58 protein-coding genes, 1 tRNA gene and 1 pseudogene (1 of these 60 running past the window's edge) are annotated in these 54,350 nt (G+C 60.6%); 31 read left to right on the forward strand and 29 right to left on the reverse strand.

Annotation, left to right across the window (positions count from 1 at the left end):
- Positions 1-130: 130 nt before the first annotated feature.
- A complete protein-coding gene (locus A7D21_RS25065; protein WP_053254881.1) occupies positions 131-562 on the forward strand; it encodes a DUF3757 domain-containing protein in 432 nt (143 codons plus the stop codon).
- Between the two features lie 7 nt (positions 563-569).
- On the opposite strand, the gene A7D21_RS25070 is transcribed toward A7D21_RS25065, so the two are convergent.
- Positions 570-1,682, reverse strand: coding sequence for an enoyl-CoA hydratase/isomerase family protein (locus A7D21_RS25070; RefSeq protein WP_053254882.1), 1,113 nt, complete (start codon positions 1,680-1,682; stop codon positions 570-572).
- A 135-nt stretch (positions 1,683-1,817) separates the two neighbouring features.
- Here A7D21_RS25070 and ung point away from each other — a divergent pair, with 135 nt between their 5' ends.
- Positions 1,818-2,510 (forward strand): uracil-DNA glycosylase, encoded by a 693-nt coding sequence (gene ung / locus A7D21_RS25075; RefSeq protein WP_069552933.1) that lies wholly within the window; start codon positions 1,818-1,820, stop codon positions 2,508-2,510.
- 64 nt (positions 2,511-2,574) lie between these two features.
- Here the strand turns inward: ung and A7D21_RS25080 are convergent, their stop codons facing one another.
- The 5 genes from A7D21_RS25080 to A7D21_RS25100 are packed head-to-tail and all read right to left on the reverse strand — an operon-like array spanning position 2,575 to position 7,947.
- Positions 2,575-3,612, reverse strand: coding sequence for an AbrB family transcriptional regulator (locus tag A7D21_RS25080; protein WP_069552958.1), 1,038 nt, complete (start codon positions 3,610-3,612; stop codon positions 2,575-2,577).
- A complete protein-coding gene (locus A7D21_RS25085; protein WP_053254885.1) occupies positions 3,605-5,119 on the reverse strand; it encodes a tripartite tricarboxylate transporter permease in 1,515 nt (504 codons plus the stop codon). The genes A7D21_RS25080 and A7D21_RS25085 overlap by 8 nt, the downstream gene beginning before the upstream one ends.
- A gap of 1 nt (position 5,120) precedes the next feature.
- Positions 5,121-5,579, reverse strand: coding sequence for a tripartite tricarboxylate transporter TctB family protein (locus A7D21_RS25090; protein ID WP_053254886.1), 459 nt, complete (start codon positions 5,577-5,579; stop codon positions 5,121-5,123).
- Positions 5,580-5,639: 60 nt separating this feature from the next.
- A complete protein-coding gene (locus A7D21_RS25095) occupies positions 5,640-6,623 on the reverse strand; it encodes a tripartite tricarboxylate transporter substrate binding protein (protein ID WP_069552934.1) in 984 nt (327 codons plus the stop codon).
- A 34-nt stretch (positions 6,624-6,657) separates the two neighbouring features.
- Entirely contained in the window at positions 6,658-7,947 is a 1,290-nt protein-coding gene (locus A7D21_RS25100) for an OprD family porin (RefSeq protein ID WP_069552935.1), read from the reverse strand.
- Positions 7,948-8,182: 235 nt separating this feature from the next.
- On the opposite strand from A7D21_RS25100, the gene A7D21_RS25105 reads away from it, so the two are divergent.
- Positions 8,183-8,854, forward strand: coding sequence for a response regulator (locus tag A7D21_RS25105; RefSeq protein WP_053254889.1), 672 nt, complete (start codon positions 8,183-8,185; stop codon positions 8,852-8,854).
- Entirely contained in the window at positions 8,847-10,232 is a 1,386-nt protein-coding gene (locus tag A7D21_RS25110) for a sensor histidine kinase (RefSeq protein ID WP_053254890.1), read from the forward strand. The genes A7D21_RS25105 and A7D21_RS25110 overlap by 8 nt, the downstream gene beginning before the upstream one ends.
- Here the strand turns inward: A7D21_RS25110 and A7D21_RS25115 are convergent, their stop codons facing one another.
- Both A7D21_RS25115 and A7D21_RS25120 read right to left on the reverse strand, forming a co-directional pair.
- Positions 10,233-11,054, reverse strand: coding sequence for an HDOD domain-containing protein (locus A7D21_RS25115; RefSeq protein WP_053254891.1), 822 nt, complete (start codon positions 11,052-11,054; stop codon positions 10,233-10,235).
- A gap of 36 nt (positions 11,055-11,090) precedes the next feature.
- The gene (locus A7D21_RS25120) at positions 11,091-12,032 is read right to left on the reverse strand and encodes a folate-binding protein YgfZ (protein ID WP_053254892.1); all 942 of its coding nucleotides are present in this window, start codon (positions 12,030-12,032) and stop codon (positions 11,091-11,093) included.
- Between the two features lie 140 nt (positions 12,033-12,172).
- Here A7D21_RS25120 and A7D21_RS25125 point away from each other — a divergent pair, with 140 nt between their 5' ends.
- Positions 12,173-12,427 carry a succinate dehydrogenase assembly factor 2 gene (locus A7D21_RS25125; RefSeq protein WP_069552936.1) on the forward strand — a complete coding sequence of 85 codons (255 nt, stop codon included), beginning with the start codon at positions 12,173-12,175 and terminating at the stop codon, positions 12,425-12,427.
- Positions 12,411-12,857: a protein YgfX gene (locus A7D21_RS25130; RefSeq protein WP_053254894.1), complete on the forward strand. Its 447-nt coding sequence runs from the start codon at positions 12,411-12,413 to the stop codon at positions 12,855-12,857. The genes A7D21_RS25125 and A7D21_RS25130 overlap by 17 nt, the downstream gene beginning before the upstream one ends.
- On the opposite strand, the gene nadB is transcribed toward A7D21_RS25130, so the two are convergent.
- Complete coding sequence (nadB, locus tag A7D21_RS25135) at positions 12,826-14,442, reverse strand: L-aspartate oxidase (protein WP_053254895.1); 1,617 nt, start codon at positions 14,440-14,442, stop codon at positions 12,826-12,828. The genes A7D21_RS25130 and nadB overlap by 32 nt on opposite strands.
- Before the next feature lie 464 nt (positions 14,443-14,906).
- Here nadB and rpoE point away from each other — a divergent pair, with 464 nt between their 5' ends.
- The 4 genes from rpoE to A7D21_RS25155 all read left to right on the forward strand — a co-directional run bounded on the left by rpoE (position 14,907) and on the right by A7D21_RS25155 (position 18,761).
- Entirely contained in the window at positions 14,907-15,488 is a 582-nt protein-coding gene (gene rpoE / locus A7D21_RS25140) for an RNA polymerase sigma factor RpoE (RefSeq protein ID WP_003172477.1), read from the forward strand.
- A 32-nt stretch (positions 15,489-15,520) separates the two neighbouring features.
- Positions 15,521-16,108: a sigma-E factor negative regulatory protein gene (locus A7D21_RS25145; protein WP_003172479.1), complete on the forward strand. Its 588-nt coding sequence runs from the start codon at positions 15,521-15,523 to the stop codon at positions 16,106-16,108.
- A 16-nt stretch (positions 16,109-16,124) separates the two neighbouring features.
- The gene (locus tag A7D21_RS25150) at positions 16,125-17,084 is read left to right on the forward strand and encodes a MucB/RseB C-terminal domain-containing protein (RefSeq protein ID WP_053254897.1); all 960 of its coding nucleotides are present in this window, start codon (positions 16,125-16,127) and stop codon (positions 17,082-17,084) included.
- A gap of 234 nt (positions 17,085-17,318) precedes the next feature.
- Positions 17,319-18,761, forward strand: coding sequence for a DegQ family serine endoprotease (locus tag A7D21_RS25155; RefSeq protein ID WP_053254898.1), 1,443 nt, complete (start codon positions 17,319-17,321; stop codon positions 18,759-18,761).
- Between the two features lie 74 nt (positions 18,762-18,835).
- Here the strand turns inward: A7D21_RS25155 and A7D21_RS25160 are convergent, their stop codons facing one another.
- On the reverse strand, positions 18,836-20,269 hold the full coding sequence (locus tag A7D21_RS25160; protein WP_053254899.1) for a M48 family metalloprotease: 1,434 nt from the start codon (positions 20,267-20,269) through the stop codon (positions 18,836-18,838).
- Between the two features lie 94 nt (positions 20,270-20,363).
- Here A7D21_RS25160 and A7D21_RS25165 point away from each other — a divergent pair, with 94 nt between their 5' ends.
- Together A7D21_RS25165 and A7D21_RS25170 are read left to right on the forward strand one after the other, a co-directional pair.
- Positions 20,364-20,603 carry a sulfurtransferase TusA family protein gene (locus tag A7D21_RS25165; RefSeq protein ID WP_053254900.1) on the forward strand — a complete coding sequence of 80 codons (240 nt, stop codon included), beginning with the start codon at positions 20,364-20,366 and terminating at the stop codon, positions 20,601-20,603.
- A gap of 31 nt (positions 20,604-20,634) precedes the next feature.
- Positions 20,635-21,705: an AI-2E family transporter gene (locus tag A7D21_RS25170; protein ID WP_064451316.1), complete on the forward strand. Its 1,071-nt coding sequence runs from the start codon at positions 20,635-20,637 to the stop codon at positions 21,703-21,705.
- 37 nt (positions 21,706-21,742) lie between these two features.
- On the opposite strand, the gene A7D21_RS25175 is transcribed toward A7D21_RS25170, so the two are convergent.
- Positions 21,743-22,216 carry a peroxiredoxin gene (locus tag A7D21_RS25175; protein ID WP_069552937.1) on the reverse strand — a complete coding sequence of 158 codons (474 nt, stop codon included), beginning with the start codon at positions 22,214-22,216 and terminating at the stop codon, positions 21,743-21,745.
- 10 nt (positions 22,217-22,226) lie between these two features.
- The gene (locus A7D21_RS25180) at positions 22,227-22,787 is read right to left on the reverse strand and encodes a glycine cleavage system protein R (RefSeq protein WP_003172487.1); all 561 of its coding nucleotides are present in this window, start codon (positions 22,785-22,787) and stop codon (positions 22,227-22,229) included.
- Between the two features lie 273 nt (positions 22,788-23,060).
- Between A7D21_RS25180 and dapA the strand changes: the two genes are divergently transcribed.
- From dapA to A7D21_RS25215, 6 genes and pseudogenes are all read left to right on the forward strand, one after another.
- Positions 23,061-23,939 (forward strand): 4-hydroxy-tetrahydrodipicolinate synthase, encoded by an 879-nt coding sequence (gene dapA / locus A7D21_RS25185; protein ID WP_053254903.1) that lies wholly within the window; start codon positions 23,061-23,063, stop codon positions 23,937-23,939.
- 17 nt (positions 23,940-23,956) lie between these two features.
- Positions 23,957-25,072 (forward strand): outer membrane protein assembly factor BamC, encoded by a 1,116-nt coding sequence (gene bamC / locus A7D21_RS25190; RefSeq protein WP_053254904.1) that lies wholly within the window; start codon positions 23,957-23,959, stop codon positions 25,070-25,072.
- 4 nt (positions 25,073-25,076) lie between these two features.
- Positions 25,077-25,835: an MBL fold metallo-hydrolase gene (locus tag A7D21_RS25195; RefSeq protein ID WP_069552938.1), complete on the forward strand. Its 759-nt coding sequence runs from the start codon at positions 25,077-25,079 to the stop codon at positions 25,833-25,835.
- A 27-nt stretch (positions 25,836-25,862) separates the two neighbouring features.
- A complete protein-coding gene (purC, locus tag A7D21_RS25200; protein WP_027604309.1) occupies positions 25,863-26,576 on the forward strand; it encodes a phosphoribosylaminoimidazolesuccinocarboxamide synthase in 714 nt (237 codons plus the stop codon).
- Between the two features lie 83 nt (positions 26,577-26,659).
- Positions 26,660-26,749: transfer RNA gene (locus A7D21_RS25205), tRNA-Ser, on the forward strand.
- Between the two features lie 107 nt (positions 26,750-26,856).
- Positions 26,857-28,080, forward strand: a pseudogene (locus A7D21_RS25215) (IS3 family transposase).
- Positions 28,081-28,147: 67 nt separating this feature from the next.
- On the opposite strand, the gene A7D21_RS25220 reads toward A7D21_RS25215, so the two are convergent.
- Positions 28,148-29,374 carry an MFS transporter gene (locus A7D21_RS25220; RefSeq protein WP_053255352.1) on the reverse strand — a complete coding sequence of 409 codons (1,227 nt, stop codon included), beginning with the start codon at positions 29,372-29,374 and terminating at the stop codon, positions 28,148-28,150.
- A gap of 281 nt (positions 29,375-29,655) precedes the next feature.
- Here A7D21_RS25220 and A7D21_RS25225 point away from each other — a divergent pair, with 281 nt between their 5' ends.
- The 3 genes from A7D21_RS25225 (at position 29,656) to A7D21_RS36315 (ending at position 30,969) form a co-directional block, all read left to right on the forward strand.
- Positions 29,656-29,910 (forward strand): hypothetical protein, encoded by a 255-nt coding sequence (locus A7D21_RS25225; RefSeq protein ID WP_069552939.1) that lies wholly within the window; start codon positions 29,656-29,658, stop codon positions 29,908-29,910.
- Positions 29,911-30,156: 246 nt separating this feature from the next.
- The gene (locus A7D21_RS25230; RefSeq protein WP_171902636.1) at positions 30,157-30,708 is read left to right on the forward strand and encodes a tetratricopeptide repeat protein; all 552 of its coding nucleotides are present in this window, start codon (positions 30,157-30,159) and stop codon (positions 30,706-30,708) included.
- A gap of 129 nt (positions 30,709-30,837) precedes the next feature.
- Positions 30,838-30,969 (forward strand): hypothetical protein, encoded by a 132-nt coding sequence (locus tag A7D21_RS36315; protein WP_255311511.1) that lies wholly within the window; start codon positions 30,838-30,840, stop codon positions 30,967-30,969.
- A 27-nt stretch (positions 30,970-30,996) separates the two neighbouring features.
- Here A7D21_RS36315 and A7D21_RS25235 read toward each other — a convergent pair whose 3' ends face one another.
- From A7D21_RS25235 to A7D21_RS25245, 3 genes are all read right to left on the reverse strand, one after another.
- The gene (locus A7D21_RS25235; protein ID WP_371859232.1) at positions 30,997-31,824 is read right to left on the reverse strand and encodes a hypothetical protein; all 828 of its coding nucleotides are present in this window, start codon (positions 31,822-31,824) and stop codon (positions 30,997-30,999) included.
- 112 nt (positions 31,825-31,936) lie between these two features.
- Complete coding sequence (locus A7D21_RS25240; RefSeq protein ID WP_069552941.1) at positions 31,937-32,275, reverse strand: type II toxin-antitoxin system RelE/ParE family toxin; 339 nt, start codon at positions 32,273-32,275, stop codon at positions 31,937-31,939.
- Positions 32,272-32,553 carry a type II toxin-antitoxin system ParD family antitoxin gene (locus tag A7D21_RS25245; protein ID WP_069552942.1) on the reverse strand — a complete coding sequence of 94 codons (282 nt, stop codon included), beginning with the start codon at positions 32,551-32,553 and terminating at the stop codon, positions 32,272-32,274. The genes A7D21_RS25240 and A7D21_RS25245 overlap by 4 nt, the downstream gene beginning before the upstream one ends.
- 342 nt (positions 32,554-32,895) lie before the next feature.
- On the opposite strand from A7D21_RS25245, the gene A7D21_RS25250 reads away from it, so the two are divergent.
- Positions 32,896-33,798 (forward strand): LysR family transcriptional regulator, encoded by a 903-nt coding sequence (locus tag A7D21_RS25250; protein WP_053254978.1) that lies wholly within the window; start codon positions 32,896-32,898, stop codon positions 33,796-33,798.
- On the opposite strand, the gene A7D21_RS25255 is transcribed toward A7D21_RS25250, so the two are convergent.
- Both A7D21_RS25255 and A7D21_RS25260 read right to left on the reverse strand, forming a co-directional pair.
- Entirely contained in the window at positions 33,790-34,548 is a 759-nt protein-coding gene (locus A7D21_RS25255; RefSeq protein WP_069552943.1) for a substrate-binding domain-containing protein, read from the reverse strand. The genes A7D21_RS25250 and A7D21_RS25255 overlap by 9 nt on opposite strands.
- Entirely contained in the window at positions 34,548-35,852 is a 1,305-nt protein-coding gene (locus tag A7D21_RS25260) for an MFS transporter (protein WP_069552944.1), read from the reverse strand. The genes A7D21_RS25255 and A7D21_RS25260 overlap by 1 nt, the downstream gene beginning before the upstream one ends.
- A gap of 197 nt (positions 35,853-36,049) precedes the next feature.
- On the opposite strand from A7D21_RS25260, the gene A7D21_RS35905 reads away from it, so the two are divergent.
- Positions 36,050-36,196: a hypothetical protein gene (locus A7D21_RS35905; RefSeq protein ID WP_167422749.1), complete on the forward strand. Its 147-nt coding sequence runs from the start codon at positions 36,050-36,052 to the stop codon at positions 36,194-36,196.
- 120 nt (positions 36,197-36,316) lie between these two features.
- On the opposite strand, the gene A7D21_RS25265 is transcribed toward A7D21_RS35905, so the two are convergent.
- Both A7D21_RS25265 and A7D21_RS25270 read right to left on the reverse strand, forming a co-directional pair.
- Entirely contained in the window at positions 36,317-36,709 is a 393-nt protein-coding gene (locus A7D21_RS25265; RefSeq protein ID WP_053254981.1) for a VOC family protein, read from the reverse strand.
- Between the two features lie 52 nt (positions 36,710-36,761).
- Positions 36,762-36,941, reverse strand: a complete 180-nt coding sequence (locus tag A7D21_RS25270; RefSeq protein WP_053254982.1) for a hypothetical protein — start codon at positions 36,939-36,941, stop codon at positions 36,762-36,764.
- Positions 36,942-37,070: 129 nt separating this feature from the next.
- On the opposite strand from A7D21_RS25270, the gene A7D21_RS25275 reads away from it, so the two are divergent.
- The 3 genes from A7D21_RS25275 (at position 37,071) to A7D21_RS25285 (ending at position 39,653) form a co-directional block, all read left to right on the forward strand.
- Positions 37,071-38,006, forward strand: a complete 936-nt coding sequence (locus A7D21_RS25275; RefSeq protein ID WP_053254983.1) for a LysR substrate-binding domain-containing protein — start codon at positions 37,071-37,073, stop codon at positions 38,004-38,006.
- 26 nt (positions 38,007-38,032) lie between these two features.
- The gene (locus tag A7D21_RS25280) at positions 38,033-39,220 is read left to right on the forward strand and encodes a low temperature requirement protein A (RefSeq protein ID WP_069552945.1); all 1,188 of its coding nucleotides are present in this window, start codon (positions 38,033-38,035) and stop codon (positions 39,218-39,220) included.
- A gap of 70 nt (positions 39,221-39,290) precedes the next feature.
- Entirely contained in the window at positions 39,291-39,653 is a 363-nt protein-coding gene (locus A7D21_RS25285; protein ID WP_053254985.1) for a 5-carboxymethyl-2-hydroxymuconate Delta-isomerase, read from the forward strand.
- A 3-nt stretch (positions 39,654-39,656) separates the two neighbouring features.
- On the opposite strand, the gene A7D21_RS25290 is transcribed toward A7D21_RS25285, so the two are convergent.
- From A7D21_RS25290 to A7D21_RS25305, 4 genes are all read right to left on the reverse strand, one after another.
- Positions 39,657-40,592 (reverse strand): LysR family transcriptional regulator, encoded by a 936-nt coding sequence (locus tag A7D21_RS25290; protein WP_069552946.1) that lies wholly within the window; start codon positions 40,590-40,592, stop codon positions 39,657-39,659.
- 137 nt (positions 40,593-40,729) lie between these two features.
- A complete protein-coding gene (locus A7D21_RS25295; protein WP_069552947.1) occupies positions 40,730-41,917 on the reverse strand; it encodes a cyanate transporter in 1,188 nt (395 codons plus the stop codon).
- Positions 41,918-42,130: 213 nt separating this feature from the next.
- The gene (locus tag A7D21_RS25300; protein ID WP_069552948.1) at positions 42,131-43,573 is read right to left on the reverse strand and encodes an aldehyde dehydrogenase family protein; all 1,443 of its coding nucleotides are present in this window, start codon (positions 43,571-43,573) and stop codon (positions 42,131-42,133) included.
- A complete protein-coding gene (locus A7D21_RS25305; RefSeq protein ID WP_069552949.1) occupies positions 43,570-45,195 on the reverse strand; it encodes a 5-guanidino-2-oxopentanoate decarboxylase in 1,626 nt (541 codons plus the stop codon). Before A7D21_RS25305 ends, A7D21_RS25300 begins: the two co-directional genes overlap by 4 nt.
- A 110-nt stretch (positions 45,196-45,305) precedes the next feature.
- Between A7D21_RS25305 and A7D21_RS25310 the strand changes: the two genes are divergently transcribed.
- Positions 45,306-46,184: a LysR substrate-binding domain-containing protein gene (locus A7D21_RS25310; protein WP_069552950.1), complete on the forward strand. Its 879-nt coding sequence runs from the start codon at positions 45,306-45,308 to the stop codon at positions 46,182-46,184.
- Between the two features lie 115 nt (positions 46,185-46,299).
- Here the strand turns inward: A7D21_RS25310 and A7D21_RS25315 are convergent, their stop codons facing one another.
- Positions 46,300-46,914, reverse strand: coding sequence for an NAD(P)-dependent oxidoreductase (locus A7D21_RS25315; protein WP_069552951.1), 615 nt, complete (start codon positions 46,912-46,914; stop codon positions 46,300-46,302).
- Between the two features lie 34 nt (positions 46,915-46,948).
- Positions 46,949-47,815: an MBL fold metallo-hydrolase gene (locus A7D21_RS25320; RefSeq protein WP_069552952.1), complete on the reverse strand. Its 867-nt coding sequence runs from the start codon at positions 47,813-47,815 to the stop codon at positions 46,949-46,951.
- Between the two features lie 104 nt (positions 47,816-47,919).
- On the opposite strand from A7D21_RS25320, the gene A7D21_RS25325 reads away from it, so the two are divergent.
- Positions 47,920-48,825 carry a LysR family transcriptional regulator gene (locus tag A7D21_RS25325; protein WP_053254993.1) on the forward strand — a complete coding sequence of 302 codons (906 nt, stop codon included), beginning with the start codon at positions 47,920-47,922 and terminating at the stop codon, positions 48,823-48,825.
- A gap of 98 nt (positions 48,826-48,923) precedes the next feature.
- On the forward strand, positions 48,924-49,100 hold the full coding sequence (locus A7D21_RS35910) for a hypothetical protein (protein WP_167422750.1): 177 nt from the start codon (positions 48,924-48,926) through the stop codon (positions 49,098-49,100).
- A gap of 1 nt (position 49,101) precedes the next feature.
- Here the strand turns inward: A7D21_RS35910 and A7D21_RS25330 are convergent, their stop codons facing one another.
- Positions 49,102-49,968: a helix-turn-helix domain-containing protein gene (locus A7D21_RS25330; RefSeq protein ID WP_053254994.1), complete on the reverse strand. Its 867-nt coding sequence runs from the start codon at positions 49,966-49,968 to the stop codon at positions 49,102-49,104.
- A 180-nt stretch (positions 49,969-50,148) separates the two neighbouring features.
- Here A7D21_RS25330 and pobA point away from each other — a divergent pair, with 180 nt between their 5' ends.
- Positions 50,149-51,342: a 4-hydroxybenzoate 3-monooxygenase gene (gene pobA, locus A7D21_RS25335; protein ID WP_069552953.1), complete on the forward strand. Its 1,194-nt coding sequence runs from the start codon at positions 50,149-50,151 to the stop codon at positions 51,340-51,342.
- A gap of 66 nt (positions 51,343-51,408) precedes the next feature.
- A complete protein-coding gene (locus A7D21_RS25340) occupies positions 51,409-52,926 on the forward strand; it encodes an MDR family MFS transporter (RefSeq protein ID WP_069552954.1) in 1,518 nt (505 codons plus the stop codon).
- 63 nt (positions 52,927-52,989) lie between these two features.
- On the opposite strand, the gene A7D21_RS25345 is transcribed toward A7D21_RS25340, so the two are convergent.
- Both A7D21_RS25345 and A7D21_RS25350 read right to left on the reverse strand, forming a co-directional pair.
- The gene (locus tag A7D21_RS25345; RefSeq protein ID WP_069552955.1) at positions 52,990-53,826 is read right to left on the reverse strand and encodes a cache domain-containing protein; all 837 of its coding nucleotides are present in this window, start codon (positions 53,824-53,826) and stop codon (positions 52,990-52,992) included.
- Between the two features lie 50 nt (positions 53,827-53,876).
- Positions 53,877-54,350 carry the 3' portion of a transporter substrate-binding domain-containing protein gene (locus A7D21_RS25350; protein WP_069552956.1) on the reverse strand. It continues 300 nt past the right edge of the window, so the window shows 474 of its 774 coding nt (coding positions 301-774); its start codon lies beyond the right edge, outside the window; it ends in the stop codon at positions 53,877-53,879.

Below are 54,350 nucleotides of genomic sequence, written 5' to 3' on the forward strand. Positions count from 1 at the left end.
TTTTTTTTGTGCTGCCTTTTATCGGTACTGTCAGTTTTAACAGCTATCGTCAGTGTTTCAGATGCGGTTCACTGGCGGAGCGCCGTTGTGCGTATCCAGGGCAACAGTGGGCCAATGGAACCAGCGCCTTATGATCAAACAATTAGCGTGTGCAGTCTTTGTGACGGTAGCCGGGCTTACACCGCTCAAGGCGGAGCAGGGCTGCCCCTATCCCTCATCGGTCAAATACGCGGATGGCTATTTCCAAGCCTCCAGCGGGCAGTCACTGTGGCAAAGCCCTAAAGTTGACGTCGATGATTTCGCCGATCGTTTCATTGGCGCACTCTTCACGCCCGGCAAAGGCCAGGAGCGGGAAAACGGCCACTTGGACAAGTGTGTCTACCGCATGGGCAACGGCCAGATGATGGCTTTGCGGTATGACACACCGGGCAAGCTCGACACCATGTCACTCACGGCCACTTTGCATTGGCAACTCAGCACCGATCCGCTGAATCAGGACGTTTACATCTGCCAGGACAGCCAGCCGGACAATTGTTCATTCACGGTCAGGCGGCTGAAGTAATCACCTGTCAGTAGTCTGATAAGTCGGCCAGGGGATGCCTGCCTTCCCACGCCTTGGTAAAGTGCGCCTGCACCACCGCGTCCGGGACGGTGTTGATATCGGGCCAATGCCAATGGGGCTGCTGGTCCTTGTCGATCAAACGCGCGCGCACGCCTTCGCTGAACTCCGGGTAACGGCAGCAATTGAGACTCAGGGTGTATTCCATCTGGAACACTTGGGCCAAAGACAGGTGGCGAGCCCGCTGGATCTGTTCCCACACCAGATGTGCCGTCAGTGGGCAGCCTTCACTGAGTGTCTTGCCGGCGCGGCTGAAGAGCGGGTCGGCATGCTCGTGCAACGGGCTCAAGGCTCGCCACGCACTGCGCACATCACCCACATCGAGCCACTCATCGATTTGCGCACGGCGTGGTAGCCATTGCGCTTCGGGTTGCTGGCTGATGGCCTCCTGGGCCAACGCCTTGAGCAGGCTGTTGAGCTGCACTGCGGTTTGTTCCTGCCAGTTCAGTTGCAGCAGGCCTTCTATCAACTCTTCTTGCTGGTCATCGCGCAGGAAACGGTCGGCCAGGCCCAGGTCCAGTGCATCACGACCATTGATGTGCGCACCGGTGAGGCCAAGGAATAAACCGAGCTTGCCCGGCAGCCGCGACAGGAACCAACTGGCCCCCACATCCGGGTACAGGCCGATGCTGATCTCGGGCATGGCCAGGCGACTGCTCGGCGTGACGATACGCACCGATGCACTTTGCAGCAGGCCCATGCCCCCGCCCAATACATAGCCGTGGCCCCAGCAAATCAGTGGTTTTGGATAGGTATGCAGGCGATAGTCAAGGCGGTATTCGGCGGCGAAAAACTGCGCGGCCAGGGCGGGCACTTCGCCGGGCAGTTCACGGCAGGCCTGGGCCAGGCTGCGGACTTCGCCGCCGGCGCAAAAGGCTTTTGGCCCATTCCCGCGCAGCAGCACGCAGGCGATGTTCGGGTCTTTGGCCCAGGCATCCAGGCGATCGCTCAAGGCCAGGATCATGGGCAAGGACAGCGCATTCAGAGACTTTTCAGCGTCCAGGCTGGCGATGCCGAGGCGGGCACCGTCGCTGCCGGTCAGCTCTTCGAAGTGCAGGTTCATCGTGACCTCAATCGAGAAAGTGAACGTTCAGTATGAACGCTTCAAAGGAAAGTGCCGGTTGTGTGTCAGATCAATTGACAAGCGGGGTCGGCTTTCCTAGGGTTCGCCCATTCTTTTTTACACGATGAACACACCATGACCGAAGGCGACCGCATCAAACTCGAACCCAGCTGGAAACATGCCCTGCGGGATGAGTTCGACAAGCCCTACATGGCCGAACTGCGCGAGTTCCTGCGCCAGGAGCATGCCGCCGGTAAAGAGATTTACCCGCCGGGCCCGCTGATTTTCAATGCGCTTAACTCCACGCCGCTGGACAAGGTCAAGGTGGTGATCCTCGGCCAAGACCCGTATCACGGCCCTGGCCAGGCCCATGGTCTGTGTTTTTCGGTACAACCGGGCGTGCCGACGCCGCCGTCCCTGGTGAATATTTACAAAGAGCTCAAGCGCGACCTGAACATCGACATTCCCAACCACGGTTGCCTGCAAAGCTGGGCGGATCAGGGCGTGCTGATGCTCAACACCACCATGACCGTAGAGCGTGCCAATGCCAACGCGCATGCCGGTAAAGGCTGGCAGTTCTTTACTGACCGAATTATCGAAGTGGTCAGTGAGCACCAGCCACACCTGGTGTTCCTGTTATGGGGCGCGCATGCGCAAGGCAAGCAGAAGTTGGTGGATGCGACCAAGCACCTGGTGCTGACGTCGGTGCATCCGTCGCCGCTCTCGGCGTATCGCGGGTTTCTGGGGTGCGGGCATTTCAGCCGGACCAACAAGTTTCTTGAGCAGAATGGCGAGACGCCGATCGAGTGGCGGTTGCCGCCTGGTTGAGGGCCATCGCCATCGACGGTGGGAGCGGGCTTGCGCGCTCCCACATTTTAAGCCGTCTCAGGGCTTAAGCGTGGTCTGGCTGGCGGTTCCAGTGCCGGAACAAGGGCTCCGCCAGAAACAGAACAAACAACAAACGCATGACCTGCATCGCCGTCACCAAGGGCACCGACAGTTGCAGGGTCTCGGCGGTGAGGCTCATTTCGGCAATGCCGCCCGGCATCATGCCCAGCGTCAGTGAGCGCAAGTCCAGTTGCGTCATGGCGCTCAAGCCAACTGCCGCCAACGTCGCCAGCGCCATGGTCAACGCCGTACCTACCAGCGTACGCGCCATGAACGACGGTGCTCGACGAAAGAACTGACGGTTGAAGTGGCAGCCCAAACCGCTGCCGATCAGCCATTGGCCGATCTGGCTGCCGCCGTCGGGCAGGCCGATATGCAAGTCCCAGACAACACTGGCAGTCGCGCTGACCAGCAGCGGCCCGAACAGCCACGGGTTGGGTTGGCGCAAACGCTGCCACCCCAATGCCACCAGTGCACCCAGCGGAAACAGCAGCGCCAGCCACGTCCAGCTCACGGGCGCCGGATGAAACTGCGGCGCACCGCCTTCGAGCAAATACTTGAAGATCGCCGGCATACACAGCACCACCACCAGCACACGCAAACTCTGCCCCGCCGCGACCCGGCTGAGCACCGCGCCGTTGCGTGCGCCGAGGTTGACCATCTCACCGGAGCCGCCCGGCATGCTGGAGAAAAACGCGGTGGCGCGGTCCTCACCGCTGCGGCGCATCAACCACACGCCGACGATGCTCGACGCACTGGTGATCAGTGCGCCGAAGAAAATCAGGCCGAAGTGGCTCATCACCTGCTCGATCACCACCGGCGTGAAGTGCAGGCCGATGCCAATGCCGACCACCCACTGGCCGCATTTGCGCCCGCCGGGAATCTCCGCCAACTGCCACGGCGTCAGGCAGCGCACCACAATGATCGCCAGCAACGAGCCGACCATATACGGCAAAGGCCAGCCGACGAGGCTGGCCAGGTAACCGCCGGCCAGGCCGACCAGCGGTGTTGCCCACCAGTGTTTAAAGGTGACCTCAGACATCGGCCAGGGCACGACGCTGCAGGGCACGTTTACGGTAGATACGCACCAGCGGGAAGGCCAGCATCAGCACGGTCAGCACCCACACCCCGAACGTGATCGGGCTTGACCAGAGGATGTCCAGCGCACCGTTGGAGATCGACAGTGCACGGCGCAGGTTTTGCTCCATCAGGCCACCGAGGATAAAGCCCAGCAGGACCGGCGACAGCGGGAAGTCCAGCTTGCGCAGGATGTAACCGAAGATGCCGATGCCGACCATCAGGAACAGGTCGAAGGTGGTGGCGTGAACCGCGTACACACCGATCGCGGTGATGATGGCGATTACCGGCACCAGTGCCCAGTTCGGCACGGCGAGGATGCGCGTGAAGATGCGGATCATCGGGATGTTGAGGATCACCAGCATGATGTTGGCGACAAACAACGAAGCGATCAGGCCCCAGACGATGTCCGGCTGTTGTTGGAACAGCAGTGGACCGGGGGTGATGTTGTACAGCGACAGGGCGCCGATCATCACTGCCGTGGTGCCCGAGCCGGGCACGCCCAGGGTCAGCATCGGCACCAGGGCGCCGCAGGCGGAAGCGCCGATCGCGGTTTCCGGAGCGGCGAGGCCGCGCATGTCACCCTGGCCGAATTTGCCGCTGGCACCCGCCAGGCGTTTCTCGGTCATGTAGGCAACGGCTGACGCCAGTGTTGCACCGGCACCTGGCAATACGCCCATGATGAAACCCAGCAGGCCGCAGCGGATGTTAACCACGAACACCGAGGACGCTTCCTTCAGGTTGAACATCATCCGCCCGGTGGCTTTCACCGCCTCCTGGCCACGGTGGGTTTTTTCCAGCAGCAAGAGAATCTCGCTGATGGAGAACAGGCCCAGCACCAACACCACGAATTGAATGCCGTCGGTGAGGTGGATGTTGTCGCCGGTAAAGCGGTACACGCCGCTGTTGGCGTCGATACCGACGGCCGACAGGAACAGGCCGATCAGCGCCGCAACAAAGGTCTTCAGCGGTTTGTCACCGGCCATGCCGCCGAGGCAGACAATTGCGAAGACCATCAGTACGAAATATTCCGCCGGGCCGAAGGCAATCGCCCATTTGGCCAGCAATGGGGCAAACAGCACCATGCCGCAGGTGGCGATGAACGCGCCGATGAATGAACTCCATGCCGACAACGACAGTGCGACACCGGCCAGGCCTTTGCGGGCCATCGGGTAGCCGTCGAGGGTGGTCATCACGGTGGAGGCTTCGCCAGGAATGTTCAACAGGATCGAGCTGATACGCCCGCCGTACTCGCAGCCCAGGTACACCGCTGCCAGCAGGATCAACGCCGATTCCGGCGGCAGGCCCAGGGCGAACGCGATGGGGATCAACAAGGCCACGCCGTTGATCGGGCCCAGGCCCGGCAGCAGGCCGACCACGGTGCCGATCAAGGTGCCGCACAGCGCGGTCACCAGGTTGTAAGGGGTCAGTGCAACGCCGAAGCCCTGGCCCAAATAGCTGAACGTATCCATATCAGTTCTCCAGAACTTCGAGCAGGCCGAGGGGCAGCGGTACATCCATGGCTTTATCGAACAGCAGGTAAAGGCCGATGGCCATCAGGCTGACGATCACCAGGCTGGGCATCCAACGGCCGCCATACAGGCGCGCCATCGGGATGCCGATCAGCATGCTGCTGAGGATGAAACCCAGGGACTCGAAGGTCGCCGCAAACACGATCAACAAGGTGACGCAGATACCGATCTTGACCAGCGTGTCGCGGTCCAGGGCGGGTTCTTCCTCGGTGTGTTGGGTCGGTTGTGGGCGAAACAGCATGTAGATCAGGCCCAGGCTCATCAGCCCGAGCATCAGCAGCGGGTAGGCGCGAGGCCCGACCGGCTCGTAGGAAAATGCCGCCTGATACGGCCAGGCCATCAGTGCCAGACCGGCGCAGGCCAGCAGCATCACCGCGGCGAAAATGCGTTGTAAGAGCATGTGCAACTCCTGGGCCGCGCCCTCCATTGATGAAGGCGCGGCCGCGCGAAAGAGGGGCGTTTACTGGATCAGGCCGAACTCTTTGGCCAGCACTTTGTAGTCAGCCACCTGTTTCTTCACGTAGGTGTCCAGCTCCGGGCCGGTCAAGGCGAACGGGAACAGCTCGCGCTGGTCACGCAGCTTGGCGAATTCCTCGGAGGCCAGCAGCTTGTCGAATGCCTCTTTCCACCACGCGTAGTCGGCGTCGCTGACCTTTGGCCCGAGGTAGAAGCCGCGGACGACCGGCCAGACGATGTCGTAGCCTTGCTCTTTGGCGGTAGGAATGTTCTTCATTTCTGGCTCGTCCAGGCGCTCTTCGGCGAACACCGCGAGCAGGCGCATGTCGCCGCTGAGGATGTGCGGCATGGAGTCGGAGATGTCGGTACTGCCCACCTGGATATGGCCGCCGAGCAGGGCGGTAGCGATTTCACCGCCGCCTTCGAGGGCCACATAGCGCAGCTCACGCGGGTTGATCCCGGCGGCTTTGGCGATCAGCGCGGTTTGCATCCAGTCCTGACTGCCGACGGTGCCACCGGAACCGATCACCACGCTGCCTGGATCTTTCTTCAAGGCTTTTACGAGATCGTCGAGGCTCTTGTAGGGCGAATCGCTTTTGACTGCGATGGCCCCGTAACTGGTGCCCACCGCCGCCAACCAGCGCACGGCGCTTTCATCGAAGCGGCCGAATTTGCCTTGGGCCAGGTTCAACAGGGAACCGCTGGACCAGGCCACCAGCGTGCCCGCGTCCGCCGGGCGCTGTGCTACCACCGCGTTATAGGCCACCGCGCCCACGCCGCCAGGCATGTAGGTGACGCGCATCGGCTTGCTCAGCAACTTCTCGTTGACCAGCGCGCTTTGCGCCAGTTTGCAGGTCAGGTCAAAACCACCGCCGGGTGAGGCCGGGGCGATGCACTCCGGGCGTTTCGGTTCGTCGGTGGCCAGCAGTTGGCCGGCGAACAGCATGCAACCGGCGGCGAGGGCCAATTTACGCAGTGAATAGGTCATTTTTATCTCCGTCTTTGTTGTTATTAGAGGCTTCTTACCAAAGTGCGAGGCTATAACTCACCAGCACACGCACTTCATCCGCATCACGGGCCGAATAGTTGGAACGGTACGTGGCATTACGCAGGCGCAGGGCGACATCCTTGAATGTGCCGCTTTGCACGATGTAGCGGATCTCGCTGTTGCGTTCCCACTCTTTGCCGGTCTCACCGTTCCTGAGCTTGATGTTGTCACCCGACAGGTAACGGCTCATGAAACTCAGGCCGGGAATCCCCAGCTTGGCGAAATCGTAGTCGTAGCGCGCTTGCCAGGAGCGTTCTTCAGCGCCGGCAAAGTCGTTGATCTGCACGAAGTTGACAAGGTACGGATCGCTCCCATCCACGTAGGGAAAGGCGCTATCGCCAGACATGTGCTGGTAGCCGGCGCTGAGCTTATGGCCGTTGAGGGCATAGCTGAACAGACCGTTGAGGGATGTGTTGTCGATCTTGCCGCCACGGGCGCTGCCGGTGTCATCGCTGATGGCCACGCGCAGGTCGGCGCCGAAGGTGCCAGGCCCCAATGGGCGTGCGGCCACCAGGCCGAGGAAGTGCTGACGGTAGACGTCGTCGAGTTGGGCGAAGTGGTAGCTGCCGGTGATTTTGTCGGCGAACTTGTAGTCCACGCCACCGAAGTTGAAGTGCTTGCCGGTGGCACCGCTGACGAAGCGGCTGTTCTTGTTGTTGAGGGCGATGTCTTCGTAGTCGGTGGAGTCGCGGTCCTTGGCTTTGTCCAGGCGGCCACCGGTAAACACCAGGTTCTTGAATTCTTTCGAGGTCAGCAATCCGCCGTTGAAGGTCTGCGGCAGAATGCGGCCGTCATTGGGTTTGAGGATCGGCAGTTCGGGGATCAGCGCGCCGATTTTGAGTTCGGTAGCGGAGATTTTCACTTTGCCGGTCAGGCCGAGTTTGGAGTATTCGTCGACAGCCCGACCGTTGTCGGTGGGCAGCAGGCCAGAGCCGGTGCGGTCGGGGCTGGAGTCGAGCTTGACGCCGAGCATGCCCAATGCATCCACGCCAAAGCCGACGGTGCCGTCGGTGTAGCCCGATTGCAGGTTGAGCATGAAACCCTGGGCCCATTCATCGCGTTTGGATTGCTGCGCACTCGTGCCGTCGCGGAAGTCGCGGTTGAAGTACATGTTGCGGGTTTCAAGGGTGGCGCTGCTGTCTTCGAAGAAGGCAGCCTGGCTCAGCGGCGAAAAGCCGGCAAGGGCCGTGGCGCTGGCAAGGGCGGTCTGGGTAAGGCGAGAAAAACGAACAGGCGGGCAAGCCTGGGGCTGTGTCGACAGCATCGTTGTGCACTCCGTTATTGTTCTTATTTTGGCGAAAACGCTTCAAGGCGTTTTTCTGGCGCTACGGATCAGGTAGCTCGGCGGGCTTTACCCACCGTGACTGGATGCTAAAGGGCGAAGCTTTCACTAACCTTTCAGCTGTCTTTCAATGTTTTCGGGCTTCACAGGGCAGGCGGCGCCTGTAAACTGCCCGCCAAAGCGTGGCGTCGACCATGCCAGAATGAGGTGAAAAACCATGCGTGTCCTCTTGGTTGAAGACCATTTGCAACTTGCCGAAAGTGTTGCCCAGGCGCTCAAGAGCACGGGTTTGACCGTCGACGTGTTGCACGATGGGGTGGCCGCGGACCTGGCCTTGAGCAGCGAGGAGTACGCGGTGGTGATCCTCGATGTGGGGCTGCCGCGCATGGACGGTTTCGAGGTGTTGGCGCGTCTGCGGGCGCGTGGGAAAAATCTGCCGGTGCTGATGCTCACGGCGCGCAGTGATGTCAAAGACCGCGTGCATGGCCTGAACCTGGGGGCCGATGATTATCTCGCCAAGCCGTTTGAACTGACCGAGCTGGAAGCCCGGGTCAAGGCGCTGTTGCGCCGCAGTGTATTGGGTGGCGAGCGTCAGCAGGCGTGCGGCGTGTTGATCTATGACCTGGATACCCGGCGTTTCACGGTGGGTGGCGAGCTGCTGACATTGACTTCCCGCGAGCAAGCGGTGCTTGAAGCGCTGATCGCCCGGCCGGGTCGCGTGATGAGCAAAGAGCAACTGGCCGCCCAGGTCTTCGGTCTGGATGAAGAAGCCAGCCCCGACGCCATCGAAATCTACGTGCACCGCCTGCGCAAGAAGCTCGATGGCCAACCCATTGCCATTGTGACGTTCCGCGGCCTCGGCTATTTGCTGGAAGCCCGCGATGCATAAGCCCAGCAGCCTGCGCTGGCGCCTGCTGTGGAACCTGGCGCTGTTGCTGGTGGTGTTGATGCTGGCCAGCGGCATGAGTGCCTACTGGAATGGTCGCGAAGCCGCCGACACCGCCTATGACCGCACCTTGCTGGCCTCGGCGCGGACCATCGCGGCTGGCTTGACCCAGGTCGACGGCACCTTGAGCGCGAACGTGCCTTATGTGGCGCTGGACACCTTCGCCTACGACAGCGCCGGGCGCATTTATTACCAGGTCAATGACATCAATCAGAAGCTGATTTCGGGCTACGAAAACCTCCCGGGTCCACCGCCCGGCACGCCGCGCACCGACGACTACCCGGCGTTGGCGCGGTTCTATAACGCCATGTACCAGGGCCAGCATGTACGCGTGGTCAGCCTGCTCAAAGCGGTCTCGGAACCCAACATGAATGGCATGGCGGAAATTCGTGTCGCGGAAACCGATGAGGCGCGCGAAAGCATGGCCCGCAGCCTGATGGCCGATACGTTATTGCGTTTGGGCATGCTGGCCGTCGGCGCGTTGCTGCTGGTGTGGTATGCCGTGAGTGCGGCGCTGCGGCCGTTGGAGCGTCTGCGTACGGCAGTGGAAGAACGTCAGCCCGACGACTTGCGGCCGTTGCCGCTGGTGGAGGTGCAACACGAGTTCGGCCCGCTGGTGCGCTCCCTCAACCATTTTACCGAGCGTTTGCGCGGCCAGTTTGAGCGTCAGGCGCAGTTTATCGCCGACGCCGCTCACGAACTGCGCACTCCGCTGGCAGCGCTCAAGGCCCGGCTGGAGCTGGGCCTGCGCAGCAGTGACCCGGCGACGTGGCGCAGTACCTTGGAAACTGCCGCCCAAGGCACCGACCGCTTGACCCATTTGGCCAACCAACTGTTATCCCTGGCACGTATCGAAAACGGCGCCCGGGCAATTGCCGAAGGTGGCGCACAATTGCTCGACCTCAGCCAACTGGCACGGGAACTGGGCATGGCCATGGCACCGCTGGCCCACGCACGGGGCGTTGCCTTGGCATTGGAGGCAGACGAACCGGTGTGGCTGCGCGGTGAGCCGACCTTGCTGAATGAGCTGCTGAGCAACCTGGTGGATAACGCCCTGGCCCACACGCCGCCGGGTGGGAATGTGATCTTGCGGGTAACCGCGCCGGCCATCCTCGAAGTTGAAGATGATGGCCCGGGTATTCCGCTGGATGAACGGGACCGCGTGTTTGAGCGTTTCTATCGCCGCAGCCAGCAGGGCATGGGCTCAGGCTTGGGGCTGGCGATTGTCGGGGAGATCTGCCGCGCGCACCTGGCGCAGATCAGCCTGCATGACGGTGAGTTGGCGGGGTTGAAGGTGCGGGTGAGTTTTATCGCGGGTTGATCAGTAAAACATCGAGCGCGCTTCATCCAGCTCGGCACGCAGGGCCTCGCTGTACGGGTCGAGGCGCAGCTTCTGGATCGCCGGCAGGCCGGAAACGGACACATTCGCCAGCGGATGGTCGGTGCCTCGGTGGCAATACAGCACGGCGACCTGCACCAGGTCGATGTAGTCCAGGCTCGCGGAGTCGCGCTCCAGGTCCAGGTATTGCCCGGGCAGCTTCGCCAGCATCTCCGGGAAGTCCCAGCCACCGAGCAGCTTGTCCCCAAGCAACGGGTGGATGCTCTCGATGACATGGTTGAGGCTGACGGGGTCGGCGAGCAGTTCGTAGTGGTCTTCGGCGTACGTGAGAATCGGCAGCACGCCAATCTGATGCACCAGCCCGCCGAGGGCCGCCTGGTCGGGCTTGAGATGGCTGTGGCTGCGGCACAACACGTAACTCACACCCGCCACTTCCAGGCTGCGGCGCCACACTTCGCGCATTTTAAGTTCGACGACTTCGGAGCGGGCATGGAAGATTTGTTCCATCACCAGGCCGATGGCCAGGTTGCTGCTGTAGTTGGTGCCCAGCCGGGTGATGGCGGTGTGCAGGTCGGTCACTTCCTGGGTCGCGCGCAGCAGCGGGCTATTGACCACTTTGATCAGGCGCGCCGACAGGGCGGTATCGCGACCGATCACTTTGCTCAAGTGGCTGATGCTGATCTCCGGGTCTTCGGCGGCCTGACGAATTTTCAGGGCCACTTCCGGTAATGTCGGCAGAACCAGGTCATCGTTGTCGATGGCCTTCACCAAAGCCTGTTGGACTTTTTCCGCCAGCTTGTTCATTCATGCTCTCTAGGGTGTTGCAAAAAGGTACGGCGATTAACGCTGGATCTCTTTATCGCGATCCAGTTGGTAAGGCACATCGAGCACGTGCAAGCCGGGTCCTTCCAGAGTGCCTAAGTGCACATCGCCGCTCTCGGCTGCTTCGGCTTGCAGCACGGCCAGAAGTTCAATCGATTGATCAGCTTTTGCCGCGATCACGACTTCACCGATCGCGCTGTTGTGGTTGGGCGAGAACAACGCAGTGCCTGGCTCGGGCAGTTCAGCCGCATCGAGGCTCAGGCGGTACAGGCGACGCTTGAGCTTGCCCAGATACTGCATGCGCGCAACGATTTCCTGACCGGTGTAGCAGCCTTTCTTGAAGCTGACGCCGCCGACGGCCTGCAGGTTGAGCATCTGCGGGATGAACAGTTCGCGGGTCTGCGGCATGACCTGGCCAATACCGGCGCGGATCTGGCCCAGCAGCCATTCATTCAAGTCAGCGTGTTGCAGTTGACTAGCCAATTGATTGCGTACGGTTTCCGCTTGCTCGGCCGGCACCCAAAGCTCAGCGCGGGTGGGAGAGACGCGAATGGCGATCAATGTATCTGTGCGCGCGACGCTGTCGGTCTCGGCCGGCAGCTCAAGGCCAAGAGTCACCAGGGCCGGGTCTGCATTCGATAGGCCGAAACGGACCCAGGCAGGGCTTTCGTCGGTGAGCTTGGATTTGGAGAACACCGCGTATTTTTTCAGATCGGCCAGTTGCGGTTCGAGCAGTTCGGTGGCCATGGCCATGAGCACGCCATCACCTTGCAGCAGGATGCGAAAACTCGACTGCATGCGGCCTTTTTGCGTGCAGCGCGCGCCCAGGCTGGCCTGGGTGTCGCTCAGGTAGTTGAGGTTGCAGGTCAGTTGCCCTTGCAGGAACTTGGCAGCGTCGGAGCCGCGGACGGCGAGAACGCCTTCGTGGTGCAGGGCGCAGAAAAAAGCAGAGTCGGCCATGGGTCATCGCAGGTCAAAAAGTCATGCGTGCATCATAGAGGGGCGTTCGGTAAATGGATAGTTTCCGTATGGGGCGACCAAAGCCGACTGTTCCACTGCCGTCTGGGCTGTATACTTGCGCCCTATTTGAGGAGCGCTCCATGGTCGAAGAAGTAGAAATCAATCGCCTCTACTGGCACAGCCGTCGCGGCATGCTGGAGTTGGACGTGTTGCTGGTGCCTTTCACCAAAGAGGTGTACGCGACGCTCAATAAGGTGGATCGCGACCTCTACGTCAGGCTGCTGACTTGCGAAGACCAGGACATGTTCGGCTGGTTCATGGAGCGCGCCGAATCTGAAGACCCAGAGCTGCAGCGCATGGTTCGGATGATTCTGGACCGTGTCCAGCCCAAGTAATCGTTTCGAATGCCGCTGGCAAGCCTCTCGGCTCTTGCTGGCGGCGTACCTGCTCGCCCAGTTGTTTGCGCTGGGCGCTTTGCTGGTTGTTGATTTACCTTTCTCCAGCGTTGGCATCTTGGTGTGCCTGGCTCACGCTGCGTGGGTCTTACCGCGTCATATCCTGCTGACCCACCGTTCGTCGATTCGTGGCCTGCGCCGTGATGAAGACGGCTGGCAGTTGTTCAGCCATGAGCGAGGCTGGCACAGTGTTCAGCTACGTCCCGATAGCCTGGCATTGCCGCTGATCGTGGTACTGCGCTATCGGGTGCAGGGCGAATGGCGGGTGCGCTCGATCTGTGTGCCGATGGACTCGCAGGCCGCCGATGTGCATCGGCGCCTGCGGGTGCGCTTGAAGTTCAGCCGCCGTAGGTGGTTGGCACCAGAATAGTGTCGCGCGCCTCAGGCAACATCTGCGGATAGTCGAGGGTGTAATGCAGGCCGCGACTTTCCTTGCGCTCCATGGCTGAGCGGATCATCAACTCGGCAACCTGGGCCAGGTTGCGCAACTCGATCAAATCGCGGCTGACCTTATAGTTGCTGTAGAACTCGTCAATCTCATCCAGCAGCAACCGCACGCGGTGTTGAGCGCGTTGCAGACGCTTGTTGGTGCGCACAATGCCGACGTAGTCCCACATGAAGCGACGCAGTTCGTCCCAGTTGTGGGCGATGATCACGTCTTCGTCCGAGTCGGTCACCTGGCTGGCGTCCCAGCGCGGCAAGGCGGCGGGCACGGGGATGCGTGGCAGTTGCTCGAGGATGTCGGCTGCCGCAGAGCGGGCGTAGACAAAACATTCGAGCAGTGAGTTGCTCGCCATGCGGTTGGCGCCGTGCAGGCCGGTAAAACTGGTTTCGCCAATCGCATACAGGCCGGGCACGTCGGTGCGGCCATGCTGGTCGACCATCACGCCGCCGCAGGTGTAGTGCGCGGCCGGGACCACGGGGATCGGGCCTTTGGTGATATCGATGTTGAACGCCAGGCAGCGCTCGTAGACGGTGGGGAAGTGCGTCTTGATGAAGGCTTCGGGCTTGTGGCTGATGTCGAGGTAGACGCAGTCGATGCCCAGGCGCTTCATCTCGTGGTCGATGGCGCGGGCGACGATATCCCGTGGTGCCAGTTCGGCGCGGGGGTCAAAGCGCTGCATGAAACGCTCGCCATTCGGCAGTTTCAGGTGCGCGCCTTCACCGCGCAGGGCTTCGGTGATCAGGAAACTCTTGGCTTGCGGGTGATACAGGCAGGTGGGGTGGAACTGATTGAATTCCAGATTGGCCACCCGGCAGCCCGAACGCCAGGCCATGGCGATGCCATCACCGCAGGCGCCATCGGGGTTACTGGTGTAGAGGTAGACCTTGGCCGCGCCGCCCGAGGCGAGAATGGTGAAGCGTGCGCCATAGGTGTCGACTTCGCCGCTGGCGCGATTGAGCACATAGGCCCCGAGGCAGCGTTCGCCGTCCAGGCCCAGGCGTTTTTCGGTGATCAGGTCAACGGCGACGCGTTGCTCCAGCAATTCGATGTTGGGGCGTTGGCGGGCCTGGTCGAGCAGGGTCTTGAAGATTGCCGCGCCGGTGGCATCGGCGGCGTGGATGATGCGGCGGTGGCTGTGGCCGCCTTCACGGGTCAGGTGAAACTCGAAACCACCGTCGTCACTGCCCGCGTGTTCATCACGGGTGAACGGCACCCCCTGGTCGATCAGCCATTGGATGGCTTCACGGCTGTGCTCGACGGTGAAGCGCACGGCGTCTTCGTTGCACAGGCCGCCGCCGGCGTTGAGGGTGTCTTCGACGTGGGATTGCACCGTGTCGGTGTCGTCCAGTACCGCCGCGACACCGCCTTGGGCCCAGAATGTCGAGCCGTTGGCCAGATCGCCCTTGCTCAGAACGGCAATGCGCAGGTGGCTGGGCAGGGTCAGTGCCAGGCTCAAGCCGGCCGCGCCGCTGCCAATCACCAGAACATCGTGTTGAAACTGTTGGCTCATTTGAAGGATTCCGCAAAAAGCGATCCACAGGGGGTGGCGCAAACAGGACGCCTGGATCGGCGAATCAAAGGGTCACACGGGCCACTAGTATATAGAGGGGGGGAGCGGCACAATAGCCGGGCATTCGTGGCAATGTGAAATTACGGTGCACGGCGAGGGGCTGACTGACTGGTTATTGAGGTGGGAACTTTTTGCATAAGCCCCGACTCAATAGCAGGTTGCCCGAAAGCTGGGAAAACGTTGAGTTTATTGGCCCGTCGGGAGCATTGGACGCGTCAGAAGACCGGCGACAAGATTATTCGCGCAGCCGGCCTAGCCCGCGCTGCGTTTTTCGTGTGTGCCAAATCAGTGCATGCCGGAAACTTGCTTGGAGGGGGAGAACTTTTGCGAAAAGTCCTAGTCTATGTTTGCAAGCCTGATCGTTTAGTTATGCAAGCCTCCTTCAAGTACAACGAGGAGTGTTCATGCTAACCCAGGAAGAGGATCAGCAGCTGGTCGAGCGCGTTCAACGCGGCGACAAGCGCGCATTTGATCTGCTAGTGCTGAAATACCAGCACAAAATTCTCGGGTTGATCGTGCGGTTTGTGCACGACACCCATGAAGCGCAGGACGTTGCACAGGAAGCCTTTATCAAGGCGTACCGTGCACTTGGCAATTTCCGCGGTGATAGTGCGTTTTACACGTGGCTATACCGTATCGCCATCAACACGGCGAAGAACTATCTGGTGTCTCGCGGCCGCCGCCCACCGGATAGCGATGTAAGTTCAGAAGATGCAGAATTTTACGATGGTGATCACGGCCTCAAAGATCTCGAGTCGCCGGAGCGTGCATTGCTGCGCGACGAGATCGAAGGAACCGTTCATCGCACAATTCAGCAACTGCCAGAAGATTTGCGTACGGCGTTAACTTTACGTGAATTCGATGGTCTCAGTTACGAAGACATTGCGAGCGTCATGCAGTGTCCGGTGGGGACTGTAAGGTCACGGATTTTCCGGGCCCGGGAAGCCATCGACAAAGCCTTGCAACCGTTGTTGCAGGAAAACTAAAGACAGCGGCGACAGCCAAGAGAGGAACCGCCATGAGTCGTGATGCCCTGCAGGAATCGCTGTCCGCAGTGATGGATAACGAAGCGGATGAACTGGAACTTCGTCGAGTGCTCAATGCATTTGATGATGCCGAAACCCGTGATACCTGGTCTCGTTACCAAGTCGCTCGGGCGGTGATGCACAAGGATCTTCTAATCCCTCGTCTGGATATTGCTGCGGCCGTTTCTGCCGCGCTGGCTGATGAAGCCGTTCCGGCAAAAGCTGCTCGTGGCCCGTGGCGTAGCCTGGGTCGCCTGGCAGTAGCTGCCTCGGTGACTGTTGCCGTGTTGGCCGGTGTTCGCCTGTACAACCAGGACGAAATCGCCGGTGCCGAACTGGCCCAACAGACTCAGCAACCGGTCATGGCCGGTCCGCAAGTCAAAGGCCCAGCGGTACTGGCCGGCTACAAGGAAAGCTCTGATACCACAGGTCCCATGGCCAATGGTGTACTTCAGGGGCAATCCGGCTGGCAGGACCAGCGTCTTCCAGGCTACCTGCGCCAACACGCACAGGAATCGGCACTGAAAGGCACTGAAAGCGCTCTGCCATACGCTCGTGCAGCCAGCCTGGAAAACCGCTAAACCGCTAAGGGGCCCTATGCGCGCCATACCGCTCCTTACGCTTTTGCTCAGTGGTTGTTTTGCACTATCCGCCCATGCCGACGAAGCCCAAGACTGGCTGACTCGACTTGGGCGTGCAGAGCAGCAGCAAAGCTTTGCAGGTACGTTCATCTACGAGCGTAACGGCAGTTTTTCTACCCATGACATCTGGCATCGTGTCCAGGACGGTCAAGTCCGTGAGCGGCTGTTGCAGCTCGACGGTTCTGCCCAGGAGCTGGTGCGGGTAAACGGAAAAACTCAATGTGTCAGTGGCACACTGGTCGCCGGCCTGGGCAATTCGCCTGACGCTCCTTCGCGCGCACTCGACCCGCTAAAACTCACTCAATTCTACGAACTGGCCGTCATTGGCAAATCCCGTGTGGCTGGTCGTAATGCAGTGATTGTGTCGATTACTCCGCGCGATCAATACCGGTATGGCTTCGAGTTGCACCTGGATCGTGAAACCGCGTTGCCGCTGAAATCGTTGTTGCTCAATGATCAAGGCCAGTTGCTGGAGCGCTTTCAGTTCACACGTCTGAATACGTCGGCAGCACTGACGGATCGCGATTTACAGCCCAGCGGCGAATGCACGCCTGTAGCGGTTTCGAACAGCAAAGCGCCCGAAGTGCCCGCCACTCAGGCATGGCACCTGGACTGGTTGCCCCCTGGTTTCCAGCTCACCAACAGCATCTCGCGAAAAGACACCCAGACCAAAGCCACCGTTGACAGCCTGATGTATGACGACGGGCTGGCGCGCTTTTCCGTGTTTCTTGAATCGACCGAGGGTGCGAGTGTGAGCGAAACACGCACCCAGCTCGGTCCGACGGTTGCCGTGTCTCGCCGCCTGAACACCGTCGATGGCGAAGTCATGGTGACGGTTGTCGGCGAAATCCCTATCGGCACCGCTGAGCGTATCGCGCTGTCGGTGCGCGGCGAAAAGACCGCCGCCAAGCCGTGAGTCGTTAATCCTATGTTCATCCTGGTCTTTCAATGTGAGCCTATGCTTGGTTGGGAGCGATGAGTATGAAATCTCTGGATCATTATTTTCACTTGCAAAAAATCCACATGTTTTTTATAGGTCAGGGCCTGTAGGTCCTGACCTTATTTTGTTCGCGGAACAAGGAAGCCGATCGCAGTTTCCGGCGTTTCTTGAACCCTGTCGCTCAACCCTGCTCGTCGTAACGGGAGCTGTATGTCGATACCACGTTTGAAGTCTTACCTATCCATAATCGCCACGGTGCTGGTGCTGGGTCAGGCGGTGTCCGCGCAAGCGGCCGAGCTGCCTGACTTCACCCAACTGGTGGAGCAGGCTTCGCCTGCCGTGGTGAACATCAGCACCACGCAGAAACTGCCGGAGCGCAAAGTCTCGAACCAGCAGATGCCGGACCTGGAAGGCTTGCCGCCAATGCTGCGCGAGTTCTTCGAGCGTGGCATGCCGCAACAGCGCTCCCCGCGTGGTGGCGGTGGCGGTGGTCAGCGTGAAGCTCAGTCCCTGGGCTCGGGTTTTATCATTTCGCCTGATGGCTACATCCTCACCAACAACCATGTGATTGCTGACGCTGACGAGATCCTCGTCCGCCTGGCTGATCGCAGTGAGCTGAAAGCCAAGCTGGTCGGGACTGACCCGCGCTCTGACGTGGCCTTGCTGAAAATCGACGGTAAAGACCTGCCGGTGCTGAAACTGGGCAAATCCCAGGACCTGAAAGCCGGGCAGTGGGTGGTCGCTATCGGCTCTCCGTTTGGCTTCGACCATACCGTTACCCAGGGCATTGTCAGTGCCATCGGTCGTAGCCTGCCGAACGAAAACTACGTGCCGTTCATCCAGACCGACGTGCCGATCAACCCGGGTAATTCCGGTGGCCCGCTGTTCAACCTGGCGGGCGAAGTGGTCGGGATCAACTCGCAGATCTACACCCGCTCCGGTGGGTTCATGGGCGTGTCCTTTGCCATTCCTATCGACGTGGCCATGGACGTCTCCAACCAGCTCAAAGCCGGTGGCAAGGTCAGCCGTGGCTGGTTGGGCGTCGTCATCCAGGAAGTGAACAAAGACTTGGCTGAATCGTTCGGCCTCGACAAACCGGCCGGTGCGCTGGTCGCGCAAATCCAGGACGACGGCCCGGCTGCCAAAGGCGGTCTGCAAGTGGGCGACGTGATCCTGAGCATGAATGGTCAGCCGATCATCATGTCAGCCGACCTGCCGCATCTGGTGGGGGCCCTTAAAGCCGGCAGCAAAGCCAAGCTGGAAGTGATTCGTGACGGCAAGCGCCAGACCGTTGAGCTGACCGTTGGCGCGATTCCGGAAGAGGGCGCAACGCTGGATGCTCTGGGCAACGCCAAACCGGGCGCCGAGCGCAGCAGTAATCGCTTGGGCATTGCCGTGGTTGAGCTGAGCGAGGAGCAGAAGAAGAGCTTCGACCTCAAGAGCGGTGTTGTGATCAAGGAAGTTCAGGACGGCCCAGCTGCCTTGATCGGCCTGCAGCCGGGTGACGTGATTACCCACCTGAACAACCAGGCAATCAACTCCACCAAGGAATTCACCGACATCGCCAAGGCGTTGCCGAAGAATCGCTCGGTGTCGATGCGCGTGCTGCGTCAGGGGCGTGCAAGCTTCATCACGTTCAAGCTGGCCGAGTAACCCGCTAGCCTGCAACCCCATAAAAAGCCCCGCCTTCGGTTAACGAAGGCGGGGCTTTTTTGTGGCTGATGGGTTTAGCTCATCATCCCTTTTACCAGGCGTTCCTGTTCGATCAACTCACGCTGGCGGGCATCTATTCGCGAGGACAGCGGGAAGTTGCTGCCGGCGCGGCGCTTGGCGAAGTCCAGCTGTTGAATGGCCTGCTTGAAGTCACCGACCAAGGCAAAGTACTCGGCGCGGGCCTGATGCAGGCCGATGATGTTGCCGGACAGGCCACGTGTCTCGGCAACCTGGTACCACACATCCGGATCATCCGGACGCGATTTGAGTAGCCCGTCCAAGGCCTTTTCCGCATCGGCGATACGGTTCTGCTTGATCAGCAAGTCCACCCGCACCTGGTTCAGCGGGTAGTTGCCGGGGTACTGGGTGATCATCCGATCAGTGCGTTGCTGGGCGTCGGGCAAGCGGCTATTGGCCATGTCCAACTCGATCTGTGCCAGGTTGTAGGTGATGTCGTTGGGCGCCTTGGCCAACAATGGCTGCAAGTTTTCCCGTGCCTCTTTGTACTGAGTGCCTTTGATCTGGGCGATCGCCAGACCATAACGCGCCACATCGTTTTTCGGGTTCTCGTCCAACTGCGCCTGGAAGCGTTTGGCGGCGAGGCCCGGGGTGTCTTCGTATTGCAACTGCACCCGTGCGCGAATCAGCTGATAGCGCAAACTGTCTTCCTTGCCGCCGGGTTTGGCTTGCTCGGCGCGGTTGCGGGTGTCAGCGATCCGCGATTCGGTTACCGGGTGCGTCAGCAGGAATTCAGGCGGCTTGGCGTCGAAACGGTATTGGCGCATCAGGCGCTCAAACATGGTGGGCATGGAGCGTGGGTCGTAACCGGCTTTTTCCAGGTTGAGAATGCCGATACGGTCAGCCTCCTGCTCGTTCTGTCGCGAGAACCGGCGCTGCTCCTGGATGGCCGCTGCCTGGCTGCCGGCAATCGCGGCAATCCCCGCATCGCCCGCGCCTGCTGCGGCCGCGATAATCCCGCCGAGCAACGCGGCCATCATCGGCAGTTGCATGCGCGACTGAGCTTCGACGCCCCGGGCAAAGTGGCGTTGGGACAAGTGAGCCAATTCGTGAGCGAGTACCGAGGCGTATTCACCCTCGGTCTGGGCATTAAGGAACAGGCCGCCGTTGACCCCGATAATCCCGCCCGGCGCAGCAAAGGCGTTGAGTTGCGGGCTGTTGATCAGGATGAACTCCAGGCGTCGGTCGTTGACCTGGCTGGTTTCCACCAGCTTGTACACGCTGGTTTCGACGTAATCCTTGAGTTGTGGATCATTGAGCTGCGAGACCTGGCCCCGCAGGTAAGCCAGCCAGGCACGGCCCAGTTGGTATTCCTGTTGCGGAGAGACAATGGCAGAACTGGCGTCGCCAAGTGACGGCAGGTCGTCAGCGAAGCCCGGAGAGGCCAGCAGGCAGGCCAGCGTCAGCAGGGTAGGGCGCAAAAAAGTCATGCACAGAGCCTTTCGACAAAGAGCTTACTGTAGCCGGACACTGAGCTTCGGACCAGATATTCTAAGCACCCCAATCGCTTGTCCGGAGTAAACCATGACCGACGCTGTCGCCTTTGATGCCGAACTCGATGCCAGTGGCCTCAATTGCCCGTTGCCTTTGCTCAAGGCCAAGTTGGAACTCAATCAATTGGCCAGCGGTGCCGTGCTTAAGGTCATCGCCACGGACGCTGGCTCCCAGCGCGATTTTCGGACCTTCGCCAAGTTGGCCGGGCATACTTTAGTGCACGAAGAAGACGCCGCCGGTGTGTACCGTTACTGGTTGCGCAAGGCCTGAGCCGTTTGCCCCCATCATCCGAGGTTGATTGATGTTCAAAGTGTTACGAGACTGGATTCAGCGCTACTTCTCCGACGAAGAAGCCGTGGTGCTGGCGGTCCTGCTGTTCCTGGCCTTTACGGCCGTGCTCACCTTGGGCGGGATGCTGGCGCCAGTGCTGGCCGGGATGGTGCTGGCTTACCTGATGCAGGGCCTGGTCACCACCCTGGAGCGTCTGCGCTTGCCGGGCGGCGTTGCGGTGGGCCTGGTGTTCGCCTTGTTCATGGGGTTGCTGGTGGTGTTTATCGTGGTGGTGTTGCCATTGCTCTGGCATCAGTTGATCACCCTGTTCAACGAATTGCCGGGGATGCTCGCCAAGTGGCAGTCACTGTTGCTGTTGTTGCCGGAACGCTACCCGCACCTGGTGTCGGATGAACAAGTGCTGCAAGCCATTGAAGTGGCGCGTGGCGAGATCGGAAAATTCGGGCAATGGGCGCTGACGTTTTCCCTGTCCAGCCTGCCGCTGCTGGTCAACATCATGATCTACCTGGTGCTGGTGCCGATCCTGGTGTTTTTCTTCCTCAAGGACCGCGCGATGATCGGCCGCTGGGTCAGCGGTTACCTGCCGCGTGAACGCGCGCTCATTACCCGCGTGGCCGAAGAGATGAACCGGCAGATCGCCAACTACATTCGCGGCAAAGTGATCGAGATTGTGATCTGTGGGGGCGTCACCTACATCGCATTTGTTGCGCTTGGGCTGAACTACGCGGCGCTGTTGGCGTTGCTGGTAGGCGTGTCGGTGGTGGTGCCGTATGTCGGCGCGGTGGTGGTGACGGTACCGGTGATGTTGATCGCATTGTTCCAGTGGGGCTGGAGTGACCAGTTCATCTACCTGATGGCGGTGTACGGCATTATTCAGACCCTGGACGGCAACGTACTGGTGCCGCTGCTGTTTTCCGAGGCCGTCAACCTGCACCCGGTGGCGATTATCTGTGCGGTGTTGTTGTTCGGTGGGTTGTGGGGATTCTGGGGCGTATTCTTCGCGATTCCCCTGGCGACGTTGTTCAAAGCCGTGCTGGATGCCTGGCCGCGAAAAGAGCCGGTGGTTGCGCCTTTGTTGTAACGCGTGGGGCGAACAGCCAGTGTTCGCCCCTCACGCATCAAGCCTTGTCCAGCGCCTGTGCAGCCGCCAACACGGCGTCCACATGGCCCGGCACTTTTACACCGCGCCATTCCTGACGCAGCACGCCAGCCTTGTCGATCAGGAACGTGCTGCGATCAACACCCAGGTACTCCTTGCCATACAGCTTCTTCAGCTTGATCACATCAAACAGCTGGCAAACCGCTTCGTCCTTGTCGCTGATCAGCTCAAAGGGAAATTCCTGCTTGCTCTTGAAGTTCTCGTGGGACTTCACGCTGTCACGCGAGACGCCAAACACTTCGGTGTTGGCGGCCTTGAACGCCGCGTACTGGTCACGGAAACCCTGGCCTTCAGTGGTGCAGCCCGGGGTGCTGTCCTTCGGGTAGAAGTAAATCACCACCTGCTTGCCCTTGAGTGCAGCGAGGCTGAAGGTCTGGCCGCTGGTGGCCTGGGCTTCGAAATCGGCCACGGGTTTGTCGATGGCTACCGGCATGAGTTCTTCCTTACATTGGGTTTTGTGGGCGCCACGGCTCGATCAGCGCATCGAGGTTCAGGGCATCGGCGAAATCCAGGAACTGGTCGCGCAGCCAGCTGATCTGCACGCCGGCCGGCAAGGTCACGGTGAACGTTGCGTTGAGCATGGTGCCGCCGGTTTGTGGCGCCTGGTAGGTGTCGCAGGTCAGGTTTTCCAGCTCGACGTTATGGTCGATAAAGAACTGGCACAGCTCGTTGACGATGTCCGAGCGGTAGGCCGAGCTGACGTACGCTACATAAGGCAGGGCTTGTGGGCGGTTTTCCAGCGCAGCACTGCGCACCACGTTGACGGTGAAGTCGTGCTTCTTGGCCAGGCCCGGCAGGCCTGTTTCCAGACGCGCCAGGGCGTCCCAGGTGCCGGAAATCTGCAGCACCAGCGCACTGCACTCGCCATGGCGGGTCAGGCGCGAGGTCACAACGGCGCAGCGGTTTTCATGGCTGGCGCGGCACAGGACGTTGGTCAGCTCCATGGGGTTGGCGCCGAGGGCACTGATAACAAGGAATTGTTCGCGAACTGTGGGGGTGGACATGCAGCCTTCCTAAAACGATGAGCGGTCGATACGGTGAGGGCTGTATCGATCAAAGCATGAAGGGTAGCGAAAAGCGTCGCCAAGGGATAGGAGGTGGCGTTTTCATTGCGTGATCGGTCTGATTTCAGCGTGCTTCACGCAACGCTTTGGCTCAATGATGGCATTGCCCGTCGTTTAGTTGATCCAGAACGCATCCTCAGGCGGTACTTCGCTTGTACAAGCATCTTGGCGCCAGTACCATTACGGCTCTCTTTTTCCGGCAGGAGCGGTTGCATGATTGCGGGCAGTATGGTGGCACTGGTCACACCCATGGATGCACAAGGTCATCTCGACTGGGATAGCCTGGGCAAACTGGTGGACTTCCACCTGCAAGAGGGCACCAACGCCATTGTGGCGGTCGGCACCACAGGTGAATCGGCCACCCTTGATGTGGAAGAACACATTCAGGTGATCGAATTCGTGGTCAAGCGCGTCGCGGGTCGTATCGCCGTGATCGCCGGTACGGGCGCCAACTCGACGCGTGAAGCGATCGAGCTGACCAAGAACGCCAAGAAAGCCGGCGCCGATGCTTGCCTGCTGGTGACTCCGTACTACAACAAGCCGACCCAGGAAGGCCTGTACCAGCATTTTCGCGCCATTGCCGAAGCCGTTGATATCCCGCAGATCCTCTACAACGTGCCCGGCCGTACTGCCTGTGACATGAAGGCCGAGACCGTGATCCGCCTGTCCACCGTACCGAACATCATCGGTATCAAGGAAGCCACCGGCGACCTGCAGCGCGCCAAGGACATCCTGGCTGGCGTAAGCAGCGACTTCCTGGTGTATTCCGGTGACGACGCCACGGCGGTCGAACTGATCCTGCTGGGTGGCAAAGGCAACATCTCGGTGACCGCCAACGTTGCCCCGCGTGCCATGAGCGACATGTGCGCCGCGGCCATCGCCGGTGATGCTGTCAAGGCGCGTGCGATCCACGAGAAGCTGATGCCGCTCAACAAAACACTCTTTATCGAATCCAACCCTATTCCCGTGAAATGGGCGCTGTTTGAAATGGGCTTGATGCCGGACGGTATCCGTCTGCCGCTCACCCGGCTCAGCGAAGCCTGTCACGAACCGCTGCGACAGGCCCTGCGCCAGTCCGGCGTCCTGGTTTAATTGAGGAAGCACTACGCATGAAGCGATTGGCCGGACTTTCCGCACTTGCCTTGATTATCTCCAGCACCAGCGGCTGCGGTTGGATTTGGGGCCCGGATGGTTACTTCCGTGACCGCGGTAGCGATTACCTGGAAGCACAAGCAACCAAACCGATGCAACTGCCGCCTGACGTCAATGTCGCCAAGCGCCTTGACCCGTTGCTGCCGATCCCGCGCAACGTCGCTGACGACACCACCAAGGGTGAGTACGTGGTGCCACGTCCACAGCCGATCTCGGCCGTGGCTGACGCCAGTGACTACAGCCTGCAGAAGAGCGGCGACAACCGCTGGATCGTCGCTCAGCGCCCACCTGCCGAAGTCTGGCCGGTGGCGGTGCAGTTTTTCCAGGACAACGGTTTCCGCATTGATCAGCAGCGTCCGCAGACCGGTGAGTTCACCACGGCGTGGCAGCACGGCAGTGAACTGTCCGCCAGCATGGCCAAGCGCCTGCAGGCCGGTGGTGTAGCCGCCGACAGCGAAGCCCGTGTGCGTGTGCGTATCGAGCCCGGCGTGCAACGCAATACCAGTGAAGTCTACGTGGTCAGCGCCGAGCGCCCTGCCGGCAGTACTGCCAACGTCGATTTCACCCCGCGTTCGGTCAACATGGGCGTTGACGCCGCGCTGGTCGACGAGATGCTGGCCAGCATGAGCCGTATCTCCGAGAAGGGCGGTTCGGTCTCCCTGCTCGCCGCCGGTAACTTTGACACGCCTAACCGCGTCAGCCTCACCGAAGACGGCAGCGGCAACGTGGTGCTGACCCTGGGTGAAGACCTCGACCGCGCCTGGGCCAGTGTTGGCCGTGCGTTGGAGCAAGGTCCTTGGCGCGTTGAAGACATCAACCGCAGCCTGGGCCTGTACTACATCAACGTGGCTGAAAAGGCCGAGAAGAAAGACGACGAGCCAGGCTTCTTCGGCAAGTTGTTCGGCAGCAAGCCGACCAAGGAAGAGATCGAGACCCGCGCCGAGCGTTACCAGGTTCGCCTGAGCAAGGTTGGCGAGAGCGTGCAAGTCACTGTCGAGAAGAACATCAACACCGTTGCGCCTGCTGAAACAGCACGCAAAGTGTTGGGCGTGATTCAGGACAACCTGGGCTGATCCGATGCGCTTTGCCGTTCTCGGCAGCGGTAGCCAAGGGAACGGCACGCTGGTCGCTCATGACGACACGTACGTGCTGGTGGATTGTGGTTTCTCCCTGCGGGAAACCGAGCGGCGCCTGCTGCGCCTGGGGGTAAACCCCGCGCAGCTGAGCGCGATTCTGGTGACCCACGAACATGCCGACCACGTGCATGGCGTGGGTTTGCTGTCTCGGCGCTACAATCTTCCGGTGTACCTGAGTCGCGGCACCTTGCGCGGGATGCGCAAACCCATAGAACCTGCAGGTTTCCTGGCCGGTGGCGAGACGCTGCAGATTGGTGCGTTGAGCATCAGTGTGATTGCCGTAGCGCATGACGCCCAGGAGCCGACGCAGTATGTATTCAGTGACGGTGAGCGGCGTTTCGGCGTGCTCACCGACCTGGGTTCCTACTGCTCAAAGGTACTGGACGGTTACCGTGACCTGGATGCATTGATGATCGAGTCCAACCACTGCCGAGACCTGCTGGCACGTGGTCATTACCCGTACTTTCTCAAGCAACGGGTGGGCGGCGAGCTGGGACATTTGAACAACCACCAGGCGGCGTACCTGGTGTATGAGTTGGGCTGGCAAGACTTGCAACACCTGGTCCTGGCCCACCTGAGCAGCAAGAACAACCTGCCGCAGCTGGCCCGGCAATGTTTTGTCGACACCCTCGGGTGCGACCCGGACTGGCTGCAACTGGCCGATCAAGATTCAGGGCTCGACTGGCGACACATCGCCTAGCCCACCATTTAGCAAGCGGAGCCCATCATGGAAAAACGTGAAGAACTCTACCGCGGCAAAGCCAAGTCGGTGTACAAGACCGACGACGCCAACCGCCTGATCCTGCTGTTTCGTAACGACACCTCGGCGTTCGACGGCAAGCGCATCGAACAACTTGATCGCAAAGGCATGGTGAACAACAAGTTCAACGCCTTCATCATGCAGAAACTCGAAGCGGCCGGCATTCCGACCCAATTCGACAAACTGCTGGGCGACAACGAGTGCCTGGTGAAGAAGCTGGACATGATCCCGGTCGAATGCGTCGTGCGTAACTACGCCGCCGGCAGCCTGGTCAAGCGCCTGGGCGTGGAGGAGGGCCTCAAGCTCAACCCTTACACCTTCGAGCTGTTCCTGAAAGACGACGCCAAGGGTGACCCGTTCATCAACGAATCCCACGTCGTGGCATTCGGTTGGGGCACCGCTGAGCAACTGGCGCGCATGAAGGAGTTGTCCCTCAAGGTCAACGACGTGCTGAGCAAGCTGTTTGACGACGCGGGTCTGCTGCTGGTCGACTTCAAACTGGAATTCGGTGTGTTCCACGACGGCTCCATCGTCCTGGGCGACGAATTCAGCCCGGACGGCTGCCGTCTGTGGGACAAGGACACCAAGAAGAAGATGGACAAAGACCGCTTCCGCCAGGGCCTCGGTGACGTTATCGAAGCCTACGAAGAAGTCGCCAAGCGCCTCGGCGTTCCGCTTTAATCGACGCAAGCATCTGATAGAACGGAAAAAAATCGCTTTTGGGGTTTGCTTCCGCGAAACACACTGTTATGATGCGCGCCGTTGGAGAGATGCCAGAGTGGCCGAATGGGACGGATTCGAAATCCGTTGTACCTTCACCGGTACCTAGGGTTCGAATCCCTATCTCTCCGCCATTACATAGAAAAAGCCCCGTCGCTGAATAAGCGACGGGGCTTTTTTGTTTTCAATGTCCCGTCCTGAATAAGGTTTACACCTTCTGACCGATCTTCAGGAGGATTCAATGGATACGGGAAAAAGGCGGAGCCAGCGCGATTACACGCTAGCTTTTAAATTGTCAGTCGTAGATCAAGTCGAAAAAGGCGAGTTGAGTTATAAAGAGGCTCAACGGCGCTTTGGCATTCAAGGCCGGTCCACGGTGCTGGTTTGGTTACGCAAGCATGGCCGACAGGACTGGAGCCAAGGCGCCTCAATCCGAGCGCCGCGGAGCAGGCCGATGACCGACCCCAACCTCCCGCTGACACCCGAACAGCGGATCAAAGAGCTTGAAGAACAGTTGGCGCTGAGCAATCAGAAGGCCCAGTTCTTTGAAGCTGTCGTGAACGTCTTGAAAAATGATTACGGTGTGTCCATCGTAAAAAAGCGACCCGGCAAGTCCTCTCGCAAGGGCAAATCCAAGACCTGAGCATTACCAGGGCTTGCCTGTTTATGGGCATTTCGCGCCAAGCGTATTACAAGCGCAACCGAGCCTTTGATGCGAGAGTTTGCCAAGACCAGCAGGTAGTGGAATTCGTTCTGGAAAAGCGTCGTCGCCAGCCGAGGCTTGGGACGCGCAAACTACACCACCTGATGGTAATTGAAGCCGCAGCGGCGCTACGTGTCGGTCGAGACCGCCTGTTTTTCCATCTTGCGTGAGGCGCGAGAGCTGGTCCCTCGCAAACGTGCTTATCATAAAACCACGCATAGCCATCATCGCTTCCGCCGTCACCCCAACCTACTCAAAGCTGGCCCGGAACAAGTTGTAGCCAGCAGACCTGAGCAGGTTTGGGTCGCAGACATTACCTATCTCCCAACGCGGGAAAGTGTCGCTTACGTCAGCCTGATAACAGACGCGTACTCCCGCAAAATCGTGGGTCATCATGTGCACGGCAGCCTGCATACGGAGTCGGTGGTCAGGGCACTGCAGAAGGCTGTTAGTCAGCGAAAATCCAATCAACCGCTCATTCATCATTCAGATCGCGGAGCCCAGTATTGCTCCGATTTATACCAACGGATGCATGCCCGGCACGGAATCAGGTGCTCAATGACTGACGGCTATGATTGCTATCAGAACGCGATGGCGGAGAGGATAAATGGGATTTTGAAGACTGAGTTTTTGCTGCATCGTCCCAAAGACCTGGCGGATGCAGTGAAAATGGTGGATGAATCGGTGCAAATCTACAATCGGGAGCGGCCGCACTTATCCCTGAAATACAAAACGCCCGATGCGGTGCATCGGGCGTTTTGAGACTGAAACAGGTGTAAACCTATTTCAGGACTAGACACAATAGGGCTGTTTTGTTTCTGAAGTGTGGTTAACCGGGCTGGGCCACCAAGCTATTGCTGACATTGCGCCCCAGCACCAGCACCGTCACAAAACCACATCCTACCAACGCTGTTGCCAGACTCAACAACACCGCGCTACCCATCTGATCGACAATCCGCCCGCCAAAGAACGAGCCCAAGGCAATAATCACCTGGAACAAGGCAACGAACAGTGGCATGCCGCGTTCGACGTCCTTGGGCGCGACGACGAACATCCAGATACTGGCGCACGCCGGGAAGGCGCCGAAGGCGAAGCCCCAGAGTGCGATCAGCATGGCGGCGCCGGTCATGCCGGTGGCGAAGTAGGGGAACAGCGCGGTGCTGGTGCCGATCATCAACGCGACCAGCAGCAGGGTGTGACGGACGCTGCGGTTGGCAGCGAAACCGGCAAAGACATTACCCATCACCCCGGCCACGCCATAGAGCAGTAGCAGTGAGCCAATGGTCGGGCCGTCGAAGCCGGAACTGTTTTTGAAGAAGGGCGCGACATAGGTGTATGCCGCAAAGTGCGCCAGGCCGATCAGCAAGACCGCGATCAAGCCGACCCGTGCTTGCGGGTTGATAAACAAGGCTGGCAGGTCACGGATCTGAATAGCCTTTTCCGGGGTGAGCCGTGGTAGCAGGAATACCTGCGCCAGCAGCACCGGTACGCCCACCAGTGCGGTGACCAGAAAGGTCATGCGCCAGCCCATCAGGCCACTCAGCCACGTACCCACGGGCACGCCCAGTACGGTGGCCAGGGTCACCCCCATCATGATGATCGAGGTCGCCTTCGCCACGCCCACGCCTTTGGGGGCCAGGCGGCCGCTCAGAGCGATGGCCGTTGCCCAGAAACCACCGATGCTGATACCCAGCAGCACGCGGCCGAACAGCAGCAGGTTGAAGTCGCTGGCGTAGGCCACGACCGTGTTGGCGATGATCATGATCAGCGTCAGGCCGATCAGCAGGTAACGACGGTCCATGGCGCCAATGCTCACAGACAGCAAAGGCGCGGCGAGGGCGGCCATGATGCCGGGCAGGGTGACCATCAGGCCGGCATGACCGGCACTGATGCCGAGGTCGCTGGCGACGTCGTTGAGTACGCCCACGGGCAGAAACTCACTGGTCACCAGGGCGAAGGCACCTACGGCGACCGAGAGAATCGCCAGCCACTGCTGTTTGACACTCTGTTGATTATGTTCAGGGGGGCCGTTGGGGGCCTGGCTGACGCTTGGCATGGTGGTGGCTTCCATAGGGGAATGTCGCTTGAAATCAAGCGATGCACGGGCAGGAAAAGTGGAGGCGATTATAGGAATCGGTTTGGCTAATCACACAGGCGATCGTTTCGATAATAACCATCAGTGCAATCGATTCGACGCCCTACAGGACGATTGCGCGTTTCGTACCCTGTTCTCCAATTTCGCCTACAAGCCACGCGTTGCGCCTCTCGCGGTAACTGCCTATCGTGGTTTTGAGGCATTTTCAGGTAGAAAATCCCACACCGCAAAGGACCTGCAGCATGAGCAAAAACACCAAAAGAACCTCCGATAACATGGCCAGTCTGGCCGCTGAAACGCTCAGCAACCCCCATTCCTCAGCCATTGCCAAAAGCCTTGCCGCCTCAGCGTTGGCTCAGAGCGGTACCGATAAGCAGACAAGTGCAGAGATGGAGGAGAAGGCCGGGAAGGCGCTTCAAAGCGATCAATACAGTGGGCCTACAAAGTCTCTGGCTGCCTCGGTTCTTGCCCAAGCCAATAAAGAGCGGGGGCGCTGAATGACGCGCGCCGCCATGACCTGAAAAAGCCCCGTAGCCAAACACGCTACGGGGCTTTTTCGTCGCGGGGTGCCCCGGTTTTTCTCGGCGGGCTCGCCTCTATCATTTGCGTCAGTGAATAACCCCGCGTTGTTGGGCGCGAATCGCCCAAAAGCCGGCAGTCACCCGAGGCTTAACCTGCTGGTGAAAAGGGCGCATTGTGTAGTTTGCTGGTGTACCTCCCTATCGTTACGGAGCATGACAACCATGAAGAGCCGCCCCGAACACGCCGTTGGCTACCGCGCTGCACTTTTATTCGGCGCTTGCCTGAGCGCTGCTTTGCTCGCAGGCCAAGCCTGCGCCTCCGGTGATGAGTCGGCGCCGTCCAAGCCCAATTGCCCCAAAGGCCAGGTCTGGGACACCAAGACCGCAAAGTGCGTGCTGCAAACCAGCAAAGCCACCTCAGACACCGACCGTACTGACTATGCCTACCGGCTGGCCAAAGATGGCCGCTATGACGAGGCGCTGGCCTTGCTCGATACCCTGCAAAACCCGAACACCGCCAAGGCCCTAAACTATCGCGGCTATGCCACGCGCAAACTGGGGCGTACCGATGAGGGCATCGGCTATTACCTGCAGTCGGTAGCGCTCGACCCCAACTATGCCCAGGTTCGCGAGTACCTGGGTGAGGCCTACGTGATCAAGGGCCGCATCGACTTGGCGCAAGAGCAATTGGTGAAAATCAAAGCCTTGTGCAGTACCACCTGCGAAGAGTACGAAGACCTGGCCGAAGCCATTGCTGCTGCGCCGCAGGCGTGAAACTGATGGCTGTATGTCGCCGCGACTGGCACCCGCTGTTGTTCTGGCAGCAGCACTCGGCCGAGGCCTGCGTATGGGTGATATGATATCCTTGTGCCATCACGCAGTGTGATCGTCACGGAGGATGTTATGAAGACGTTGTCGTTGCTAGGGTTGTTGGTGGTATTGGCCGTCAGCCCGATGTTCGCGGTGGCGTGCCCGAAAGGCACGCATCCGGTGGGTGGCACAGGGTCGCACCACAAGGGTGGGACTTGCCAGTAGCGTGTCCCTCGGGGCCGCGCTAGTGCTTTACAGGCCGTCGCTGGCCACTGCCAGCGACGTGCTCACCAGTTTCAATACTCGGTTACGACCCCCTTCGGCCAGTAAATAAGTACCGTCCCCCGTGCGCACAATCGACTGCGGCGCCTTCAAGAACGACAGCACCGTCTGTTGCTGTCCCTGTTTGTCGATCAGCAGCAACCTTGCCCGATGCGTCGAGTCTTCATTGACCCACAGCCCGCGTTCATCGCACATCAAAAACGTCGGTTTGTTCAGGCCCGCCAACACCACAGGGTCGCTGCCGTCGTCGGTCAGCTCACGTACCACGCCTTTTTTCTTTTCCGTGTAGAGCATTCGGCCGTCGGTGCAACGCGTAATGGATTCGCCTTCGTGCAGTTGGTCACGCACGACGGTCAGGGATTGGTCGCTCCAGCGATAACGCAATAGCCGGCCGTTGTCCTTGCGGTCTTCGATGGCGTAGAGATCGTCACCCTCGACCCACAGGCCTTGAACGTTTTCACCCCTGAACAGCTCCGTGACGACACCCTCCTTGAGAAAACTGACGGGCGCATCGCCGGTCTCCTGGCTGAACACCCAGCCGCCGTGGGTTGCGAACATGCCGTCAGGTTTGGACAGGCTGCCGACCACCACTTCGCGCTGCCCGTCGGGGTGGATACGCACGATGCTGCCTTTCGCATCGTTGAGTTCCTGGCTGATCATCAGCGAGCCGTCAAGCATAGGCATCAGCGAGGCGGCTTTGGGTACATCGGTGTGCACGGTTTGAACACTCCAGCCCGGCGCTGCGCTGACGGGATAGAAGCTTTGCCAGGCGAAAAAGCCCAGGGTTGCCATACCCATCAAGCCGATCAGACTTAGCCCCCAGCGCAGAAATTGATGCAGGGATCCGGTGTCAGTCATGTTTATCTTCCTTGTTTATTGATCAAGCTGTCGCTCAGCGTCGCTGGGCGTCTCACGCATCTGCCGAGGGCGCGTGTTCGCCGTGATTGTGGAACCGCGCGGCATAGTCCTGGCCACCGAAAGGCAGGCCGAGGATCGACACCGTAGGCGTTTCGGCGGCCACCCTGAACGCAATGGCCGTGGTGTGTCGGTAATGGGTGATGCACAACGTGGGTAGCAGGTCGTCACGACGGGGGCCGCGCAAGGGAAACACGCAAAGGCTTGCGCAGTAGCTGATGATGTTGTCAACAAAGCGCGCCGCTACGACGGGGGATTCGGTTTCGCTGATGTCGCCCTCGAGGGCGTCAAGCTGGGCTAACGCCTCAGGCGCAAAGGCTAGCGAATGACTCACGGTTTTTCGGTACTTTTTCGCTGACGGTTGGCCGCCAGGTGTTCGCGAACCTGCTCGGCGGACAGTGCCCGGCCAGGGGCGGCCGTGAGCGCGGCGGCCGCTGGAATCACCTGGTCGCGCAACCCGTCCGCCATCGCGCGGTCACGTGCCAGCAGGACCCTCAGGCCGTCGCGGATGACTTCACTCTCGGTCGCGTATTCACCGGCAGCCACCTTGGCTTTGACCAGGGCGGCCATCTCGAGTGGCACCGTAATGCTCATTTGCTGGGTTGAGCGCATGTCGACGTGCGCAGGGGTTGAGTCGGATTCAATCCTGCTGGACCATTGGCGTGTTGCAAGAAGGCACTGACCGATGTCGCTCAGTGGCGTCGCGTCGTCGTTCCAAAAAGAAGGTGTGGTCTGGCGGGTTTCCATGAGCGTCTTTGTCTCCCGTTGAGTAGGTCAGCTCGAAAGTATTGACGCTTTTTGCTGACTGCGTGGCGCCAGCGCGCGAATAACCCACTGATATGTATGACTTCATATTTTTAGCAGGGTTATTAATCCACCCTGGCCCCGTCACGCATGGCGCCCCATCACCGCGCATACGATAATGCCCCTCAAATCGACCACACTGGCCTTCCCGTGAACATCAACTTCGACCTCAACGACCTCCAAGCTTTCCGCGCCGTGGTGGACAAGGGCAGTTTTCGGGGGGCCGCCGAGGCCATCCGTATCTCACAACCGGCCCTCAGCCGGCGTATCGAAAAGCTGGAGTCCGCCCTCGATGTAAAGTTGTTCGAACGCACCACGCGGCGGGTCAGCCTGACCATGGTCGGGCGAGCGTTCCTGCCCCAGGTGGAGCGCATACTCGACGACCTTGATATCGCCTTGATGGGCATCAGTAACGTCGCGTCTACGCGCATGGGTAACGTCACCATCGCCTGTGTGCCATCCACCGCTTACTACTTCATGCCCCACGTAATCTCCGAATACCACAAGCTGTACCCGAAGATTCGCCTGCGGGTGCTGGACGCCAGTGCCGGTGAGGTGTGCCACGCGGTGGAAAGTGGCGAGGCAGATTTCGGCGTGAGTTTCAGTGGCAGCCTGGCCGACGAGGTCGAGTTCGAGCTGCTGTTTCAGGAGCGCTATGTGCTGGCCTGTCGCCGTGATCATCCGTTGGCCGAGCGCACGAGCGTGACCTGGACCGAGGCTTACGAGCACGACTACATCACCGTGGACAAAACCTCGGGCAACCGCTTTCTGCTGGACCAGGCCTTGCGGGGTGTGCGCGTGAAAAAGCCAAGTATTTGCGAGACCCACCACGTGACCACGATGATCGGGCTGGTGGAGGCGGGGTTGGGCGTGGCAATGGTGCCGTCGATTGCGATGCCGTCGGGCACCCACCCCATCCTGGTGAGTGTGCCGCTGGTCGAGCCGCAGGTGATGCGCCATGTGGGCTTGATAAAACGCCGCGGGCGGACCTTGCCGCCAGCGGCGCTGGAGTTGGAACGGTTGGTGCGGGAGATGCCGTTCCGGTCAGTGTGATACCGAGTCCAGGCCGGTGGATTGCACCACCGGTTGCGCCTCGGGCGAGGCCAGGTAGCGCAGCAATGCCTTGGCCTGGGCCGGGTGCTCGGCGTTGACCGGAATGCCGGCGGCAAAGCGCGTCACCGACTGCACGTTTTCCGGGATCTTGCCGACGAAGGTCACGCCCGGCACCGGCAACAATTCCGCCACCTGCTGCAAGCCCACTTCGTAATCACCCTTGGCCACCTGTTCGGCCACCGGGAGGCGTTCGATCATCGTGCCTTTGGCCTGCATGCCGAGCTTTTTGAACAGCTCCTTCTCGACATACACACCGCTGGCGCTGTCCGAGTACGCCACGGACTTGGCCTTGCTCAGCACCGCTTTCAACTCGGAATCGGTGCCGATTGCAGGCTTGGCTGCGCCTTCCTTCACCACCAGGCCAATCCGCGAGTCCGCCAGTTCGACGCGGGACGCGGGGTCGACCTTGCCCTGTTTGATCAAGTCATCCAGGGCATACCCGACCATGATCACCACGTCGGCATGTTCGCCACGGGCCAGGCGGTTGGGAATCGCTTCCGGCGCCTTGCCCATTGACGGGCCGAGGATGGTGTCCAGGGTGTCACCGCTTTGCTGGGCGTATTGCGGGCCGAGCAATTTATACGCGGCGGTGAAGCCACCGGAGGTCATCACTTTGAGTTGTTCGGCGTGTGCCGTCAGCGCCAGGGCGCTGAGGGCCAGGGCGGTCAGGGTGTTGAATAATGGCTTCATTACACAGCCCCCTGCATCACTTGCCCACGGGGGTTGGCGCGACGGTACAACGCGAGGGTCGAGCACAAGGCGCACAGTGCGGCAAACATCATCCAGTAGGCCGGCGAAGCCTTGTCTCCGGTGATGTGAATGAACCAGGTGGAGATCGCCGGGGTGAAACCACCAAAGATCGCCGTCGCCAGGCTATAGGCCAGGGAGAAGCCCGCCACGCGCACTTCCACCGGCATGATTTCGGTCAGGGCCGGAATCATCGCGCCGTTGTACATGCCGTACAGGAACGAGAACCACAGCAGGGTTTCCAGCATATGCGCGAAGCTTGGCGCGTTGACCACGAACGACAGCGCCGGGTACGCGGTGATAACGGTCAGGGCGGTCATCGCCAACAGCACCGGCTTGCGACCGAAGCGGTCGCTCAGGGTGCCGCCGATCGGCAGCCAGACAAAGTTCGACACCGCGACCAGCAACGTCACCAGCAGTGCATCGGAGGTGCTCAGTTGCAGCACGGTTTTGCCGAAGGTCGGCGCATACACGGTGATCAGGTAGAACGCGGTGGTGGTCATGGCCACCATCAGCATGCCGCCGATGACCATGGTCCAGTTTTTCACCAGAGTGGCCATCACTTCGCGCATGGTCGGGCGATGTTTGCGGTTGGCGAACTCTTCGGTTTCCTGCAGGTTACGACGCAGCACGAAGATGAACGGGATGATCACGCAGCCGATGGCGAACGGAATGCGCCAGCCCCAATCGGCCACCACGGCCGGTTGCATCCAGACGTTCAGGCCATAGCCCAATGCGGCGGCGACCACGATGGAGATCTGTTGGCTGCCTGATTGCCAGCTGGTGTAGAAGCCTTTGCGGCCCGGCGTGGCCATTTCGGAGAGGTAAACCGATACACCCCCCAGCTCTGCACCCGCAGAGAAGCCTTGCAGCAAGCGGCCCACCAACACCAGCAAGGGTGCCCACAGACCGATGGTTTGATAACTCGGCACCAGCACGATCAGCAAGGTCCCGCTGGCCATGATCGACAGTGTCACGATCAAGCCTTTGCGGCGACCCACGTCGTCGATGTAGGCACCCAAAATGATCGCGCCCAGTGGACGCATCAGGAAGCCTGCACCGAAGACGGCGAAGGTCATCATTAATGACGCAAACTCATTGGCGGCGGGGAAGAACGCGGCAGCGATATAGGTGGCGTAGAAACCGAACAGAAAGAAGTCAAACTGTTCGAGGAAGTTGCCCGAAGTAACGCGGAATACCGCACCAACTTTCGAGCGGACAGAGTCGGGCCGGGAAGGGCTAGTCATGGTTTTGTGTCTCCAGCGTTCTTTTTAAAGTGCTTGTTTCGCTTAAGACCGCGGATAGTGGCTGACACATTTAGAAATGATAAGTGAGTAATTTGGATGCATTGATGCGTCAGGGCTATCAATCGCCAGTCGCGTCAAAAATCCACACCCTGTTCTATGCTTAAGGCGTGACCAATTCTTACGGATGGGAGGTGGCAATGGCTAACGAACAGAAGCGCCAGGATGAGTCGGAGCGTGAGCAACCCGCGCGTCAGCATGAGCAAGAGAAACCGCAGACCTGGAAGCATCCAGATGACGGGCACGAGCTTTCCGAGCGGGATCAGGAGCGCCCGCTGAAACCCTGACAAGCACCTGGTACTCAGTGCAAGGGTGGGCGCGGGCTTGCTTGCAAAGGCGGTGGGTCAGTCAATACAACCGATGACTGGCACGCCGCCTTCGCCAACCCACCCAGATTGGATGTGTGTTCAGCCCACGATGGGGGTGCACAACTCCACCAGCGTTCCGTCCGGGCAGCGCACATAGGAGACCACTTGCCCCCAAGGCTTGGTGCTCGGTGGCGACAGCTCTTTCGCGCCGTGTGCCAGCGCCTTGGCGTGTGCGATGAACACATCTTCGGTGACGAACCCCACCTCCATGCCCAGTGGCTTCCTGGAGGCATGCGCCTCTATGTGCCCGCCGTCGAAATTCAGTTCGCCCAGTGCATGGGCGGCAAACGAGAGGGTGGTGTCGCCGGTTTCCAGTTCGCCATAGGTGCCCGATTCATGCAGGAAACGGCGACTGAAACCGAAAGCCTTTTCGAAGAATGCCAGTGAGGCAGCCACGTCCGGCACGTAGATGATGGTGTAGGCGAATTTCATGATTCAGCAGTCCTTGCTCAGTGAACCGGCGTATTAAAAGGCCGGCATCGGCTTATGAAACCAACAAAGAAACCGGAAAGCCCAGCGCCAGTACCCAATAGGCCACCACTGCGGCCAGGCACAGGCCGATAAACACGCGCAGCAACGTCCTCGCCGTGGGGTGTGCGAGCAACCTGACAGCCCAGAGGCAGTACCCGGCCACGCCAATGGCCAAGGCGAGAATCACCAGCACGCGCGTGTTCCTGTGACCTTCAAACGCTGATTTATAGCGCCAAAGCCGCCCAATGAACAGTGTGCACATAGACGCAGCCCCCTGGCCTTTCTAAACTGCGGCTTGTCTTGGGGAAAGGGGCAGGCGCCGATGAATCGCAACGAATTACGCAAGGCCGACATCAATCTGATGGTGGTCTTCGAAGCACTGATGCTCGAGCGCAATGTGACGCGGGTGGCGGAGAAGCTGTTTCTCGGCCAGCCCACTATCAGTTCGGCCCTCAACCGTTTGCGTACCCTATTCAATGACCCGCTGTTTATTCGCGTTGGTCACCGCATGGAGCCCACTGCCCGTGCCGAAGAGATCATCCAGCACCTGTCACCGGCCCTCGATTCCCTGTCATCGGCCTTGAGCCTGACCCACGACTTTGACCCAACCCAGAGCACCATGACCTTCCGCATCGGCCTGTCCGATGACGTTGAGTTCGGCCTGCTGCCGCCCTTGCTGCGGGCCCTGCGCCAGGAAGCGCCGCTGGTGGTGTTTGTGGTCCAGCATGTGGATTACTGGCGGATCCCCGACCTGCTGGCTTCAGGCGATATCACTGTCGGCATCACCCAGACACGCGGCCTGCCGGCAAATGCCAAACGAAAACTGCTGCGGCATATTCGTCCCTGCCTGTTACGCGCCGACGCCTCGGACAAACCGCTGACCCTCGACGAATATTGCGCCCGCCCGCATGTGCTGGTGTCCCATACCGCCAACGTGTCCGGGTTTGCCGATGAGTGGCTGGCCGAGATTGGTCGCAAGCGGCATGTGGTGTTGTCCGTGCCGCAGTACAGCGCGCTGCCGGCGTTGCTCGCCGGCACCGACATGATCGCCAGCCTGCCGGACTACACCGCCCAGGCCATGGCGGCCGGCGGCAATCTGTTCTGCGAGCCCTTTCCGTTCGAAACGCCGACCCTGGACTTGTCCATGGTTTGGCTCAGCCATGTCGACACCGACCCGGCGGAACGCTGGATGCGTTCAAGGCTGGAGGCATTTATGAGCGAGCGCGACAGGCTGCCGGTGCTGGCGCCAAAATCTTGAGATAAGCCCTTCAGGGAGAGCCTCCGATGACCCTATCCCGTTCCTTGCTGCGCGGACGTGGCAGCCATGACAGCGGCAAGGTGGGTATGGTCGAGCTGTGTTTCGACCTGGTGTTCGTGTTTGCCGTGACCCAACTGTCCCATTCGTTGCTGGCGCATCTGACCCTCGGCGGTGCGGTGCAAGTGGCGTTGATGATGGTCGCGGTCTGGTGGGTGTGGATCTTCACCTCATGGGTCACCAACTGGCTCGACCCGGAGAAAATCCCGATTCGCATCGGCCTGTTCGGCTTGATGGTGGCCGGCCTGCTGTTGTCCTCGTCGATTCCCAAGGCATTTACCGACCGAGGTGTGCTGTTCGCCGGTGCCTACGTCTTTATGCAAGTCGGCCGCACGCTGTTTGCGTTGTGGGCCGTGCGCGGCGAGTCACTGAACATGACCCGCAATTTCCAGCGGATCCTGGCGTGGATGCTCTGTTCCGGGGTGTTCTGGATCACCGGCGCGCTGTTCGAAGGCGAGCAGCGCCTGGCGTTCTGGGCGTTGGCGCTGTTGATTGAGCTGGTCTCGCCGTCCGTGTATTTCTGGGTGCCGGGGCTCGGGCGTTCGACGCTGGCGGACTGGAATGTGGAAGGCAATCACATGGCCGAACGGTGCGGCCTGTTTGTGATTATCGCCCTCGGCGAATCATTGCTGGTGACCGGCGCCACCTTCGCGCAATTGCCCTGGAGCCTGGAAGGCCTGGGCGCATTTCTGGTGGCGGTGGTGGGCAGTATTGCCCTGTGGTGGATCTATTTCGACAGCGGTGCCGAGCGCGCCCATCACCGTATCGCCAGCTCCGCCGACCCGGGTCGCCAGGCACGCATTGCCTACACCTACCTGCACCTATTGATCGTTGCCGGGATCATTGTCAGTGCCGTGGCCGACGAATTGGTGCTGGTGCATCCGGGGCATGCCAGCCAGGCGGGTGTCATGGCGATAATCGCCGGCCCCGGCGTGTTTCTGTTGGGCAGCGCGCTGTTCAAGTGGGTGATGAGTGACCGGCCGTTGCCGCCGTTTTCTCACCTGGGCGGGTTGCTGATGTTGCTGGTGCTATTGCTGCTGGGGTTATCGCAGGTGTTTTCAGCGTTGGCGCTGGGGGCGCTGACCACCGCGGTATTGGTGATCGTAGCGGTTTGGGAAAACCGTTCGCTGCGCAGCCTGGGCGAAGTTTTACAGTGAAAGCGCTCCGATTGCGCTCGGCTGCGTGCTATACGTATGACTCTTTTCCTACAACAATTCGGAGCTTTTCATGCCGCATCTGCACCTGGAATACACCGCCAACCTCACAGGCTTGGCCGTCGAGAAGACGCTGTTGAGGCTCAACAACGTACTGATGGCATCCGGGCAGTTCGGTTCCGAGTTCGATATCAAAAGCCGCGCGGTGAAGGTCGAGAGTTTCCAGGTTGGCACGTCAATCAACCCGCGCGGTTTTATCGCGGTGACGCTGTCGATGCTCAGCGGGCGGTCACCGCAGGTCAAGCAGCAGTTGTCGCAAAGCCTGTTGGCGGCCTTGCAGGACCTGGGTGAATGGCCGGCGAATGTGCAGCTTCAACTCAGTGTTGAAGTGCTGGACATCGATCGCGATTCCTATAGCAAGGTCGCGATCGGCTAAGGGTTACAGCAAGCCCTGGTCCGCACACACCTTCACCACCTGTTCGCGAAACCATGTGTTGGCGCTGTCCTGCTCACTGGTTTCGTTCCACTGCATGTCCAGTGTGAACCCCGGTAAACCGTTGGGCGCTTCGCAATGCCCGAACAGCGTGGCCGGGGCCAGCAGTTTTTGTATGCGGCGCGGCAGGGTAACGATGAAGTCAGTGCCGGTGATCATCTTCAAGGCCGCGCTGTAGCTGTTGGCCCGGGCGATGACCTGGCGCTTGTGGGCCTGGCGTGTAAGCCAGCCGTCAATCATGTTGGTGTCGGATGTCCACGGTGTGGGGAACACATGGCGCCGCTCGACAAACGCTTGCAGGCTGAACGTCGGCTCGCGCGGTGCCGAGCGTTTATCGAACACGCACACCAGGTCGTCTTCCAGCAGCATCTGGGTCTTGAAGTCTTTATGGGCGCGGTGAAAGTGCGGGCCGAAGCACAGCACCAGGTCGAGGCGGCCTTCGCGCAGGTCATCGGCGGGGATCTCGGTTTCCAGCTTTTGCACGTTGACGATTACCGGCAGGTCGGCGCGGTCGAAGTTCTTCAACAGGCGCGGCAGGATCAACTGTTCGAAGTACTCAGGGGCGCACACATTGAAGGTCACGGCCTGCTGCGTCGGGTCGAAGGCTTGGCCACCGGCATGGCACAGGTTGATGCTTTCCAGGATCTTCTGCACATGCCCGTACATGGTGGTGGCTTTGTACGTAGGGCGCATGCCCGCCCGGGTGTTGATAAACAGCTCATCTTCAAAACTGGTGCGCAGTTTCTTCAGGCTGTAGCTCACGGTGGACTGGCTGACGAACAACGTTTCAGACACTTCGGTAACGCTGCTCTGGTCGTAGACGGCGATAAACACCATCAAGTCCTGCATATCGAGCTTTCTGAGCAAATTACTGTTTAGCATCCATTCCGTCCGGTAAGCCTTGGCACTGAGGCAGCGCGCGACAAAGGCAAAAGCTTAACGGAACGGTCGTGCCAATAGAAAGTGCTGTAGGTCGTTTCTATGTTTGGCTTGGGACAAAAAATGTTCGCAACACGACGTCAGCGGATATGTTGCGCGTAATGCTTTGGGTTGAACTGCGTGACGATCAACAGCATCACCACGATCACGGCGGTCAGTGACCACCAGGCCCATTCGAAGCTGCCCAACTGGTCGCGGATCATCCCGGCGATAAGCGGTGACAGGCCGGCAATCAGGTAACCGACGCCTTGCACAAAGGCGGTCAGGCCGCCGGCGCGTCGAGGGTTATCGAGGTGGTCGAGGGACAGGATCAGGCTCATCGGAAACAGGCCGCCAATGCCCAGCCCCAGCAGGCATGGCCACAACAGGCTGAGGTGTTGCGGGCTCAGGATCAGGCCGCAGAACCCTGTGATGATCAGCACCAGCAGCACCGCCACCACCGCGCGTTTGTCCTGGCGGCGGTTGGCGATGACCGGAGTGAGCAGACCGGACACCACTTCCATCGCGGTCAAGAACCCCAGCAGCAAACCGGCGTTCTGTTCGCTCCAGCCTTGCTCCACGTAGTACGGCGCCAGCCACGCCAGTACGCAGGTGTAGGACGCAGTACCGAGGCCGAAGAAGACCGCCAGCAACCAGGCGCGGCGGTTGCCGAGAAACGACTCCTGTGGGCCGGAACCGCCTTGGGGCAGCGCTGGCATGGCCGAGCGCTGCGCGTACCAGAACACCAACGCCAATATCGCCAGTGCCGCCCAGATCGCCAGGCCGATGCGCCAGCTGCCGGTCTGCACTTGCACGAATGGCGAGAACGACGCCGCCAGCGCCGCGCCGCCCATGATGGCGGTGACGTACAGGCCCATGAACAGCGAAACGTTATGGCTGAACCGCGACTTGATCAGCGCCGGCATCACCGCCTGGATCATCGCAATGCCCACGCCGGCCGCCATTGCGCTGACGATCAGCGCCAGCGCCGAATCCAGAAACAGCCGTGAGAGTGTGGCAAGACCAATGACTGCCAGCGATATCATCATGCTGCGGTGTTCGCCAAAACGCTTGGCCAGGCCCATGCCAAAGAACATCGCCAGGCCCATGGCCATGACCGGCAGCATGGTCAACAACGCCGCGTTGCTGAACGTTAACGGCACATCAGTGCGAATCGACGACAACAGTGGGCCAATGGCAGCCATCGACGGGCGCAGGTTAAGGGCGACCAGTACAACGCTGATCATCAGCCAGACGGCGGTAGCGGGTTTTGCGTGAACGTTTTCCATGGGCGGGCCTTGAATAGACAAGGGCGAATCAGGCCACGCAGGGGGGAAGGGGGCAAATCAGAAAGTCGTTGGGGCTATCTAAAAATTGCAGGTGACTGATGCACCGCGAATCAAAATGTGGGCTTGCCCGCGAATGCGGTGGATCAGGCAATGAATCTGTGACTGACACACCGCTTTCGCGAGCAAGCCCGCTCCCACAGGGGACGTTCGTCGTTAGTGGGCGCGAATCACATGCTTGATCTCCTGAAACGCCGCCAGCCCCCACGGCCCCAACTCGCGGCCGATGCTGCTCTGCTTGTAACCGCCCCATGCCGCCTGCGGGAAGATTACCTGCGGCGCGTTGATCCATACCAGCCCGGCCTGCAAGGCGTTGGCCACGCGGTCGGCGGTTTCGGCATGGTTGCTCACCACACTGGCCACCAGGCCGAAATCGCTGTCGTTGGCCAACGCGATGGCCTCGTCCACCGAGGCAAAACGGCGTACACACAGCACCGGGCCGAAGATCTCTTCGTTCCACAAGGCACTGTCCAATGGCACATCGGTGAATACCGTCGGGCGAATGAAATAGCCCTTCGCCAGGTGCGCCGGGCGATCACCGCCACACAACAACCGCGCGCCATCGTGAATGCCGCGTTGGATGTGCCCCAACACCCGCTGATACTGCGCACGGTTAATCAACGCGCCCATTTCCACCTCGTCGGCAAACGGCTCCGCCACACGAATGCCTTCAGCCCGCGTCTGCAACCGCTGCAGGAATTGATCCGCGAGGCTGTCCGCTACCAGCACGCGGCTGGTGGCGGAACACATCTGCCCGGCGTTGAAAAAGCCGCCGCCACAGGCCAGTTCCACGGCCAGGTCGAGGTCGGCATCGGCCAATACCAGCAATGAAGATTTGCCTCCCAATTCCAGGCTGACGCCCTTGATGGTTTCAGCGGCGCGTTGCATCACCTGCACGCCCACGGCGTTACTGCCGGTGAAGGAAATCTTCGCGACGCGAGGGTCCGCTGCCAGCGGTGCACCGACGGCCAAGCCGGTGCCGCAGACCAGATTGAACACCCCGGCCGGGAACCCGGCCTCAGCGATAATCCGCGCCAGATGCAGCTCCGCCAGCGGCGTGACTTCCGACGGCTTGAGCACCACGCAGCAGCCGGCAGCCAGCGCCGGGGCGAGTTTCCAGGCGGTGGTGACCATCGGGAAATTCCACGGCACGATCAGCCCCACCACGCCGCACGGTTCTCGGCGCAGGCGCGCGCTGAAATCATCGGCGGGCAGTGCCACCGGGCGGTCTTGCCCGGCGTCCAACTGTTCGGCGATGCCGGCGTAGTAGTCGAAGGTGGCGACCACGTCATCCACATCCATGCCCGCTTCAAACAGAGGCTTGCCGTTGTTGCTCGATTGCAATTGCATCAAATGTTCGCGTTGCGCGCTCACGCCCCGGGCGACCTCGCGCAGCAGCGCGCCACGCTCACGGCCGGTGCTTTTCGACCAGTCGATGAACGCCGCACTGGCCGCGCCGACCGCTTGGCTCACGGCGCTTGCATCACCGACGCTGACGCGGGCCAGCGTCGCCTCGGTGGCCGGGTTGATCACCTCCAGCACATCATGGCCCGCACGCCATTCACCGCCGATAAACACCCCGTTCACTACTGGGCTCATACCGCTACCGCCTTCATCCAGAGCGCCTGGTCGATTTCAATCAGTGTCGGCCCCTGGCGATCGGCGGCGGCGCGCAAGGCCGTGCGCAGTTGCTCGATGCCCTGGATGCTTTCGGCCACGCAGCCCAAGGCCGTGGCCACGCCGATGAAATCCGGGGTGTAGATGTCCACGCCGACCGGCTCAATGGAGCGGTTGAGCATGTATTTCTTGATCTCCTCGTAACCCTGGTTATTCCACAGCAACACGATCACCGGCACGCGCGCTTCCACGGCGCTGGCCAGTTCCGGCAGGGTGAATTGCAGGCCGCCGTCGCCGATCAGGCACACCACCGGCTGCCCGTCGCCGCGCCCCAGCCAGGCGCCGATGGCGGCGGGCAGGGCGTACCCCAAGGTGCCGTAGCCGGTGGACGAGTTGAACCAGCGGCGTGGGTGGTCGAGGTTCAGGGTCAGGTTGCCGCTGTACACCGGTTGGGTGGAATCGCCCACCAGCACGGCGTCGGGCAGTGCCTGCAGGACGGTGTCGAGGAACAGGGTTTGCGCGCGCGTGGCGGCGTCCCAGGTGGGCGTCAATTCGGCCCACAAACGAGCGACGCGCTGAGTGCCCCAATCGCCGTGGCGAGCCGGCAGTGGCGTGGTGCTCAGTTCCGCCAGCAAGGCTTCGGCGGCTAGTTGCGCATCGGCTACCAGCGCGACGTGAGGCGGGTAATTGCGCACGGTCTGGTCGGGGTCGATGTCGACCCGCAGCAGTAAACCTGGAAGCTCGAAGCCGCCGGCGAAGGTCACGTCATAGTCGGTTTCCGCCAGCTCCGTGCCGATGGCCAGCACCACATCGGCTTCGGCGACCAGGGCGCGTGTGGCGACCAGCGTTTGGGTCGAGCCGAGCAGCAAGGGGTGTGTGGACGGCAGCATGCCCTTGGCATTGATGGTCAGGGCTACCGGTGCGCCGAGGGTTTCGGCCAGGCGCATCAGGGGTGCGGCGGCATCGATGGCGCCGCCACCGGCGAGGATCAACGGGCGTTTGGCGGCCGCAAGCAACTGGCTCATCTGCTTGACCGCCGGCGGCGCCGCACCGGCGCGCGCGACACTGACCGGTGCACTGGCGAGCAGTGCATCGGCGTTTTCGACCAGCACATCCAGTGGAATCTCGATATGCACCGGGCGCGGTCGACCGGCCTGGAACAGCGCAAACGCGCGGGCCAGCACGCCAGGCAACTCTGCTGCCGACATCAACGTATGGGAAAACGCGGCGACGCCGGCGATCATCGCGCCCTGGTTCGGCAGCTCGTGCAACTTGCCGCGTCCGCCGCCCAATTGGTTGCGCGACTGCACGCTGGAAATCACCAGCATGGGGATCGAGTCGGCGTAGGCCTGGCCCATGGCGGTGGTGATGTTGGTCATGCCCGGCCCGGTGATGATGAAACACACCCCTGGCTTGCCGCTGGTGCGCGCGTACCCGTCGGCCATAAACCCCGCGCCCTGCTCGTGGCGCGGGGTGACGTGACGGATGCGTGAGCGCGCCAGGCCGCGATACAGCTCCACGGTGTGCACGCCGGGGATGCCGAACACCTGGTCCACGCCGTAGCGTTCCAGGAGGTTGACCAATACTTCGCCGCAGGTGGCCATACGTGTCGCTCTTGTGATGGATTCGAGGCGGTATTGGACCGGTTGGCCGGTAGCGGCAACAATCGATAAAAAGTCATACTAGCCATGTCCCTACGTCATGGCTGAACCCGATGAAACGCCTTCCGCCGCTGCCCGCGTTGCACACCTTCTGGGTCACGGCCCAGTGCTGCAACTTCACCCGCGCCGCTGAGCACCTGCACATCACCCAAGGTGCGGTGAGCCGGCAGGTCGCCGGGTTGGAACGCCATTTGGGCTACGCGTTGTTCCAGCGCCAGGCGCGGGGCTTGAGCCTCACCGAAGAAGGCCGCGAGTGGTCGTTGCGCGCGCAGCAGGTGTTCGGCCTGATCGACGATGCCGTGGAGCAAATCGGCCGCCGCCGCGAGACCCTGCAACTCAAGGCCTCGACCTGCGTGATGCGCTGGCTGCTGCCGCGCTTGATGCAGTGGCAAAAGGAACGCCCGGAAGTGCCGGTGGAACTCACCACCACCGTGGCTTACACCGTGGACTTTCGCCGCGAGCAATTCGACGCGGCCGTGATCTATGCGCCCATCGCCGAGCAGTCGAGCGAGGCGCGGCACTTGTTTGATGAGCAACTCACGCCGGTGTGCGCCCCCGTATTACTGGCCGGCCTGCGTGTGCCAGCGGACCTGCAACAACAGGTGTTGCTGCACCCCACACGGGATGAGCGGGATTGGGCGTTGTGGTTGAAAGCGGCCAATACGCGCTTGAGCAACCTGGCCCAGGGGCATCATTTTGAGACATTGGATTTGGCAATGACCGTGGCCTCCCAAGGGTCCGGGGTGGCGATTGGCGACAGTGCGTTGATTGGCGAGGATGTGAAGGCCGGGCGCTTGGCGACGCCGTTTGAACTGCGCGTGCCGACGGGGATGGGCTATTACCTGGTGTATCCGCCGGGGACTGAACCGTCGCCTGGGTTGGAGGCACTGATGGATTGGTTGGTGAGCCAGGCACAACAGTCTTGGCACTGAAGATCCAAAGGTGAGAGCGGGCTTGCTCGTGAAAGCGATGTGTCAGTCAACGATGCTCTAACTGAACCAACGCCTTCGCGAGCAAGCCCGCTCCCATCGTGTTGACCGTGCTCGGTCAGTAGCCGACCGTGAAACGCTGGCGCGAGTGCTTCGGTGTTTCCACTTCGTCGATCAGCGCGATGGCGTAGTCGGCAAAGCTGATCCAGCTACGGCCGTCGCTACTCACCAGCAAATCATCCTGACCGAGGCGGAATTTCCCGGTGCGCTCGGTTTCTACGAACTCTGCCGACGGCGACAGGAAGCTCCAATCCAGTGCCTTTTCCTCGCGCAGCGCTGCAAGAAACTCAGCCCCTGCGCTGGCTTCGGCCTTGTACTCTGCCGGGAAGCCCGGGCTGTCGATCACACGGCTGCCGCCTGGCAACAGCAGCGAACCGGCACCGCCCACCACCAGCAGGCGTTTCACACCGGCTTGCTTCACCGGGCCGATCACGGCACTGGCCGGCAGGGTGGCGAAGTGCGCTGCACTGATCACCACGTCGTTGCCGCTGATGGCCTGTTGCAAGGCTTGGGCATCCAGGGCATCGACTTGTTTAACGGTGACACCCGGACGGGCGGCCAGTTTGTCGGTATTACGGGCGAGGGCGGTGACGGTGTGCCCACGGCGCAACGCTTCTTCCAGCAGTTGGCTGCCGGCACGGCCGGTGGCACCAATGATTGCAATCTTGCTCATGAGGTTCTCCAGTTCGTTAAAGGGTTAAAACCATTCACCACTTCATTTCGCCCTTGGCGACTTTGGCACTCAGTTCCAGGCTGCTCTCGTCCTCAAGGTTCGGGTAACGCTTTTTCATGGCGGCAATCAGCGCGGTCGAGTCCTTGGCCTTGGCGGTTTCTTCATCGAACGCCTTGATGTAGCCCGCCGTAAACGCTACCGACTGCACCGTCGGTGTGCCCAGGTAGTGGCCCGGAATCACTGTGGTGGGTTTCAGGTCTTCGATGCGTTGCAAGGTCGCCAACCAGTCAGTGTGCGACTTCGCCGTTTGCGTGTCGGCCATCCACACGTGTGTGTTCTCAAACACTACAACGCCCCCGACGACCGCCTTGATCGACGGAATCCACACAAACGTGCGGTCCGGTTGCGGGCCGTCCAGGCCGATCACTTCAAGCGTCTTGCCTTCGAGGGTCAGCGTATGGCCCTGCAACACTTGCGGGATGATCGCTTTGGTTGGCTTGTCGGCGCCCAGTTTCGGCCCCCAGAACGCGAGTTTGTGTTCAGCGGTGGCCTTGATGTGGTCCACCACCGGCTGCGAGGCCAGCACTTTGGCATCGGGGAATGCGGCGGTCAGGGTGTCGAGGCCGAAGTAGAAATCCGGGTCGCCATCGCTGACGTAGATGGTGGTCAGGTGTTTGCCGCTGGCGCGGATCTTTGTCACAAGCTGCTCGGCTTGGGTTTTGCCGAATTGCGCGTTCACCAGGATGACGTCGTGTTCGCCACTGACCAGCACCGAGCTGACCGGCATCATTGCCGAGGTTCCGGGGTTGTACGCGTCCAGCTTCAGGTCGGCGGCAGCGGCGTGGGCGGCGAATGCCAGAGCGGCCATCGCGGTGGTCAATCGTTTGAGCGTCGAGATCATGTGCAGCTCCAGCAAGCGTTAGGTAGTGCACACAGCATAGTTGCACTAAACGTCACAAAAAATGCCATGATTGGACATAGTTTGTTTCTGAAATCGGGCAAATCATGGACCGTCTCCAGGCAATGCGAGTGTTTGTAACGGTAGTCGACTTGGGGAGCCAGTCGGCCGCAGCTGATCATCTGGACCTGTCGCGCCCGGTGGTGTCGCGGTTTCTCGCCGAGCTTGAGGATTGGGTCGGCGCGCGCCTGATGCATCGCACCACTCGAAAGCTCAGCCTTACCGCCGCCGGTGCCGAAATGCTGCCGCGCTGCCGCCAGATGCTCGAGCTGTGCAATGACATGCAAGCGGCGGTCAGTGAGTCGGACGAAGCGCCTCGCGGGCAGTTGAGGCTGAGTGTCAGCAGCTCGTTTGGCCAGGCGCAGTTGGCGGCTGCGGTGGTTGAGTACGTCAAGCTGTACCCGTTGGTCAGTATCGATATGCAGATGCTCGACCGCACCGTGAACCTGGTGGATGAGCGCATCGACTTGGCCATCCGCACCAGCTTTGAGCTGGACCCCAACCTCATTGCCCGCAAGCTCACCCTGTGTCGCTCGGTGATCTGTGCATCGCCCGGTTACCTGCTGGAGCATCCGCAGCCTCGGCAAGTGCGCGACCTGGCGGAGCACAATTGCCTGACCCACTCCTACTTCGGCAAGAGTCTTTGGCACTTCACCGAGAACGGCGAGCCGGTGTCGGTGGCGGTGCAGGGCAGTATCAGCGCCAACGAGGCCAGTACGCTGTTGCGGGTGACATTGGCGGGAGCAGGGGTGGCGCGGCTTCCCAGTTACCAGGCCGGGGACTATATCCGCCGAGGCGAACTCGTGCGTTTGCTGCCCGAGGCCGAGCCGCAGCAAATGCACATTTACGCGGTCTATGCTTCACGAAAACATATGCCGTTGGCGTTGCGCAGCCTGCTGGATTTTCTGGTGCTCAGGTTTCCGCAAGAGCCTGTATGGGACATTGGGCTCTGATCCGACATAAACATCTCGAATAGCGTGCAATAATGGCAACTCGCCCTGACTGACCTATGCTTTAAACAGCACCGAGTCGATTCATTCAGAGGTGTGCCATGACTCTAAAAATCAGAAAGTACCTGATGATTTTCATCCTGTGCGTGCTGGCCACTGCGCTGTACGGCACCGCCGCTTACCAGGTTGAACAGACCCGTATGCAGCCGACCTTTGCGATCAGCTGCCATCAGGACCTGTGCGTGCCGCGCACCGGCAGTTTCAGCGCGCTCCGGTAGGCTACTCAGCCTTCAATTGCTCGCGAAATGCCTTGGGTGAAAAGCCGACCCGGCGGCGGAACAACCGTGAGAAGTTGGTCGGGTCGGAGAACCCCAACACCTCTGACATCTCATTGATCGTCATGCTGGTGTAGGTCAGCAGGCGCTTGGCTTCCAATAGCTGGCGGTCATGCATGATCTGCAACGCCGGCTGCCCGCCCAACTCCCGACACGTGCCGTTCAGGTGTGAGACCGAGATGCCCAGCTTGTGGGCCAGGTCCTCGATCTTCGGGTGTTCGCGGTAGTGTTGTTCGACCAATTGGGTAAAGCGCCGGAAATATTCACGCCCACGCGGTGCTCGCGGGTGGTGGCGCTGGATAGCCTGGCGGCTGATCCATACCAGCAGCACGCTGACCAGTGCGTGCATCATCATGTCGCGCGCCGGCTGCTCATCCGCGTATTCGCCCTGCAAGCGGGTGAACAGGCTGTTGAGGTAGTCGCTGTCGTTGCCGGCCGGGTAATTGCCCAACACCTGCAAACCCTCCACCGTTGCACCCAGTTGTGCCTGCAAGTGGCTGACCAGCGGCGCCGCGAGGGTTACCACGTAACCTTCCACATCCTCGGAAAACCGAAACCCATGCACACACAGGGGCGGCAGCACCTGCAAGGTCGATTCGCTCAGCGTGGTGCGCTGGCCCTCGATTTCCAACTGTGCCTGGCCTTTGTGTACGTACAACAATTGGCACAGATCCGCGTGCCGGTGGGGCTGGATTTCCCACTGGTAATCCCGACTCCGTCGGGAGATGGTTTCGCAGTGCAACAAATCGGGCGTCGGCCATTGCTGGCTTTCCCCGTACAGCTTGAAGACCGGAATCGCGGTTTTGGTCATGGTTTCAATCCGATACTCAGGATAGTGGTGCGGTAATCGCCCCAATTGGTAAAAAGCGCAGGCTTTGTCGCAGTTTTCACCTTCTTATGCTGCCCGCTCAAGTGAAAAATGTCAGCCATAACACCAATGACAACTCTTTCACTTGATCCGTTCGGGTGAAGCTTGCGAGCCATAAAAATAATGAAAACGCTAAAAACCCAAGTCGCCATTATTGGCGCCGGTCCCTCCGGATTACTGCTCGGCCAGTTACTGCACAACGCGGGTATCCAGACCCTGATTCTAGAGCGCCAGAGCGCCGACTACGTGCAAGGCCGCATCCGTGCCGGGGTGCTGGAGCAAGGCATGGTCGACCTGCTGCGCGAAGCGGGCGTCAGCCGACGCATGGACGCCGAGGGCCTTGTGCATGACGGTTTCGAACTGGCACTCAATGGCGAACTCACCCACATCGACCTCAAGGCGCTCACCGGCGGCCAGTCGGTGATGATCTACGGCCAGACCGAAGTCACCCGTGACTTGATGGCCGCCCGAGAAGCGGCGGGTGGCATCACTCTATACGAAACGCAGAACGTGCAGCCTCATGGTCACAAAACTGATCGACCCTGGCTGACCTTCGAGCACCAGGGTGAAGCTTGTCGCCTGGAGTGCGACTACATCGCAGGCTGTGATGGTTTTCACGGTGTGGCGCGGCAGTCGATTCCGGCGCAGTCGTTGAAGGTCTTCGAGCGCGTCTATCCCTTCGGTTGGCTGGGCGTCCTCGCCGACACACCGCCGGTGCATGACGAACTGGTGTACGCCAAACATGCGCGTGGCTTTGCCCTGTGCAGCATGCGCTCGCCGACCCGCAGCCGCTATTACCTGCAAGTGCCGGTTGAAGAAGCGCTGGATGAATGGTCGGATCAGCGCTTCTGGGATGAGCTGAAAACCCGTTTGCCCAGTGCACTGGCGGCCCAACTGGTCACCGGGCCATCCATCGAGAAGAGCATCGCGCCGCTGCGCAGCTTTGTGGTCGAGCCGATGCAATACGGGCGCCTGTTCCTGCTGGGGGACGCCGCGCATATCGTGCCGCCCACCGGGGCCAAGGGCTTGAACCTGGCGGCCAGCGACGTGAGTACGCTGTTTCGGATCTTGCTCAAGGTCTATCGCGAGGGGCGGGTGGACCTGCTGGAACAGTACTCAGCGATCTGCTTGCGCCGCGTATGGAAAGCCGAACGGTTTTCCTGGTGGATGACTTCGATGTTGCACCAGTTTCCGGAGGCCGACGGGTTCAGCCAGCGCATTGCCGAGAGCGAGCTTGCGTATTTCATCAGCTCCGAGGCGGGCCGCAAAACCATCGCAGAAAATTACGTCGGGCTTCCTTACGAAGCTATCGAGTAGCCTGCTATCGTATCGAGCATTCCCGCTGGCAGCCTTTTCCAGCGGGCCCTGCTCGAAGGTTATGCCGTGACCAATCTCAATCAGCCTGCTCAACCCGTGCCCGCCGTGCGCAGCGTGCTTGTCGCCTTGATGATGGCGATCTTTCTCGGCGCCCTCGACCAGACCATTGTGGCCGTGTCCATGCCGGCCATCTCCGCGCAGTTTCATGACGTCAACCTGCTGGCCTGGGTGATCTCCGGTTACATGGTGGCGATGACGGTGGCAGTGCCGATCTACGGCAAACTGGGGGATTTGTACGGGCGTCGCCCGATGATGCTGATCGGCATGGGCGTGTTCACCCTGGCGTCATTGTTCTGCGGCATGGCGCAGAGCATGGAGCAACTGGTGCTGGCGCGAATTCTCCAGGGGGTTGGCGCCGGCGGCATGATTTCGGTCAGCCAGGCGATCATCGGCGACATCATTCCACCCCGTGAGCGCGGCCGTTATCAAGGCTACTTCAGCAGCATGTACGCGGTGGCCAGTGTGGCCGGGCCGGTGCTGGGCGGGTATATGACCGAGTACCTGTCGTGGCGCTGGGTGTTTTTGATCAACCTGCCGCTGGGGGCGGGTGCCTGGTACGTGGCCCATCGCACCCTGGTGGGGCTGCCGGTGCCGCAGCGTAAGCCGGTTATTGATTACCTGGGCACCGTGCTGATGATCATTGGCCTGACGGCTTTGTTGCTGGGCATCACTGAAATCGGCCAGGGCCATCATTGGCGTGACCAGCAAGTGCTGGGCCTGCTGGTGTGCGCACTGGTGGCGCTCAGCGTGTTTGTCTGGCACGAACGCCGTGCGCGCGAGCCGTTGTTGCCGATGCACTTGTTCGCCAACCGCAGCGCGGTGCTGTGCTGGTGCACGATTTTCTTCACCAGCTTCCAGGCGATTTCCCTGACAGTGTTGATGCCTTTGCGTTATCAGACGGTGACCGGCTCCGGTGCCGACAGTGCCGCGTTGCACCTGTTGCCGTTGGCCATGGGGTTGCCGATGGGCGCTTATTTCGCCGGGCGGATGACCTCGGTGACCGGGCGCTATAAACCGATGATCCTCACCGGGGCGCTGTTGAGTCCTTTAGCGATTCTCGGCATGGCCTACAGTGCGCCGCAGGCCGTTGGGCTGACGGCGGTGTTTATGCTGTTGTGCGGGATTGCTGCCGGTATGCAGTTTCCGACGTCGTTGGTCGGGACGCAGAATTCGGTGGAGCAGCGCGATATCGGCGTCGCCACCAGTACCACCAACCTGTTCCGCTCGTTGGGCGGGGCAGTGGGCGTGGCCTGCATGTCGGCGCTGTTGCTGGCGTTGTTGCAGGATTCGAGTTTTGCGCATTTGGCCAGCGGTGCGTGGGTGGCCGAAGGCAGTTCCGGCAATGTGCTGCTCGACGGCCTGAACGCCGCCCCAGGCCCAGCGCAAGATGCGCTGCGCGGTGAATTGGCAGTGACGTTCCGGCATTTGTTGATGGTGAGTGCGGCGGTGTCGCTGTTGGGGTTGGCGGCAGCGCTTGCTATGCCGAACCGGCTGCTGCGCGGCCGCGAAGACAACGCCAGGTAACGGATACAACGGCAGTGGGCGCTGGCTCGCCGGCACCCACGGTCAATCGCCTTCCAATGCCGATCAGGGGCTGTAATACCCGACCGCCACCATGAAATGCCCGACCTTGCGCAGGTAAGCGTGCTTGTTCTCGACCTTGTCGGTCACCGGGTTTTTCCAGCGGTACGTGTACTCACCCTGGTCCTGCTCAGCCATTATCTTGAGGATCGGCTCACCCACCGGCTTGCCGTCGGGGTCCTTGATCTTGCCGAAGTCAGTATTGACCAGCCGCAGGTTAGTGCCATGCGCCACGTAGCGCCCGGTATTCAGGTCGACCACAAACACATACAAGTCATCCTGCAGGAACCCACCCTGCAATGAGTTGATCGCCTTGAGCGTCGCGGCTTCATCCTTGACCAGTGCCTTTACCGTCTTGTCGCGCAACGCCCGTGCCTGTTCCGGTGTGGCCCGGGGCAGGTAGTAACCCACCGCCAGGATGCGTGCGCCCACGCGTTGATAGAACACGTGTTTTTTCTCAACCTTGCCATCGTTCCAGTTCTGCCAGCGGTAGTCGGCCTGTTGGATGCCCTGACCCTCGGGGACCGCCAATGCCTGTTTGAACGAGGCTTGCAGGTCCGGCCCGAGTTGCTCGGACACATCACGGCCGATCAGGACGGAGGATGGCCCACCGCTGGCCAGCAGTACACCCTGGGTATCGACCACGAACACATAGCGGTCATGGTCGACAAACTCGCCCTGACGGCTGAACGCGGCGAACGCCTTGTCACCGTTGCTCTGGTAATAAGCCAAGGCCTTTTCCAGCAGGGCCTTGGCGGCCCGGGCGTCCTCAGCCTGAGTCGCCGCGTGCACCTGGCTGAAACACAACAGCAGCAGCCAGGTGATTCGCAAGAGTCCCTTCATTCCCCATCCCTCATTATTGTTGGTGTGACAACAGCGTAGACGGCTTCGACTCAGGGCGCCGCCAGCCACTGATTGACGATGCCGTCGTACACCCCGGTGGCCACGCTCAAATGCAGCCACTGGTCGACATAGCTTTTCCACGCCACATCATCGCGGGGCAGCAGGAAGGCTTTTTCGCTGTACTGCATTTGCCGTTCGGGGTTGACCGCGCACAGCCCGGGCTTGAGCTTCTGCTGGAAGCGCGCCTCGCTGGCGTCGGTGATCATCACGTCGGCCTTGCCGGCCAGCAGCTCGTCGAAGATCGTCACGTTATCGTGCAGGCGGATTTGCGCCTGGCCCAGATGCGCACGGGCAAACACCTCATTGGTGCCGCCTGCCGGTTCAATCACACGCACCTGCGGCTGGTTGATCTGCTCGACGGTCTGGTAACGCTGCACATCGGCGCAGCGCACCAGCGGGATCTTGCCGTCGACGCCGAGGGCTTGGCTGAAGAACGCTTTCTTCTGGCGCTCAAGGGACACCGA

This window comes from Pseudomonas sp. AP19 (genome assembly GCF_001728855.1).
Lineage (GTDB): Bacteria > Pseudomonadota > Gammaproteobacteria > Pseudomonadales > Pseudomonadaceae > Aquipseudomonas > Aquipseudomonas fluorescens.

What these genes read in the sequence shown, in the direction of transcription:
- A7D21_RS25065 (WP_053254881.1), top strand. Translation starts at nt 131, where the DNA reads ATGATCAAACAATTAGCGTGTGCAGTCTTTGTGACGGTAGCCGGGCTT.
- A7D21_RS25070 (WP_053254882.1), bottom strand. Translation starts at nt 1,682, where the DNA reads ATGAACCTGCACTTCGAAGAGCTGACCGGCAGCGACGGTGCCCGCCTC.
- ung (WP_069552933.1), top strand. Translation starts at nt 1,818, where the DNA reads ATGACCGAAGGCGACCGCATCAAACTCGAACCCAGCTGGAAACATGCC.
- A7D21_RS25080 (WP_069552958.1), bottom strand. Translation starts at nt 3,612, where the DNA reads ATGTCTGAGGTCACCTTTAAACACTGGTGGGCAACACCGCTGGTCGGC.
- A7D21_RS25085 (WP_053254885.1), bottom strand. Translation starts at nt 5,119, where the DNA reads ATGGATACGTTCAGCTATTTGGGCCAGGGCTTCGGCGTTGCACTGACC.
- A7D21_RS25090 (WP_053254886.1), bottom strand. Translation starts at nt 5,579, where the DNA reads ATGCTCTTACAACGCATTTTCGCCGCGGTGATGCTGCTGGCCTGCGCC.
- A7D21_RS25095 (WP_069552934.1), bottom strand. Translation starts at nt 6,623, where the DNA reads ATGACCTATTCACTGCGTAAATTGGCCCTCGCCGCCGGTTGCATGCTG.
- A7D21_RS25100 (WP_069552935.1), bottom strand. Translation starts at nt 7,947, where the DNA reads ATGCTGTCGACACAGCCCCAGGCTTGCCCGCCTGTTCGTTTTTCTCGC.
- A7D21_RS25105 (WP_053254889.1), top strand. Translation starts at nt 8,183, where the DNA reads ATGCGTGTCCTCTTGGTTGAAGACCATTTGCAACTTGCCGAAAGTGTT.
- A7D21_RS25110 (WP_053254890.1), top strand. Translation starts at nt 8,847, where the DNA reads ATGCATAAGCCCAGCAGCCTGCGCTGGCGCCTGCTGTGGAACCTGGCG.
- A7D21_RS25115 (WP_053254891.1), bottom strand. Translation starts at nt 11,054, where the DNA reads ATGAACAAGCTGGCGGAAAAAGTCCAACAGGCTTTGGTGAAGGCCATC.
- A7D21_RS25120 (WP_053254892.1), bottom strand. Translation starts at nt 12,032, where the DNA reads ATGGCCGACTCTGCTTTTTTCTGCGCCCTGCACCACGAAGGCGTTCTC.
- A7D21_RS25125 (WP_069552936.1), top strand. Translation starts at nt 12,173, where the DNA reads ATGGTCGAAGAAGTAGAAATCAATCGCCTCTACTGGCACAGCCGTCGC.
- nadB (WP_053254895.1), bottom strand. Translation starts at nt 14,442, where the DNA reads ATGAGCCAACAGTTTCAACACGATGTTCTGGTGATTGGCAGCGGCGCG.
- rpoE (WP_003172477.1), top strand. Translation starts at nt 14,907, where the DNA reads ATGCTAACCCAGGAAGAGGATCAGCAGCTGGTCGAGCGCGTTCAACGC.
- A7D21_RS25145 (WP_003172479.1), top strand. Translation starts at nt 15,521, where the DNA reads ATGAGTCGTGATGCCCTGCAGGAATCGCTGTCCGCAGTGATGGATAAC.
- A7D21_RS25150 (WP_053254897.1), top strand. Translation starts at nt 16,125, where the DNA reads ATGCGCGCCATACCGCTCCTTACGCTTTTGCTCAGTGGTTGTTTTGCA.
- A7D21_RS25155 (WP_053254898.1), top strand. Translation starts at nt 17,319, where the DNA reads ATGTCGATACCACGTTTGAAGTCTTACCTATCCATAATCGCCACGGTG.
- A7D21_RS25160 (WP_053254899.1), bottom strand. Translation starts at nt 20,269, where the DNA reads ATGACTTTTTTGCGCCCTACCCTGCTGACGCTGGCCTGCCTGCTGGCC.
- A7D21_RS25165 (WP_053254900.1), top strand. Translation starts at nt 20,364, where the DNA reads ATGACCGACGCTGTCGCCTTTGATGCCGAACTCGATGCCAGTGGCCTC.
- A7D21_RS25170 (WP_064451316.1), top strand. Translation starts at nt 20,635, where the DNA reads ATGTTCAAAGTGTTACGAGACTGGATTCAGCGCTACTTCTCCGACGAA.
- A7D21_RS25175 (WP_069552937.1), bottom strand. Translation starts at nt 22,216, where the DNA reads ATGCCGGTAGCCATCGACAAACCCGTGGCCGATTTCGAAGCCCAGGCC.
- A7D21_RS25180 (WP_003172487.1), bottom strand. Translation starts at nt 22,787, where the DNA reads ATGTCCACCCCCACAGTTCGCGAACAATTCCTTGTTATCAGTGCCCTC.
- dapA (WP_053254903.1), top strand. Translation starts at nt 23,061, where the DNA reads ATGATTGCGGGCAGTATGGTGGCACTGGTCACACCCATGGATGCACAA.
- bamC (WP_053254904.1), top strand. Translation starts at nt 23,957, where the DNA reads ATGAAGCGATTGGCCGGACTTTCCGCACTTGCCTTGATTATCTCCAGC.
- A7D21_RS25195 (WP_069552938.1), top strand. Translation starts at nt 25,077, where the DNA reads ATGCGCTTTGCCGTTCTCGGCAGCGGTAGCCAAGGGAACGGCACGCTG.
- purC (WP_027604309.1), top strand. Translation starts at nt 25,863, where the DNA reads ATGGAAAAACGTGAAGAACTCTACCGCGGCAAAGCCAAGTCGGTGTAC.
- A7D21_RS25220 (WP_053255352.1), bottom strand. Translation starts at nt 29,374, where the DNA reads ATGCCAAGCGTCAGCCAGGCCCCCAACGGCCCCCCTGAACATAATCAA.
- A7D21_RS25225 (WP_069552939.1), top strand. Translation starts at nt 29,656, where the DNA reads ATGAGCAAAAACACCAAAAGAACCTCCGATAACATGGCCAGTCTGGCC.
- A7D21_RS25230 (WP_171902636.1), top strand. Translation starts at nt 30,157, where the DNA reads ATGAAGAGCCGCCCCGAACACGCCGTTGGCTACCGCGCTGCACTTTTA.
- A7D21_RS36315 (WP_255311511.1), top strand. Translation starts at nt 30,838, where the DNA reads ATGAAGACGTTGTCGTTGCTAGGGTTGTTGGTGGTATTGGCCGTCAGC.
- A7D21_RS25235 (WP_371859232.1), bottom strand. Translation starts at nt 31,824, where the DNA reads ATGGGTATGGCAACCCTGGGCTTTTTCGCCTGGCAAAGCTTCTATCCC.
- A7D21_RS25245 (WP_069552942.1), bottom strand. Translation starts at nt 32,553, where the DNA reads ATGCGCTCAACCCAGCAAATGAGCATTACGGTGCCACTCGAGATGGCC.
- A7D21_RS25255 (WP_069552943.1), bottom strand. Translation starts at nt 34,548, where the DNA reads ATGAAGCCATTATTCAACACCCTGACCGCCCTGGCCCTCAGCGCCCTG.
- A7D21_RS25260 (WP_069552944.1), bottom strand. Translation starts at nt 35,852, where the DNA reads ATGACTAGCCCTTCCCGGCCCGACTCTGTCCGCTCGAAAGTTGGTGCG.
- A7D21_RS35905 (WP_167422749.1), top strand. Translation starts at nt 36,050, where the DNA reads ATGGCTAACGAACAGAAGCGCCAGGATGAGTCGGAGCGTGAGCAACCC.
- A7D21_RS25265 (WP_053254981.1), bottom strand. Translation starts at nt 36,709, where the DNA reads ATGAAATTCGCCTACACCATCATCTACGTGCCGGACGTGGCTGCCTCA.
- A7D21_RS25275 (WP_053254983.1), top strand. Translation starts at nt 37,071, where the DNA reads ATGAATCGCAACGAATTACGCAAGGCCGACATCAATCTGATGGTGGTC.
- A7D21_RS25280 (WP_069552945.1), top strand. Translation starts at nt 38,033, where the DNA reads ATGACCCTATCCCGTTCCTTGCTGCGCGGACGTGGCAGCCATGACAGC.
- A7D21_RS25285 (WP_053254985.1), top strand. Translation starts at nt 39,291, where the DNA reads ATGCCGCATCTGCACCTGGAATACACCGCCAACCTCACAGGCTTGGCC.
- A7D21_RS25290 (WP_069552946.1), bottom strand. Translation starts at nt 40,592, where the DNA reads ATGCTAAACAGTAATTTGCTCAGAAAGCTCGATATGCAGGACTTGATG.
- A7D21_RS25295 (WP_069552947.1), bottom strand. Translation starts at nt 41,917, where the DNA reads ATGGAAAACGTTCACGCAAAACCCGCTACCGCCGTCTGGCTGATGATC.
- A7D21_RS25300 (WP_069552948.1), bottom strand. Translation starts at nt 43,573, where the DNA reads ATGAGCCCAGTAGTGAACGGGGTGTTTATCGGCGGTGAATGGCGTGCG.
- A7D21_RS25305 (WP_069552949.1), bottom strand. Translation starts at nt 45,195, where the DNA reads ATGGCCACCTGCGGCGAAGTATTGGTCAACCTCCTGGAACGCTACGGC.
- A7D21_RS25310 (WP_069552950.1), top strand. Translation starts at nt 45,306, where the DNA reads ATGAAACGCCTTCCGCCGCTGCCCGCGTTGCACACCTTCTGGGTCACG.
- A7D21_RS25315 (WP_069552951.1), bottom strand. Translation starts at nt 46,914, where the DNA reads ATGAGCAAGATTGCAATCATTGGTGCCACCGGCCGTGCCGGCAGCCAA.
- A7D21_RS25320 (WP_069552952.1), bottom strand. Translation starts at nt 47,815, where the DNA reads ATGATCTCGACGCTCAAACGATTGACCACCGCGATGGCCGCTCTGGCA.
- A7D21_RS25325 (WP_053254993.1), top strand. Translation starts at nt 47,920, where the DNA reads ATGGACCGTCTCCAGGCAATGCGAGTGTTTGTAACGGTAGTCGACTTG.
- A7D21_RS35910 (WP_167422750.1), top strand. Translation starts at nt 48,924, where the DNA reads ATGACTCTAAAAATCAGAAAGTACCTGATGATTTTCATCCTGTGCGTG.
- A7D21_RS25330 (WP_053254994.1), bottom strand. Translation starts at nt 49,968, where the DNA reads ATGACCAAAACCGCGATTCCGGTCTTCAAGCTGTACGGGGAAAGCCAG.
- pobA (WP_069552953.1), top strand. Translation starts at nt 50,149, where the DNA reads ATGAAAACGCTAAAAACCCAAGTCGCCATTATTGGCGCCGGTCCCTCC.
- A7D21_RS25345 (WP_069552955.1), bottom strand. Translation starts at nt 53,826, where the DNA reads ATGAAGGGACTCTTGCGAATCACCTGGCTGCTGCTGTTGTGTTTCAGC.